We start from the raw sequence: 56,760 nt of genomic DNA, 5'->3' as shown, positions 1-56,760 counted from the left end.
GAGCATCACGCCTTTGGGATGCCCGGTGGTGCCGCCGGTGTAGAAGACGCCGGCCAGGGCGTCGCCGCCGGTTCTGGTGTCCTCGACCGGCTCGTGCTCGGCGACGAGTGTCTCGTAGTGCAGCACGTCGGCGGGCGGTTCGCCGTCACCGCAGAAGATCACCGAGGTCAACTCCGGAAACTCTTGCCGTAGTGTGGGAATCATGGCGGTGAACGCGTCGTCGACGAGCAGCACCCTGGTGTCGGATTCGCGCAGCGAGTACCCGATCTCCGCCGGACTCCAGCGAATGTTCACCGGGTTGACCGCCGCCCCGATCCACGGCACCGCGTACAGGTATTCGTAGTAGCGATCGGAATTCAGCGCCAGCATGCCGACTCGATCGCCGGGCCGGACCCCGAGCGCGACCAGCGCACCGGCCAAACGCGCTATGCGATCGGCGGATTCGGCGACAGTGCGCACCCGGTCGCCGTAGATGGTCAGCGGGCGATCCGGATTCTGTTGCAGATTGCGGTGCAGCGATTGGGTCAGGTACACGGCGGGTCCTCGGTCCTAGATGTTGAAGCCGCCGCCACAGACCAGGGTCTGCGCGCTGACGTAGTCGGACTCGGGCAGGCACAGCAGATACACCGCGCCGGCGGCTTCGGCAGGCGTGCCACCGCGGCCGAGCGGAATCATCTGCTCCATCGCGGCCAGCAGGTTCGGGTTCACCCCGACCTTGATTTCCTTGCCCTGCACGTCGATGGTGCCGCCGGTGCCCGCGGGCGCCTCGGTGAGCCGGGTCTTGATCAGGCCGAACGCGACCGCGTTCACGGTGACGTTGTAGCGGCCCCACTCCTTGGCCAGCGCCTTGGTCAGCCCGAGGACCCCAGCCTTGCCGGAAGAGTAATTCGCCTGTCCCGCATTGCCTCCGGTGCCCGCCATGGAGGAGATGTTGACCACCTTGCGGCACGGCACCGGCTCACCGGCCGCCCTGGCCTGTTTCACCGCCGCCGCGATCACCGGCTGCGCGGCCCGCAGGATCCGGAACGGCGCCTTGAGGTGCACGTCGAGGATGGCGTCCCACTGCTCGTCGGTCATCTTCTGGATGACCGAGTCCCAGGTGTAGCCGGCATTGTTGATGATGATGTCCAGGCCGCCGAACTCGTCGACGGCGGTCTGCACGAAGCGTTCGGCGAAGCCCTCCTCGGTGACCGAGCCGACGCACGAAACCGCTTGTCCGCCCGCGGCTTCGATGGCGGCGACGGTCTCCTTGGCCGGTTCGGCGTCGAGGTCGTTCACCACCACCTTCGCGCCTTCACCGGCCAGTTTCAGGGCGATCTCGCGGCCGATGCCGCGGCCCGAGCCGGAGACCAGGGCGACCTTGCCATCCAGAGTTCCCATGTGCCGCAATTCCTTTCAGAGGGCGACGACGGCGTCGCCGGTGAGTGTGACGGTGCCGTCGGCGAGGGTGACGGCGAGTTCGAGGGTGGCCCGGCGTTCGCCGTCCACGGTGTCGATCGAGACGACCTTGCCGGTCGCGGTGGGCTCGGCGTGCACCGGTGTGATGGCGGCGAACCGCACCCGGTAGCTCCGGATCGACTGCGGGTCGAACCGATCGGTGAGCAGCCGGCCGAGATAGGCCATCGACAGCATGCCGTGCGCGAAGACGTCGGACAGCCCGGCGGACTTCGCCACATCCAGGTCGATGTGGATCGGGTTGTGATCGCCGGACGCACCGGCGAACAGCGCCAGCGTGGTTCGGGTGATCGGCCGGACCCACAGCGGCGGCAGTTCGGCGCCGAGCTCGGCCGAGACGGGGCCGGTCATTTCGCCGCCTCCGGGTTGCGCACGACGATCACGGATTTCAGCTCGGCGACCAGGGTGCCGTCCGCGCGGGTGACCGTGGAGGTCTTCTCGATGAATTCCAGCGCGCCGCCCTTCTTGGTGTAGACGTTGCCGATGGTCGGCGTCGCGGTGAGCACGTCGCCGGCCACCGCGGTGGCGTGATAGGTGAACGACTGCTCACCGTGCAGCACCCAGCGCAGGTCGACGCCGAGGTCGACGAGCCAGCTGAACGAATCGGGATTGTCCAGTTCGATGCCGAACAAGAAGGTCGGCGGCACCGGAAGATTCGCGTATCCCGCAGCTTTCGCCGCGGCGAGGTCGGTGAAGATCGGGTTGCGCTCGCCGATCGCCTCGGCGAAGAAGCGCAGCCGTCCGGCCTCCACGGTCAGGGTGCTCGGCGGCAGCGGTGTGCCGATGACGCTCTGGTCCAGGGGCATTCGGTCAGCTCACCTTCTCGTACAGGGTCACCACGGCCGCGCCGCCGAGCCCGATGTTGTGCTGCAAGGCCAGCTTCAGGTCGTCGGCGACCTGCCGTCCCTCCGCCTGTCCGCGCAGCTGCCAGACCAATTCGGCGCATTGCGCGAGACCGGTGGCGCCGAGCGGATGCCCCTTGGACAGCAGCCCGCCGGACGGATTCGTGACCACCCGGCCGCCGTAGGTGTTGTCGCCGTCGTTGACGAACTTCTCCGCCGTGCCCTCCGGGGTGAGCCCGAGCGCCTCGTAGGTGAGCAGCTCGTTGGCGGTGAAGCAGTCGTGCAGCTCGACCACCCGGATGTCCTCGGGCGAGACGCCCGAGGCGTGGTAAACCTGGTGTGCCGCAGCCTTGGACATGTCGTAGCCGACGATCTTCGTCATGTCCTTCTCGGCGAAGGTGGACGGGAAGTCGGTGGTCATCGCCTGCGCCCGGATCACGACCGACGCGTCGATGCCGTTGGCCCTCGCGAAGTCCTCGCTGACGATGACCGCCGCGGCCGCACCACAGGTCGGCGGGCAGCATTGCAGCCGGGTGAGCGGGCCGTAGATGTGCGGCGAGGCAAGCACTTCGGCCACCGTGACCGGGTCCTTGAACACGGCGAACGGATTGGCGGCCGCGTGCCTGCGCGACTTCACCGAGATCTTCGCGAAGGTTTCCGGTGCGGTGCCGTACTTTTCCGCGTACTGCCGCCCGGCCCCGCCGAACATCTGTGCCGCGAAGGGGGATTCGTCGCGCTCCTGGATCTCGTCCATCACCTCGTCGAAGCGCGCGAACGGACTCGGCCGATCGGCGTAGCCGCGGGCCAGCGCGCCGCGCTGCATCTGCTCGAAGCCGACGGCGAGAACCGCTTCGGCGGCACCGGATTCCACCGCCTGGCGGGCGAGGAACAGGGCCGACGATCCGGTCGAGCAGTTGTTGTTGACGTTGATCACCGGGATGCCGGTCTGCCCGAGTCCGTAGATCACCGCCTGTCCGCAGGTCGAATCGCCGTAGACGTAGCCGGCGTAGGCCTGCTGGATCCGGTCGTAGTCGACGTCGGCGTCGAGCAGTGCGGCCCGCGCCGCTCTGGTGCCCATGACGTCGTAGGTCTGGCTCCGGCTCGGCGTGGTGAACGGAATCATTCCCACACCGGCGACGACGGCGCGTCTGCTCATGTCGTTCCCATCAACGGTGGCTAGCGGATATTCACTTATTGAACATCACGCGGCTCGCACCGGGAATAGCAAACGACAAAGACGCTGGTCAGTGACCCAGATTACGCTAAGGATGATTCACTTAACCGATATGTGACAGGCCAGGGAACGACTCGAGCCCCCGCATCTCGTCGAGAGATGCGGGGGCTCGGGTCATGTCCGGCGTCAGGCGTGCGGCGGATTGACCTCCCCGACAGCAGACCCGGAGCCATCTTCGGCTCTACTGAATACCGGCTGATGATGTACGTCACTGCTCTCGGCAGGCGTATACACCTGGATGGGAATGGTGTCATGGCTGAACAGCCCGGACCCTTGCCCGCTTTCCTGACTCATTCGTCGAGCCTCCTCCGATCGGCCGCGAATAGCCAATCCCCTCTATTCAACCCCTTCGGCCCGCGGAACCGCGCATGATCCCGTTCCACGGGGATGTTGCCGTGTCCCGGCGCGGGTTATCCGGCGCGGTCATGCCCCGTTGTCCTGGTGTCCGCCTGCTGTTGCCGTGGCGGTGTCCGCGGCGCTGGTACCGTCGAGGCAAGAAGCATCGTCGGCCATTTCTCCGGCCGATCATCGAGCTCGGTTCACCTGAGCAACGCCGATCTTGACCCGGATCGGCGGCCTGACCGGGCTTTCCGGCGCCCGCGCAGCCGATCCATCCGAAGAGGACCAGTGGCCATCACCGACATTGCCGTGTACACGCATCTGAGCAAGGCAGACATCGAGGCGCTCGGCACCGAACTCGACGCGATCCATCGCGACGTCAGCGAATCGCTCGGCGGGCGCGACGCCGCCTACATCCGGCGCACCATTCGATTCCAGCGCGCCCTCGACATCGCGGCCCGGCTGCTGATCGCGGTGAACCGGAACAAGGCGACCTGGCTGCTCGGCACGGCGGCGCTGGCCGCGGCGAAGTGCGTGGAGAACATGGAGATCGGGCACAACGTCTCGCACGGCCAATGGGATTGGATGAACGACCCGGAGATCCACTCCAGCACGTGGGAATGGGACATGGTCGGGTTGTCCTCGCAGTGGCGGTACTCGCACAACTACCGTCATCACCTCTACACCAACGTCATCGACATGGACGACGACATCGGCTTCGGCGTGATGCGGGTGACCAGGGACCAGGAGTGGAACCCGAGCCATCTGCTGCAGCCGCTGCAGAACCTGTTGCTGGCCACCACCTTCGAGTGGGGCATCGGCTTACACAGCCTGTACGCGGACCGCGACCGGTTCGAGTCGAAGGCCGAGAAGACCGCTGTGACAAAGGCCTTCCTGAAGAAGATCTCCCGCCAGGCGATCAAGGACTACGTGCTGTTCCCCGCGCTGAGCGGAAAGCGCTGGCGCCGCGCCCTGACCGCGAATCTCACCGCCAACGTCGTGCGCAACGCCTGGACATACGTGGTCATCTTCTGCGGCCACTTCCCCGACGGCGCGGAGAAATTCACCCCCGCCGCGCTCGCGGACGAGACGAAGTCCGAGTGGTACCTGCGCCAGATGCTCGGCACCGCGAACTTCGACGCCGGCCCGGCCCTCGCCTTCGCCAGCGGAAACCTGTGCTACCAAATCGAACACCACCTGTTCCCGGACCTGCCGAGCAACCGCTACGCCGAGATCGCCGTCCGGGTGCGCGCGCTGTGCGACAAGTTCGACCTGCCGTACACCAGAGGATCCCTGCTGCGCCAGTACCTGCTCACCATGCGCACCATCCACAAGCTCGCGGTCCCCGACCGCTTCCTGATCGCCACCTCCGACGACGCGCCCGAGACCGCCTCGGAGCGCAAATTCCAGCCCGGCGCCACCCTCGCCGTCTCCGAAATCAACGGCGCGGCAGAAGGTTTGCGCACCGCCCTGCACAACGGACGCCTGCGCCTCGAGCTGGAGGCCGGGCTGAAGGGCGGCCGGTTGCGCCGAACCGCGCAACGGGTGCGTTCGAATATCGAAGGCTCGCTGCGCAGGCCGGTCGCGGTCGGCGGGTAGCCGGTCTCAGGCGCCTGCCGGGTGGCGCTTCGACCGCTTCCAGCCGAAGGTCAATTGGACCGCGCGCTGCCAGTTCTCGTACTCGTCGGCGCGGTGCACCGGGTCCATCTGCGGGCGCCATTGCGCGGCCAGGCGCCAGTTATTGCGCAGGCCCTCCAGGTCTGGCCAGTAGCCCACGGCCAGGCCGGCCGCGTAAGCCGCACCGAGGGAGACGGTTTCGGCGTTGAACGGGCGCATGACGGGGACGTCGAGGACGTCGGCGACGATCTGCATGAGCAGGTTGTCGGAGGTCATGCCGCCGTCGACGCGCAGGGCGCGGGCCTGTAAGCCGGAGTCGGCGTTCATGGCGTCGACCACCTCGCGGGTCTGCCACGCGGTGGCCTCCAGGACCGCACGGGCGAGGTGGCCCTTGGTGATATAGGACGTCAGGCCGACGATGAGGCCGCGGGCGTCGCTGCGCCAGTGCGGCGCGTACAACCCGGAGAACGCGGGCACGATGTAGCAGCCGCCGTTGTCCTGCACTGTGCGCGCGAGGGTTTCGATCTCGGGCGCGCTGGCGACCAGGCCGATGTTGTCGCGCACCCATTGCACCAGCGAGCCGGTGACCGCGATCGGGCCCTCCAGCGCGTACACCGGCTGCTCGTCGCCGATCTGGTAGCCGATCGTGGTGAGCAGGCCGTGCGAGGACTGCACCAATTCGCGGCCGGTGTTCATCATGAGAAAGCCGCCGGTGCCGTAGGTGCACTTGGTTTCCCCACGCGCGAAACAGGTTTGGCCGAACAGCGCGGCATGTTGATCGCCGAGCGCGGCGGCGATCGCGATGCCCGGCACGACGCGGCGGGTGGTGCCGTAGGACGCGGTCGAGGGCTGGATGCGCGGCAGCATCGCCGCGGGGATGCCGAAGAAGCTCAGCAGTTCCTCGTCCCAGGCGAGGGTGGCGATGTTCATCAGCAGGGTGCGGCTGGCGTTCGTGACGTCGGTGAGATGCCGGCCGCCGTCCACTCCGCCGGTCAGATTCCAGATGAGCCAGGTTTCCATGGTGCCGAACAGCACCTCGCCGCGTTCGGCCCGATCACGCAGGCCCGCAATGTTATCCAGCAGCCAGCGCAGCCGCGGCGCGGCGAAGTAGGTGGCCAGCGGCAACCCGGACAGCTCCCGGATATGTTGCGCGCCGGGCCTTTCCTCGAACTCACGGACCAGATCCTCGGTGCGGGTGTCCTGCCAGACGATGGCCCGCCGGATCGGCGCGCCGGTCCGCCGATCCCACACCACCGTGGTCTCGCGCTGATTCGCAATGCCAAGGGCCACAACCTGATCGGCGGCGATGCCGGCGTCGCGCAGGGCCTGCGGCACGATCCGGTCGACATTGCGCCAGATCTCCATCGCGTCCTGCTCGACCCAGCCGGGCCGCGGATAGTGCTGCTGATGCTCGCGTTGCGCGACCGCGACCAGGCGTGCGCGCTGATCGAACAGGATGCACCTGGTGGAGGTGGTGCCCTGATCGATGGCGAGCACGAACCGCTGCGTCATCCGCGTCCTTTCCTGAGGTGAATCGGTGTGGTCAGTGTCCGGCGCCGAGATCGCGCGAGACCGCGTGCGCGGCGTCGCGCACCAGGGTGATCAACGCGGGGCGGTGCCGTAATTGCGGGTCGCAGAGCCGGTCGACCGGTCCGCTGATGCCGATGGCGCCGACCACGAGTCCGCCGTGCGCGCGAATCGGCGCGGCGATGCCCGCCTCGCCCGGCCGGAACTCCTCGGTGTCGCCCGCCCAGCCTGCCTGCCGGACCGCGGCGAGGGCTCGATTGAGCGCGACCCGGTCGACGATGGTGCGGCGGGTGAGCGAGGGCAGGTCGCCGCCGCGCACGGCGGCCGCGAGTTCCGCATCGAAAGCGAGCAGCACCTTACCGAGCGCGGTCGCGTGCGGGGGTAGGAGTTCGCCCAGCTCGAGGGCCTGTTCGGTGTTGTCCGGACGGAATACGTGGTGCACGACGACCACTGCTCCGTCGAAAGGGGGATGGTTGCCGGCGGAGCCACCGGAGTGGGTGAACGCCGTCGCACCGATCCGGACCGCCTCACCGGTGCGCGCCGCCAGCGCGTCGGCCCAGTTGATCGCGCGCGAGCGCAGCTCGTTGGCATCCAGATAACTGGTGCCGAGGTGCAGCAGCGCCGGGCCGAGCTGGTATTTGCCGGTCGCCGAATCCTGCTCGACGAAGCCGACGCCCTGCAAGGTGCGCAGGATGCCGTGTGCGGTGGGTTTGGCCAGATCGAGAGCGGCGGCGATCTCGCCGACGCCGAGGCGGCCCGCGCCGCGGGCGAGCAGCCGCAGAATGGCCGCCGCTCGTTCGATCGATTGGATCGGACCGGGCATGAACCGAAACCTAACCTTTCGGTTCGACAATGTCGAACACCTAGTGAACCGATAGCAACACGTCCGGCGCGCCGGTGTGACGTGCGTCATGTCGGCCCCCTCGGGCGCCCGACAGTAGCGGCAGCGGCCATCCGCAGCCAGGCCAACCGTTCAGCATTGTCGAACGTGTCCTATGTGCCCCGTTTCGATCCCGTCGTAACGTCGAGGTCCGCAGGGTCGCGACCGCGACCGGCAGGGCGAACGGAGACTCAACGGTGAACTTCGGCTCGATCTTCCTGAGTGAAGCACTCGGCACGGGGATGCTGGTGCTACTCGGTGTCGGCGTAGTCGCGAATGTGTTGCTGACCAAATCCAAGGGATTCGACGGCGGCTGGCTACTGATCAATTTCGGGTGGGGCCTCGGCGTGCTCGCCGGCGTGTACGTCGCGTATAAAACGGGCGGCCACCTGAATCCCGCTTACACCATCGGCGTGCTGTTCAGCGGCGCGGACGAGTACACCCCCGGCGTCGAGATCACCGTCGCCACCACACTCGCTTATATCCTCGGCCAGCTGGTCGGCGCCTTCGTCGGCGCGAATCTCGCCTACGTCGCCTACAAGCGGCACTTCGACGAGGAACCCGACGCGGAGAAGAAGCTCGGCGTCTTCGCCACCGGCCCGGCGATCCGCGGCCTGTCCTGGAACTTCGCCACCGAGGTGGTCGCCACCTTCGCCCTCGTCCTGGTGCTGCTGGCCATGGGCCACACCGCGACCGGGCTCGGCCCGCTCGCCGCGGCGTTGCTGGTCGTCGGCATCGGCGCCTCGCTCGGCGGACCGACCGGCTACGCCATCAACCCGGCCCGCGATCTCGGCCCCCGCCTGGCGCACGCACTGCTGCCGGTGCACAAGACCACGGCGGTGCGGGAACCCGCGACCGTCGGCGCCCGCTCGAACGAGCCGCTCGCCGATCCCGGCCCGGCCCGGGTGCCCGCGGGCAAGAACTCCGACTGGGGTTATGCCTGGGTGCCGATCGCCGGCCCACTGCTCGGCGGCGTGCTGGCCGGGCTGGCCGCACAGGTCCTTTTCTGAATCTCTTTCTCTCTCCGTAGTTTTCTTTCGAAAGGACCACGATGAGCCAGTACGTAGGCGCCATCGACCAGGGCACCACCAGCACGCGCTTCATGGTGTTCGATCACAGCGGCAACGAGGTCGCCCGCCACCAGCTCGAGCATCAGCAGATCCTGCCGCAGGCGGGCTGGGTGGAGCACGATCCGACCGAGATCTGGGAACGTACCCGCGCGGTCATCCAGAGCACCCTCACCAAGGCCGACCTCCAGGCGAGCGACCTGGCCGCGGTCGGCGTCACCAATCAGCGCGAAACCACGGTGGTGTGGAACCGCAACACCGGTCGCCCCTACTGCAACGCCATCGTCTGGCAGGACACCCGCACCGACCGCATCGCCGCGGAACTGGAGCGCGCCGGCCACGGCGATACCATCCGGCACAAGGCTGGATTGCCGCCCGCCACTTACTTTTCCGGCGGCAAGCTGCGCTGGATCCTGGACAACGTGGCCGGCGTCGCGGAGGCGGCCGAGCGCGGCGAGGCGATCTTCGGCACCACCGACAGCTGGCTGCTGTGGAATCTGACCGGCGGCGTCGACGGCGGGGTGCACGTCACCGACCCGACCAACGCCAGCCGCACCATGCTGATGGACCTGGAGACGCTGGACTGGGACGACGAACTGCTGTCCATCTTCGGCATTCCGCGCTCCATGCTGCCGGCCATCGCGCCGTCGTCGAACCCGGAGCTGTTCGGAAAGACCAGGGCCGACGGGCCGTTCGGCGGCGAGGTGCCGCTGTCGGGCGTGCTCGGCGATCAGCAGGCGGCCACGGTCGGGCAGGTGTGCTTCCGGCCCGGCGAGGCGAAGAACACCTACGGCACCGGAAACTTCCTGCTGCTCAACACCGGTGAGGATATCGTGCGTTCGCAGCACGGGCTGCTCACCACGGTCGCCTACCAGCTCGGCGACGCCAAGCCGGTGTACGCGCTGGAGGGTTCGATCGCGGTGACCGGCTCGGCGGTGCAGTGGCTGCGCGACCAGCTGGGCATCATTTCCGGTGCGTCGCAGAGCGAATCGCTGGCCAGGCAGGTCGAGGACAACGGAGGCGTGTACTTCGTGCCCGCGTTCTCCGGCCTGTTCGCGCCGTACTGGCGCTCGGACGCGCGCGGCGCGATCGTCGGGCTGTCCCGGTTCAGCACCAACGCCCACCTGGCCCGGGCGACGCTGGAATCCATTTGCTACCAGACCCGCGACGTCGTCGAGGCGATGCAGGCCGACTCCGGCGTGGCGCTCGATGTGCTGCGGGTGGACGGCGGCGTCACCGCCAACGAGCTGTGCATGCAGATCCAGGCCGACTTCCTCGGCGTGCCGGTGTCGCGGCCGGTGGTCGCCGAGACCACCGCGCTCGGCGCCGCCTACGCGGCCGGGCTGGCGGTCGGATTCTGGAGCAGCACAGACGAACTCGTGCAGAACTGGCACGAAGACAAGCGCTGGAACCCCACCTGGTCCGAGGAGCAGCGCGAACGCGGCTACGCCCGCTGGCAGAAGGCCGTGTCGCGCACCCTCGACTGGATAGACGTAGACGACTGAGTCGCCGACGCGAATATCACTGCAACAAGGAGAGATTCATGTCAGCACGACTAGACCCCAGCTACCGCGCCGAGGCAATCGACGCACTGGGCGACGAAGAGATCGATGTGCTGGTGATCGGCGGCGGCGTGGTCGGCGCCGGCGCCGCACTGGATGCCGCCGCCCGCGGGCTGAGCGTCACCCTGGTGGAGGCCAGGGACTTCGCGGCGGGCACGTCCAGCCGCTCCAGCAAGCTCATCCACGGCGGGCTGCGCTACCTCGAGCAGCTCGACTTCTGGCTGGTGCGTGAGGCTTTGAAGGAACGCGGCCTGCTGCTGAACAAGCTGGCGCCGCACCTGGTGCGCCCGGTGTCGTTCCTGCTGCCGCTGCAGCATCGGGTGTGGGAGCGCGCGTACATCGGTGCGGGCGTCGCCCTGTACGACACCATCGGCGGCGCCCGCGCGCTGCCGATGCACCGGCACCTTTCCCGCACGCGCGCACTGGAATTGGCGCCCGCGCTGCGCGCGGACTCGATGACCGGCGCCATCCGCTACTTCGACGCACAGGTCGACGACGCGCGGCACACCATGACGATCGCTCGCACCGCGGCTCAGCACGGCGCGACCGTGCTGACCCGCACCAAGGTGACCGGGCTGCTGCGCGACGGCGACCGGGTCGTCGGCGCGCAGGTCACCGATCTCGAGACCGGGTGCGAGTACACCGTGCGCGCCCGCCGGGTGATCAGCGCGACCGGCGTGTGGACCGACGAGATGAACCGGATGACCGGCGTCGAATTCCCGTTCCACGTGCGCACTTCCAAGGGCGTGCACATCCTGGTGCCGCGCGAGCGGCTGGACCTGGACACCGGGCTGATCATGCGCACGGAGAAGAGCGTGCTGTTCGTGATCCCGTGGCATCAGCACTGGATCATCGGCACCACGGACACGGATTGGTCGCTGAACAAGGATCATCCGGCCGCCAGCAACGCCGACGTGCAGTACATCCTCGATCACGTCAACGCGGTGCTGCGCGAGCCGCTGACCCGCGACGACATCGTCGGCACCTACGCCGGGCTGCGCCCGCTGGTGTCCGGCGCGTCCAGTGACACCGCGAAGCTGTCGCGGGAACACGCTGTGGCGGAACCGGTTCCGGGTCTGTTCGTGATCGCCGGCGGCAAGTACACCACCTACCGGGTGATGGCGGCCGACGTGGTGGACGCCGCGGTACAGGGTCTCGGCCGCGCGGTCGCGCCGTCGGTGACCGACAAGCTGCCGCTGCTCGGTGCGGTCGGCTACCAGGAGATGGCCGCCGATCTGGACAGCGTCGCGCAACAGGCCGGGCTGCCGGAGGCGACCGTCGAGCACCTGCTCGGCCGGTACGGCTCCGCCGTGCACGACCTGTTCGAGCTGATCGCCGCGGATCCCACGCTGGCCCAGCCGCTGACCGGCGCCGAGGAGTACCTCGCCGCCGAGATCGTCTACGCGGTAACCCACGAGGGCGCACTGCATCTCGACGACGTGCTCACCCGCCGCACCCGCATCTCCATCGAGGCGTCCGACCGCGGCCTGCTGGCGGCCCCCGAGGTCGCCATGCTGATCGGCGCCCGGCTCGGCTGGGATGCCGCCGACGCCGAACGCGAACTCACCCGCTACCGCGACCGCGTCGAGGCTGAACTGGCGGCCAACCAGGCCGCCGACGACGAGGCCGCGAACGCCGCCCGCCTGGTCGCCGTCGCCTGATTCCACGCCGGTCGGCGAGCTCGAACCCGTTCTCAGGCCTGTTGTTTCGGCCGAACACCGAGCTCGCCGACCGGACCCGCCGGCGACGCTGATTCGCTACGACTCGCGCAGATTCAGCAAACCGGCGGCGGTCGTGCGGAATCCACAAGCCTCGAGGTAGAACGGGCGCAGGCGCTCTTCGAAGTCGACGTGCAGCCAGGTGCAGCCTGCTCGGCGGGCGGCGTCGGCGGCGCTGCGGACGAGTTCGGTGCCGATGCCGTTGTGCTGGTGCTCGGGCCGGACTTTGGGGTCGAGGAGGAAGGCGTGCTCGGCGCCGTCCCAGGCGACGTTCACGAAGCCGATCAATGCCGCGCCGGAACGGGCGGTCGTCCACCCGAGGCTGTGCGCGCGGACCCGATCCCACCAGCCTGCCTCCGCGTTCCCGCCGTGCGATCGGGTCAGTTCGACGACCTCGTCGTCGGTGAGTTCGCCTCGCCACCGATAGTCGATGTCCATGCTGCCCTTCGGTTTGCCTGCGGTGCCGGATTGCACGATAGGGAGCCGCTCGGTCGCGATCCAGCGAATAAACGCATGGTTGACCTCAACCTCGGTTCAGGGTGAACGATCGGGGCATGACGAGATCAGCTGATTTCTGGAATTCCGCCTACGACAACGACGTCGCGCCGTGGGTGATCGGTGAACCGCAGCCCGCGATCGTCGCGCTGGAACGCGACGGCTGGATCCGCGGCCGGGTGCTCGATCCCGGTTCCGGGGCGGGCGAGCACACGATTCTGCTGACCGAGCTCGGGTACGACGTGCTCGGCATCGACCTGTCCTCCAGCGCGGTCGGGTTCGCGCGCGGAAACGCTGCCGCGCACGGGGTTCCGGCGGCGAAGTTCGAGGTCGCCGATGCCATCGCGTTCGGCGCCGCCGCGGACGCGCCGGCCTTCGACACGATCGTGGACAGCGCGCTGTTCCATGTCTTCGGCACCGAACCCGAGCCGCGCGCCGCCTACGTGCGCAGCCTGCACGCGCTCTGCAAGCCGGGCGGGCTGGTCAATATCCTCGCGCTCTCGGATGCCGGGCCCGGTTTCGGGCCGCAGATCAGCGATTCGGTGATCCGCGAATCATTCACCGACGGTTGGGAATTGGAGGATATCCAGTCCACCTACTACCGCGGCCGGGTCACCGCGTCGGCGCTCGCGCAGAACCCGGAACTCGGTGTGCCCGAGGGTGATTCCATCGATGTGATCGCCTGGCTGGCTCGCATCCGGCGCGTCTAGCACCGGTTCCGGGCCTCCGGCACCTGGCCGCTAGGCATCCATTCCGCTGTGCCCGTCCGGGGTCGACTCGTCGGTTTCGAGTTCGGCCCCTTGCGGATGCTCGTCGGCGTGCGTCGGCTTCGAATGCTCGTCGGCGAAATCCGGCTCCTGCTGTTGCACTTCGGCCGTCGTCCGATCCTTCTCCGGTCCACTCATGCGGGCCGGGTACCCGCTCTCGATCCGGGCATGCAGATGCATGTCGTGCCAGCCGTCGGCGTGCAGGGCCGCGCTGCGCATGGTCCCCTCCAGGGCGAAGCCGAGCTTGGCGGCCACCCGGCAGGACTGCTGGTTCGCCACCGAGTGGGTCAACTGGAGGCGATGGAAACCGACCTCGAAGGCCCAGCTCGTCATCGCGACGACCGCACGCGGCGTGACCGCCCGGCCGCGCGCGGCAGGCATCGTCCAGTAGGCGACCTCGGCCACACCGTCGGCCAGCTCCAGATTCTTCAGCGCGGCCCGGCCGACGAGCCGCCCGGTCTCGAGGTCGGCGACCGCCCAGTGGGCGCCGGTGCCCGTGCCCCAGGTCTGCGCCCATTGTTCGAGCCAGTCCCGCACCTCGGCGACCGAGCCCGCACTGCGGACGTGCCAGCGCTGGATCGCGGGATCGCGGTACGCCTCGAAAACCGCTGGAGCGTCGGCGGCTGTCCACGGTCGCAGCAGCAACCCGTCGCCGGTGACGATTTCCGGCTGCGCCGATCGGGTGAACCGCTCGGCGGCGACCGCGTCTTCGGTCAGCACTGGCATACGTCGATTCTTCCCGCCCGCGCCGCACCCGACGCAATAAACGTGTCTCTGATCCGGCGGTGGCGCGGGTACCTCGCGTGTGCCGGACCGACTACTGGTCGGGCGTCCGAAATGATCTAGGGTCTGGATCATGGAGACGTTGGATGTGGTCGAGGCCGAGCGGGTTTCCGCGCTGCTCGCGGCGGAGGCAAACGCGGTCGCGCTGTTCGACGAGGTGATCGCGCGTGGGATCCTCGCGCCGGGGAAGTACGAATCCGCGGTCAGCGACGAGGTGCGCGACCTGGCCGACGAGATGTTCGGCACCCGGCGGTTCTGGCACAAGCGGATCGTACGATCCGGGATCAACACGCTCGAGCCGTACGACTCGAACCCGCCGGACCGGATCATCGGCGCGGACGACATCTGCTTCCTGGACTTCGGGCCGATCTTCGCGGAGTGGGAGGCCGACTTCGGGCGCACCTACGTGCTCGGCGACGATCCGGCCAAGCTGAAGTTGCGCGACGCGCTGGAACCGTTCTGGGAAGAGGGCCGGGCCTATTTCGAGGCGCATCCGGATATCACCGGCGAACAGCTCTACGGCTGGGTCTCCGATCAAGCAAAAGCGCAGGGCTGGGAGCTGACCGCGAAGATCGCCGGGCACCTGGTGGGCGAATTCCCGCACAAGCAGATCTCCGGCACCGCCGTGACCTCCTACGTCGCGGAGGGCTCGACCCCGCCGATGCGGCGCCTCGATCCCAAGGGCCGGATCTGCCATTGGATTCTGGAGATCCACCTGGTGGACCCGGTGAACAACATCGGCGGCTTCTTCGAGCAGCTGCTCGATATCCGGCCCACGGCCCAGTAGCTCAGCGCTGCTCCGCCGCGGCGGCGATATCGTCGAGGTCGCGGCGGAGCATGCGGCGGGTCGGACCCTCGAACAGCTTGCCGAGGAAGGCGGCCACCCGGCCGACCTTGCCTTCCGGTACCCCTTCGAAACCCAGTGCCAGCAGGGTGTTGTCGCCCTTGGCCGTGACGGTGAAGATGGACCGGTAGTGGGTGCCGTGCGAATCGGCTTCCGTGGTGTAGGACTGGCCGGGCACGATGGCCGTCACGGTCATCGTCTCGGTGGCGGACTTGCCGAGCATGACCCGAGTCTCTCGCCAGCTGGTGCCGACCTCGAAGCCGGTGCCGCTGCCGACCCGTTCCAGCTTGGTGATTCCCCGGATCACCTCGTCGGTGCGGTCGAGGTCGGTGATCACCGACCAGACCCGTTCCGGCGGGACGGCGATCTCGCGGGTAACCGTGATCATGGACAAACGCGCCTCCTTCGACCGCCGACACCGGCCGCATTCGGCCGAACTACCGGCCAGTTCTATCACAGCACGGGCTGGCCGAGCGCCGCGAGCAGGTCGTTCGCGGCGAGCGATCCGGGCGCTCGACCGTCGCGAGCGAATGAGTTGGCCAGTAGCTGAATCCGCTCGTTGACCGGGGTCGGCACGCCGTGCAGGCGGCCGAGGAGCACGATTTCGCCGTTGAGGTAGTCGGTTTCGATGGTGCCGGTGCCGCGGGCCAGGCTCTGCCACGACGAACTGCCGGACCGGCGGGCGCCGTCGATCCGCAAGATGTCGCCGCGCCGCGCCCGATCCTGCGCCGGCGAGACGAACGGGATGCCCGCCGCGTCAAGGACTCTCATTCCCTCGGCCTGGGCGAGTTCCAGCAGCTCGGCGACGCCGTCGCCCGGCCGGACCGTCGCGTCGATCGCGTTGCCGAGGTTCATCAGCAGCTTGTGGTACTTCCAGCGCATGACGTCCGCGCGCGGCTCGGAATGGCAGCCCGCCGAACGGAACGCCGCCGCAATGGCTTCCGCCGTCGCATCGATGCCGGCCGGATATCTGCCGATATCGAGGATGGCGGGCACCGGCCACGCGTACGGCTCCACGACGCCCGGCTCCAGGTGCGTGCTCGGGAACATCACGCAGACGCCGTACACATTCGGGAACAAGCGCAACGCCGCGCGCTCGTTGGCGACGCCGTTCTGCACGCACACGATCGGCGTCGCCGGATCGACCACCGCGGCCAGGTCCCGCAGCGCCGCTTCGGTATTCATGCCCTTCATCGCCAGCAGCACCACGTCGCCGGGCGCGCTGTCCAGCTCCGCCGGACTCGACACGGCCTCGATCGGCAACGACTCGGCACCGTCCCCGGTCACCAGGCGCAGCCCATCCGACCGGATCGCGTCCAGGTGCGGGCCGCGCGCGATGAGCACGACCCGGTGCCCCGCCCGGTGCAGCAGCCCGCCGAGGCTGCCGCCGACCGCACCCGCCCCGTACACAATGAACCGCTGGATAACCATCCCCCGAGCCTGCCAGCTCAGGCACGATGCCGCCCGTCCAGCCGGCCGCGACCCACTCGACCTGATCACGGTCACCCATCCGCCCGGCCCGGATCAGTAGGATCGGTTGCGCTGTCGGGTGGGATCCCACTCCAGGTCGCATTCGCTCAGAAGGATGGCCGATGCTGCGTTTCTTCCTGTTCGGCGCGCTGGTTCCGCTGGTGCTGATCGTCGGCTTCGCCGCCGTGATCGGCGGCTGGGCCTGGTCGGTCGTGCTGATCCTGCTCGGGGCCCTGCTGCTGCTCGGCATCTACGACCTGCTCCAGCGCAAGCACTCGTTGCTGCGGAACTATCCACTGCTCGGGCATCTGCGCTATCTGCTCGAAGAGATCCGGCCAGAGATCCAGCAGTACTTCGTGGAGCGCAATTTCGACGGCCGCCCCTACGACCGCGAGGTCCGCTCGACGATCTATGAGCGCGCCAAGGGAATTCACGGCGATCAGTCCTTCGGCACCGAACGCGACCTGAGCGCGATCGGCAGCGAGTACCTGGTGCATTCGATCGCGCCGGTGTCCGCACCCCAAGAGCCGCCGCGGGTCGTGGTCGGCGGGCCGGATTGCACCAAGCCTTACGCGATGTCGCTGCTGAACGTCTCGGCGATGAGCTTCGGCGCGCTGTCCGCCAACGCCATCCGCGCCTTGAATCGCGGTGCGGCCCTTGGTGGTTTCGCGCACGACACCGGCGAAGGCGGACTCACCACCTATCACCTGGAAGGTGGCGGCGACCTGATCTGGGAGCTGGGGTCGGGATACTTCGGCGCTCGCACCGAGACAGGCGAGTTCGACCCGGCGCGGTTCGCCGACAAGGCCGCCGACGACCGGGTCAAGGCAATCTCGTTGAAGCTCAGCCAGGGTGCGAAGCCGGGCATCGGCGGCGTGCTGCCCGCGGCGAAGGTGACCCCGGAGATCGCCGGCTTCCGCGGCGTGCCGGCGCACGTGAAATGCGTGAGCCCGCCGATGCATTCGGCCTTCTCGACACCGCGGGAGATGATCGAGTTCATCGCGCGCCTGCGCGAACTGTCCGGCGGCAAGCCGGTCGGCTTCAAGCTCTGCGTCGGCTCCCGGATCGACGTGATCGCGTTCTGCAAGGCTATGGTGGCCGAGGGGATCACGCCGGACTTCATCACCGTCGACGGCGCCGAGGGCGGAACCGCCGCCGCGCCACTGGAATACGAGGACCACGTCGGCCTGCCGCTCACCGATGGGCTGATGACCGTGCACAACGCGCTGGTCGGCACCGGACTGCGGGACCGGATCAAGCTGGGCGCCAGCGGAAAGGTCGCCACCGCAAGCGATATCGTCATCCGGCTGATCCAGGGTGCCGACTTCACCAATTCCGCGCGGGCCATGATGATGGCGGTCGGCTGCATCCAGGCCACGGTCTGCCATACCAACAAGTGCCCGGTCGGGGTGGCCACGCAGGACCCCAAGCGCGCCCGCGCACTCGACGTGGCGGACAAGAGCATTCGGGTCCAGCGCTACCACCAGGCGGTCGTCGAGCAGGCCGTCGGATTGATGGCTACCCTCGGCGTTCGGCAGCCGGCCGATCTCACCCCGCATATGCTGCGCAAACGGATTTCCGCGACCACCGTCCGCTCCTACGCCGAATTGTACGAATGGCTCACTCCCGGAGAGCTGCTCGCCGAGACGCCGGCGGCCTGGCGCGAGGACTGGAACTACGCCTCGGCCGACTCGTTCCGGATCAACGCGCCGCATCCCGCCGCCCGGTGAGTCGTCAGGCGACCTCGGTCGCGCAATCCCGGTGCGCGGCAACGCCGTAGCCGGGCACATTGATGCCGGGCACGTCCGCGCCCAGCGCGATGACCTGGTTCAGCGTGTTGTGATGCTGTTGCACCTCGGCGATCTGGCCGTCCCGGAACCGGATCTCGCTGAGAAATGTCGCGTGGTAATGACGTTGGCTCTCCAGCGCGGTGAAGTCGCCTTCGATATTGGCGAACCAGGAGTGCGGTGCGGCGAACGGGCGCACGGCGATGCGGCACAGGCTGCCCGGCTGCCAGAGCTCGGTGCTCCACCAGAGCATGCTCTCGCCCAGCTCCGCGCGGCCCTGGATGGTGTCCGGTAGGCCGGGCAGTTGCCACGGCGCGTGGAACCGCACGTCGGCGGCGACCAGGTCCAGGATCTGCTCGTGGTCCTGGAGGAACAGCAGTTCGTAGAAGCGTTCGATCGCGGCGCGTTCGACGGCCGCGTCGGGTAGCCCGGCGGAGCCGTTGCTCCGGGCGCCGATGCGTCTCCGGTCCTGCGGAGCGGTTGTCATGCTGATCATCACAAGCCCTTCCCATCGTGCCGGTAGATCGCTCGAAGATGAGCCAGCAAATCATGAGCAAACATGAGCCGTCAACAAGTATCCGGCAGATCCGCTGTGGCGCTCGCCACTGGTCGGCGCCACGCCCGGGCGGCATCGGCACGGTTGCCGACCACCGTCGGCCGCCATAACCTGGGAATCGAATGTGTGCCAGGTCGGGCTGTGCCGTCGAGGTCGGGGCTCGGCGACCACGGGGGAACGAAGTACCGCGTTTCGTGATCGGGGCCAGTGTCGATGTCGATGATTCTCTTTCTCCTCCTTCAGCCGTTCCTCGGCGATGAAGCCGCCCAGCAGCTGGCGATCCAGTTCCGGCTAGGCCCCGACAACTGACGGGGCTCCACTGGCGAAAGCACCCTCTCGCGGGCCGGTAAACTGCTGAGCGGGATAGTAAGTCGAGGGTGCGCAGCGGGAAGCGCACGGCGAACACAGGAGAAATCATGTCGAGTCGCCGCTTCCGATCCAGTGTGGCCGGGATAGTCGTCCTGGTTACCGCGCTGGTGGTTGCCGGTTGTTCAACGTCGGAGTCGAAGAAGCCGGGATCGGCCGATCCCGCGCCGCCCGCGATCTCCATCACTCCGGCGTCGGGCGCGAAGGATGTCGATCCGAAGACGCCGGTCCAGGTGACCGCGGGTGACGGCGTGCTGACCTCGGTCACCATGACCAACGAGAAGGGCAAGCCCATCGAGGGCATCTTCACGCCGGACAAGACGGCGTGGAAACCCACCGAACCGGTCGGCTACGGCCACTCGTACACGATCACCGCCGAGGGCCTGACGATCACCGGCCGCAGCGGCCCGCTCACCTCGACGTTCTCCACGCTGACGCCGAACAACCAGACCAAGGTGTACTTCGAGACCACCGGCGGCGGACTGCTCGACGGCGGCACCTTCGGCGTGGGCGCGGTGATCGCCGCGCACTTCGACGAGGACGTCCCGGATCGGGCGCTCGCCGAGAAGCGGCTGAAGGTCACCACGACCCCGCCGCTGGAGGGTTCGTGGTACTGGCTCGACAACCAGCACGTGCACTGGCGGCCGAAGGAGTACTACCCGTCCGGCACAAAGGTCTCGGTCGAGGCCAACATCTACGCGGTCGACCTCGGCGGTGGCCTGTACGGCCAGGAGGACACCAAGGCGTCGTTCACCATCGGCGCGTCGCACGTCTCCATCGCCGACGACAACAACAAGCAGGTCCAGGTCTTCGAGAACGGCAAGCTGATCCGTTCCATGCCGACCTCGATGGGCATGGGCGGCAGCGAGAACGTCGGCGGCAAGACCATCACCTTCTGGACCCAGCCGGGCGTCTACACGGTGATGAGCAAGGCCAACCCGGTGATCATGGACTCCTCCACCTTCGGCCTGCCGGTCAACTCCCGGCTCGGCTACAAGGAAACCATCAACTGGGCGACCCGGATCAGCACGGACGGCATCTACCTGCACGAGCTGGCGTCCACGGTGTGGGCACAGGGCAACACCAACACCTCGCACGGCTGCCTGAACCTGAGTCCGGAGAACGCGCGGTGGTTCTACGACTTCGCGGTGCCCGGCGACGTGGTCGAGGTCCGCAATACCGGCGGCGCGCCCCTCGACGTCTGGCAGAACGGCGACTGGGGCCTGTCCTGGGATCAGTGGCAGGCCGGCAGCGCGCTGAAGTAGCAAGGCCAGCATCTTCGGACTGGCTCCCGACAAGCCGGGTGGCTCGCTCGTAGCGTCGGGGTGTGGACGAAAACCTGGCCAACGACCTCGCCGAGCTGCCCGCACTGCTGGACGCGGTGCGCGAGTCGGCGACGGACATACTGACCGGCATCGAGACGCGGCCGGTCGCGCGGGCGCCGAAAGCGGCTGGGTCCGAGGAGCTTCCGGAGCGCGGCGTCGGCTTGCGCGCGGCGCTCACGCGGTTCCGGGAGCGCTGGGAGCCGCAGTTCTCCGGGAGCGCGGGACCGCGGTATTTCGGCTTCGTCACCGGTGGCGCCACGCCGGCGTCGGTCGCGGGCGACTGGCTGACCGGGGTGCTCGATCAGAACGCGATGTCGGGCGAGGATTCCGCGGCGGTCGAGCTGGAACGCCAGACGGTGCGCTGGATCGGGCGGATGTTCGGGCTGGAGCAGCACATCGGGGCCTTCGTCAGCGGCGCGACCATGTCGAATTTCGTCGGCCTGGCCATCGCGCGGGAGTGGCTCGGTGAGCGGCTGGGGATTTCGGTGGCGCAGGCCGGCGTCGGCGCGCTCGGGACGGTGCCGGTGTTGTCGGGGACGCCGCATTCCAGCATCGTCAAGTCGTTGTCCATGCTCGGAATCGGCCGGGACAGTGTGCGATTGGTGCCGACCCGGCCCGGCCGGGAGGCGATCGACGTGGATCGGCTGGCCGAAGCTCTCGCGGCGCTGGATGGCAGGCCGGCGATCGTTGTGGCCAATGCGGGCACGGTGAATACCGTCGACTTCGACGATCTGCGCGCGATTGCCGCACTGCGGCAACGATATCCGTTCTGGCTGCACGTCGACGGGGCGTTCGGCGCGTTCGCGGCACTGACGCCGGAGCATGCGGGGCTGGTCGACGGTCTGGCCGAGGCGGATTCGGTGTGCGTCGACCTGCACAAGTGGTTGAACGTGCCCTACGACGCGGCGGTGCAGTTCACCCGGCACCGTGATCTGCAATTGCGCGTATTCCTGAATTCCGCCGCGTACTTGACCGCCCCCGGTGACACACCGGATTTCGGGCATCTCGTCCCGGAGAACTCACGACGGTTGCGCGCGCTCACCGCGTGGTTCTCGCTGACCGCGTACGGTTTCGACGGTCACCGGGACATCGTGCGGCGCAATATCGCCAGTGCGCAGAGCCTGGCCGAGCAGCTCACCGCGAGTGAGCTACTCCGGCTGGCCGCTCCGGTCCGGCTCAACGTCGTCTGCTTCACCCTCGCCGACCGGCCGACCGGCGAGCGGATCGACGCTCTGGTCGACGCCATCGCCGAGAGCGGCGAAACCTTCGTGACACCAACGGTTTACGACGGTCAGCCGGCGGTGCGCGCCGCGTTCAGCAACTGGCGCACGACCGGCGCCGACGTGGACCGGGCGGCCAAGGCGATCACCGCGGCGGCACTCGCCCTGCCCTGATCGTCAGCCGGTCGCCTCGGTGGCGGGCGGCGCGTGGAAGCCCGGACCGGGCAGCGGTTCGACGTCGCGCGGGTCGATTTCGGTGCGGCAGTGCTCGCACACCGTCACCGGTGTGATCGCGTGACCGCACGTGCGATGTTCGAGGATCAGCGGCGGTCCGTCCGGATCGGCCAGGTGGCGGTCGCCCCACGCCGACATGGCGATGATGATCGGGTACAGCTCGCGACCCGCGGCGGTGAGGTGGTAATCGACCCGGCCGCCGCCCTCGTCGGTGCGGGCGAAGATGCCCGCGTCGATCAGCATGCGCAGGCGACTCGTGAGCAGGTTGCGGTTGGTGATGCCGATATTGCGGGCGAAATCGCTGAACCGGCGCACGCCGAAGAACGCCTCGGCGATGACCAGGATGCTCCATCGGTCGCCGAGCAGCTCGACCACACGGGTCACCGAATCATCGGCCGGGCGTCGGATGGTCATACGGATATCTTCGCATCCGTCATCGGTATTGCATTCCTACTGTCGGTATCGGGATAATACTACTCAGCCGAGCGCAGCGCAGCGCGGCGTGCCGGGCCGATGAGGTGGGAGTCCCATGACGTCAGAACAGTCGATCGCCGATTACATCCGGTTGCTCGATCCCGCCGAGCGGCCGGACCCCTATCCGCTGTTCGCGCGGCTGCGCGAGCGCGGACCGTTCCGGATCGGCAGCGCGCCGGTCGTCATCGTGCCCGGCCATGCCGACTGCACGGCCGTGCTGCGCGACCCGCGGGTGAGCGTCGACCGCTCGCTGGGCAAGCTCCAACTCAGCTCGATGCCGATCTACGACTCCTCGAATACCACTGCGGAACGGGCGAAGCCGTCGTTCCTGTTCCTCGATCCGCCGGACCACACCCGGCTGCGGCGGCTGGTGTCGAAGGCGTTCACACCGCGCGTGGTGCAGCAGCTCGAACCGCGGATCACCGAACTGGTCGACGACATTCTCGACAAGCACTCGGCGGCAGGGACCTTCGACGCCGTCACCGAGTTCGCCTATCCGCTGCCGGTGACCGTCATCTGCGAACTGCTCGGTGTGCCGCTGGAAGACGAAGCGCAGCTGAGCCATTGGTCCTCGTTGCTGTCGCGCACACTGGACCCCACGTCCCGGCATGCCGCCGAGCATCAGGTCGATCCGGCCGAATTGCAGCGGGCCGGAACCGAACTCAGCCGCTACTTCGAGCGGCTGACCGAACGCCGCCGCGCCGACCCGGGACCTGACCTGCTCTCCCAGCTGCTCGCGGCGGAGGACGCCGGGGACATGCTGACCCACGACGAGCTGATCTCCACCTGCGCGCTGCTGCTCGTCGCCGGGCACGAAACCACGGTCAACCTGATCGCCAACGCGACCCTCGCGCTGCTGCGCCGTCCCGCCGAGCTCGCCGCGCTGCGCGCGAATCCCGAACGGGCACAGGGCGTTGTCGAGGAGACGCTGCGGTTCGATCCGCCGGTGCAGTTGATTCCGCGCATCGCGGCCGACGACATTCCGGTGGGCGACCTCACCGTCGAACGCGGCGATCTGGTGGTCATGCTGATCGCCGCCGCACAGCGCGACCCCGCGGCGTTCGCTGACCCCGATCGCTTCGACCCGGCGCGCGACAACCGCCATCTCGCGTTCGGGCTGGGCGCCCACTTCTGCCTGGGCGCGCCGCTGGCCCGGCTGGAGGCGCGGATCGCGCTCACCCGGCTCGCGCAACGCGTCGAAACGCCGCGCCTGCCCACGGATCCGCCGGTCTATCGCGAACACGTGAACCTGCGCGGGCCTGCGCGTATGCCGATCGAGTACGCCGCGATCCGGCGGCGTCAACCGTCGTAGGAGGTGTGCGCGGTCCACTCGCCGAAGGGCCGGATCGCGGCGGCGTGCAGTGCCGCGGCGACCCGATCCCTGGTGAACGCGCCCTCGCCGAGCACACCGTTGATCTGCACCGCTACTGCGCGAAAACCCTTGGGTGTCAGGGTGTTATCCAAACTGGTGACCAGGTTGCGGACCGCCGCCTTCTGCACACCGAGCGACGCGGCCTGATTCCACGGCTTGTCCGCCGCCGCGCTCCCGGTGACCAGCACCCGCGCGCCCTCGGCGAAGAACGGCAGCGCCGACTGGACGGCGGGCAGCAGCGCCGCCGCGCCGATGGTGAAGTCCTCGATCAACTCCGGCACCGACAGCTGCAACGGATCCGACTGCCGGAACATGCTCGGGTTGAAATGCAGCACGTCGATCCGGCCGTGTTGCTCCCCCACCTCGGTCACCACGCGGGCGATGTCGGCCGGATCGGACAGATCGACGCCGACGCCCTCCGCGTCGAAGCCCTCGCCGCGTAACTGCGCGGCCAGCGGCTCGGCCTCCGACGGTAACCGGCAGGCGAGAAATACCGCATATCCGTCATCGGCGAACAGCCGGGCGACAGCCAATCCGACACCGGGACCGGCGCCGAGCACGAGAAGCACGGGAGCAGACATGATCCCGAGCCTAGAGCCCCAGTCGCCGCGCCTCGATTTCCGCCGTCTACCCAGGGATGATCTGGGTATTACACGCGCGTGCGTACTCTCGAACGAGTCGGACGAGAAACAAGACGGCGAGGAACGATCCGTGGCGCGAGTGCCGAGGAAAGAGCAGGGCACAGAGTCTGCGGCAATGGCCGACGACGACACAGTCGAGTTCGCCCGGGTCACCGACCCGCCCGCGCGGCCCGCGCGGCATCGGCGAGCCGCGCCAAAAGCACGGCGGGCGGCCGCGAAACCGCCACGTCGCGCGGCGAAACCGCATCGGCTGCGCGGTGCGGCGAAGATCGGGGTGCGGGTCGTCGTCTCGGTGACCGCGCTCGCGGTGCTGTCCGGCACCGGGTTCGCCTGGTCGGCCAAGATCGACTTCAACAACGGGTTCAACCGCACGGACGCGATCGGCGCCGACGCGCCCCGCTCGCTCGGCGGCGACCTGAACATCCTGCTGATCGGCCTGGACTCGCGCAAGGATCAGAACGGCAACGCCCTGTCGAAGGAGATCCTGGACCAGCTGCACGCGGGCGACAGCGACGACGGCGGCTACAACGCCAATTCGCTGATCCTGCTGCACATACCGGCGGACATGCAGAAGATCGTCGCGTTCTCCATTCCGCGCGACGACTACGTCGCGGTTTCCGGCATCCCCGGTTATGACCACGCCAAGATCAAAGAGTCGTATGGGCTGAAGAAGGCGGACGCCGAGGCCAAGCTGATCGCCAAAGGCGAGAAGGACCAGGTCACCCTCGAACGCGCGGGCCGCGAGGCCGGCCGCGCGTCCATCGTGTCCACGGTCCGCAACCTGACCGGCGTGCCGATCGACCGGTTCGCCGAGGTCGCCCTCGCCGGGTTCTATCACCTGGCCGAGGCGCTCGGCGGCGTCGACGTGTGCCTGAACAAGGCGGTCGACGACAGCTACTACTCCGGCGCCAAGTTCCCCGCCGGGCCGCAGCACCTGAACGGTTCCGACGCGCTCGCGTTCGTCCGCCAGCGCCACAACCTGGACAACGGCGACCTCGACCGGACACACCGGCAGCAGGCGTACCTCACCTCGGTCGCCAAGTCGCTCAAGGATTCCGGCACGCTGACCAACTTCGGCAAGCTGAACGACCTGATGAAGGTGGCGCACCAGGACGTGGTGCTCTCGGACAACTGGGACCTGCTCGATTTCGCCAAGAACCTGGGTGCCGCGGGCTCGATTTCGGTCGAGTTCCGGACGCTGCCGGTGTTGCGCTACGACAACATCAACGGGCAGGACGTGAACATCATCGATCCGGCCGCGATCAAGAAGGAAGTGCGGGCGGCGTTCGGGGTCCAGGCGCCGAGCACCACCCCGGCGCACCCGCCGACCAGCACGGTCGACGTGCAGAACGCGGGCAGCGCGACCGGCATGGCGGGCAAGCTGTCCACCGCGCTGACCAAGCTCGGCTATCGCGAGGGCGAGGTCGGCAACCTCGGCAGCACCCTCACCACGACCAAGGTCACCTACGGCGCCGGCGCCGAGGCGGATGCGACCCAGTTGGCCGAGACCCTGGGCGGGCTCACCCCGACCGCCTCGTCCACTGTCACCGCGGGACACATTCAGGTCACCCTCGGCAGCGACTTCACCATGCCCGCCGAGTTGGCCTCGAGCACGAGCACGCCGACCACCGCGTCGACCACGCAGGCCACGCCGACGACCACCGCCGACCCCGCGCCCGATGCCGGTAAGCCGGTCACGACGACGATCGGCAGCTCGATCCCCTGTGTGAACTGAGCTACTGCTCGACGAACGCCTTGATGCGGTTCAATGTCTCCCGCATGCCCTCGACGTTCGTCTTGTTGCGTGCCCGCCCGGCCAGCAGCCAGTACACCCGCAACACGGGGTTGCTGTGCAGGTGGAACGACTCGGTGACGTCGGTGCCGCCCTCGACCGGGTCGAAGCGGTAGGTCCAGGTGTTGATGGACATGCCGCCCGGGCCGAGGACCGTGAACGCGAATTCGCGGCCTGGATCGGCGGCGATGATCCGGCACACGGTCCAGTACTTGAGCCCCCAGCCGTTGCGGTTGACGTGCCCGCGGAACTTCACCCCCACCGCGGGCCCGGTGGCGCCGCCCAGCCATTCGGCGGCGAAGGTCTCCGGACTGAATTTCCCGGTGTTCGTGATATCGCTGACCAGCGCCCAGATCTCGTCGGCGGGCGCGGCCATTCGCACTGTCACACTGTCCTGCATGCTCGAACGCTAGCAGGAGTAAGCACCGTGCTACCGAGTGTCGGGGAGCGCGGTCAGCGCGTCGAATTCCGCGGCCCAGCGGTCCGGGTCGGTGAGCAGCGCGCCGGGCGGCAGCTCCCAGTAGGCGGCGAGCAGGTCGTAGCCGAGGTGGGCGGTGGCGGCGTGGGCAGGCCAGTGCGCGGAGGTCCAGCGCGGATCCTCGGTGGCCGAGTCGATTCCGGTGCGGGCGACGCCGACCAGTTCGAATTGCAGCTGCTGGGTCAGCGCGACGGCCGGCGCGCCCGCCGGTTCGGTGCGCGAGAGTTCCAGCAGCGCACGGGCTACGGCACAGACCCGGACTTCGATCCAGCGGAAGGTGCGGCGGTGCGCGCGCGGAACGACGACGTGCGGGACGAGTACCGCGACGCCGACGCCGATCACGGTCTCGATGAAGCGATCTCGGATCAGCGGCGCGACCGCGCCACCGGGCGTGGTGCCCACGGCGAGCAACGCGATCGGCGTGATGAAGATCGCGGCGAGGGCGTAGTTGCGCGGCACGAACAGCTCCATGCAGAACAACAGCGCGGCGACCAGTGCGATGAGGGCGTAGCCGGTGAACGCGAGCTGGTGGATCACGCCGAAGAACACCAGGCCGACGACCGTGCCGACGAAGCGGTGGATGCCGCGCACCTTGCCGCGGACCCGGTCCGGGCCGATCTGCAACACCATCAGCGCGGTGAACACCGCCCAGTGCGGGCGGTCCTGGCCGAGCAGGGCGCTGAGTCCACCGGCCGCCAGGCAGGCGACGCCGACGCGGAAAGCGCTGATGGTGGCGTGCGAGTCGAACGACAGGGAACGGCGCAGACGGAACCAGACCCCGGGGCGGACGAACGAGATCAGCGGGTCGACGACCAGGTCGTTGGTGTCGTCGTAGGCGGGGCCGGCGAGGCGGCGGCGAGCGGCGACCAGGGTGGCCAGCAGCTCCGAATCCGGTGCTCTGCTCGGCAATCCCGCGTCGTAGACCGCGGCCCAGGCCTCCGCGACCGCGCCGCCCGCTTGGTGTCGCAGGTCGATGGCGGGCCGGCCGGAGGCCCGCGCCGACAGGTAGGCGTCGACGGCGCGGATGGCGGCCTCCACGGCGACCCGCTCGGGTTTGCGGCGGTCGCGCAGGACACCGGCCATCGATGCCAGCACCGACGCACCGACGCCGAATGCCGTGCAGGACAACAGAGCCGCCGTCGAGATGCCTGCCTCGGCGGCCATCATCGCGCCGCCGCAGGCGATCACGAACAGCAGCGCGCCCGGCGGACCGAGGCGCAACGCATCGATCGCGTAGACGGCGACCACCGCGACGATCGTCAGCATGGTTACCGTGAGCAGCGAGGCGCCGAGCCCGCCGGAGAGCCCGTGGCCGAGCACCGCGCCGACGCCGCAGGACGCGAGCAACGCGAGACCGGCGGTGAGCACGACCCCAGCACGCATGCGATACGCCCGGCGCTCCCCGTACATCACCGCGAACGCGCCGAACAACACGAACAACGCCTTCTCCGGATGCCCCGCCGCCACGACCACGGCGGCGGGCAGTGCGAACGCCGCCGCGGACCGCAGGCCGGGACTCCAGCGCCGTCCCGCGGGCGGCAGCGCGAACAGCAGTTCGCCGATTCGCCCTTGCGGCGGCAGTGGGTCGGAGACCGACGGGACCATGGACATCCTTCCTGTTCGTCAAGCCTGGTTGCCGTTCCACCGTATGCGCGTGACGGCCACCACTGGACAGACGGTCCGCCGCGCGCCGGGTCGCTAGATTCGAGGAGTGACCGCTGACGCTCAGACCCGCATCCACTCCTTCGCCGACGACGCGCTCGGCGAGCACGACGCGGTCGCGCTGGCAGGGCTGGTGCGCAGGGGGGAACGAAGTCCGCGCGAACTCGCCGCGGCGGCGGTGCAGCGGGCGCGCGCGGTCGAGGAGTTGGGGGCGGTCGCCTACGAGAGTTACGACCGGCCGTTGCTGCCCGCCGAGCGGACCGGGCCGTTGTACGGGGTGCCGACGTTCATGAAAGACAACGCCGACCTCGCCGGGATGCCGACGACCCACGGCGCCCAGGCTTTCCAGGCCAAGCCCGCGCGGACGCATGGTGCCTACAGCCGCCAATTCCTCAGTGCCGGAATGACGGTGCTCGGCAAGAGCACGCTGCCCGAGTTCGGGTTCAACGCGACCACCGAGCCGCCGTTCGCGCGTCCGACCCGAAACCCTTGGCACACCGGCTATTCGGTGGGTGGATCGTCCGGCGGGTCCGCGGCGCTGGTCGCCTCCGGCGTGGTGCCGATCGCGCACGGCAACGACGGCGGCGGATCGATCCGGATTCCCGCGGCCTGCGCCGGGTTGGTCGGGTTGAAGCCGAGCCGGGGGCGGCACATCGATTCCGCGCTGGCCCGCAAGTTGCCGGTCAATATCGTGAGCGAAGGCGTGCTGACCCGGACGGTGCGCGATACGGCCGCGTATACCGCTGCGGTGGAACAGTATTGGAGCAACCCCACGCTACCGCCGATCGGGTACGTCGAGGGGCCGGGGTCGAAGCCGCTGCGGATCGCGTTGCTGCTGGAGAACATCGGCGGTCCGGTGCCCGCCGGCCCGACCCGGGACGCGGTCGAAAAGGTCGCTGTCACACTGGAATCCCACGGCCACCACGTCGAGCCGGTCCCCATGCCGTTCGACAACGCGTTGGAGGCCGCGTTCCTCCAATACTGGGGCCTGCTGGCCACTTTCGTCGCCTCCACCGGCAAACTCGCCGACCGTCGCTTCGACGCCGCCCGCCTCGACGACCTCACCCTCGGCCTCCGCCGCTACTTCCTCCGCAGCGCCTGGCGCAGCCCCGCCATGCTCTACCGACTACGCGCCGCAGCCACCACTTACCAACGCGCCCTGGGCCCCTACGACGCCGTACTCCTCCCCACCCTCGGCCACGAAACCCCCGAGCTCGGCTACCTCAGCCCCACCGTCCCCTTCGACACCCTCCTCGACCGCCTACGCACCTACGTCTCCTTCACCCCCATCAACAACATCACCGGCACCCCCGCCATCACCCTCCCCGCCGGCCTCACCCCCACCGGCCTCCCCCTCGGCATCCAACTAGCCGCCACCCACGGCAACGAACGCCCCCTCCTAGAACTCGCTTACCTCCTAGAAGCCGAACACCCCTTCCCCCGCCTCACCCCCTAGCCACCATCCCCCAGCCCCACGGCTGGAACCATCGAGCCGAGTCAAAAGGCGGCCAAATGATCTCCAACAGCAACCATTTGAACCGGCACCCCAACTCGGGATCCGCACCTGGACTTGAATCCGCCCGGCCTCCAACGCCCGGTCGAGGCCACGACGAGCCCATTGCCGCTACCGGTAGCTGTCGCCGAGCATCGAGCTGAGTCAAAAGGTCGCCAAATGATCTCCGACAGCGACCATTTGACTCGACTCAACTAAATACGGACAGAATGGGTGCATCGAGGCGATGCAAAATGGCAGGCCGCCGCGCAGGCAGTCGGATTCGCACCCTAACTCAGGGTCTGCGCCGGCTATCGTGCCCTATTCTCGGTAGGAATCTCGACAGGGAGTGCGGATGTCGGTGACACCAGAGAGTGGGGCGCTTCGCAGGCATGCTCGGCAGTCGCACGGGACTACCGCTGAGATCGCCGCTGATCGATCCTGCTCTGTCCAAAGCGTTTGTAACGCAACCACAGCCAGATGACCACGCTGGAACTGGGGGCCGCGCACCTGACCGCGGAGGTAGGTCGGGTACCCCGCCTGACGTGCTCAGCACTACTCCGGTGAAAACCTGGGTAGGTCTTCAGTTTCACTCGGCAGGTCACCTCTAGGAGTCTCTAGGTGTACATCCCGAAACCGTGCGCCTGTTCCGCGGGAAAGATCCCCGGCGAGAACCTGCCGATAGTTCTGAAGACTCGTCCCACGTTTTCACCGGAGTAGTGCTGAGCACGTCGCCTGCCGTACCCGACCTACCTCCGCGGTGAGGCACGGCGGTAACCCACAGAGCGTGCACACTTTCCACAGGGACCCGAGGCTCTGTGAATGGTGTGCACGCTCTGTGAATGTGGCTGGACGCCCAGTGCGGGGCGGGGCTCAGTGGGTGTGGCCGACCTCTGGGCGGTCGCGGTGGACGGGGCCGTGGGAGTCGTCGCAGTGTTCTTCCAACACCGGGAGTAGGCGGTCGGCGTGGGGGGTGGTGGGGGCGGCGACCAGTTGGGAGTGGTCGACTTGCAGGGTGGTGTGGGTGATTTCGTAGTCGTGGTCGAGGAGGCGTTCGATCTGCTGGCGTAGGCCGTGGCAGTCGGCGCCGGGTTGGACGAGCACGTGGGCGGACAGTGCGACGTTGCCGGAGGTGATCTGCCAGACGTGCAGGTCGTGCACCTCGTCGATGCCGGGCATCTCGACCAGGCGGCGGCCGAGGGCGTCGGGGTCGACACCGGCGGGGGCCGCTTCGAGGAAGATGCGGCCGGATTCGCGGACCAGGCCGAGGCCGGCCTTCACCATCAGCGCGACGACGACCAGGGTGGCGATCGCGTCGGCGCGGGCGAATCCGGTGAGCAGCACGACGACGCCGGCGACAGCGGTCGCGATGAAGCCGTACAGATCGTTGAGCACGTGCTGGAACGCGCCCTCGACGTTCAGGCTGGAGCGATTCGCTTTACTGATCGCCCAGGCCGCCGCCACGTTCACCACGATGCCGACGATCGCGGTGGCGACCACCAGCCCACCGGTCACCTCCGGCGGATCGAGCAGTCGCCGGATCGCCTCATAGGTCAGCCAGCCGGCCAGCACGAGCAGCGTGATGCCGTTGGCCTGCGCGGAAAGGATCTCGGCCCGCTTGAATCCGTAGGTGTATTTGCCGCGCGCCGGGCGGGCGGCCAGCCGGATCGCGGTGAGCGCCAGCACGATCGACGCCGCGTCGGTCAGCATGTGCGCCGCGTCCGAGAGCAGCGCCAGCGAATTCGCCAGCAGGCCGACCACGACCTCGATCAGCATGAACCCGCCGATCAGTGCCAGTGCGACAGTCAGCCAGCGGCGATCGGCATCGCCGGACACCCCGTGCGAGTGCCCGCCGCTCCCATGCCCGTGTCCGTGCTCGTGTTCATGTCCCATTAGCCGCCCGCTTTCATCACCGCCACATATGCGCATATCTGCATCTGTTTACCCACCTTAGCCCACCCTATGCCGACCGCAGCCTACTACGTCGGATGACGTGGGTCACAGGTCTGCGGTCGGGCGGACGGTCAGCTGTAGAGGCCCTTGGCGAGTACCGGCCAGGACGCCACGAACGCGTCCTGCCAGTATCCCCAGGAGTGGGTTCCGGTCGGGGTGAAGTCGAAGGTGGCGGGGATGCCGATTTGGTCGAGCCGGTACTGCAGATTGGCCGAGCAGGCCCGGATGCCCGCCTCGATCGCCCCGCCGACCACCAGCTGATCGGCCCATTGCGTTGGTTCAGGCCGGACTGATCAGCGATCGAAAAAGAGCCGACATCGGCCGGAGATCGCCGCGTAGCGCCGACATGGACGCGTGCACATTCTCATCCGGTTCCAGTCTGGACCAGTCGATCAGCCAGCCGGCTTCCAGCGCCAGTTGGCGAAAGAACGCTCGCTGCGTGCGGCCATTGCCCTCGCGAAACGGGTGGATTGCGTTGACTTCGGCGAAGAAGTACGTGAGTCGATCGATGAATTCGTCACCGGGCAACCCGCGCAAGTGCTGTTCACGAGCCAACTGGCGGAAGACTTCTGCCGAGTAGGTTTCAATGAATTGAGGCAGACAGAAGGGGTCGGACTTCGCGATGCCGACCACTCGAACCTCCCCGGCCCATGAATAGATCTCACCGAAGATCTCGCGATGGAAGACACAGAGGTGATCGAGGTCGTAGTTGCCGTGCAATACCCGGGTCGACAGATCCACCAAGGCGAATAGGGTCAAATCGGCCTCGACCTGCCGCAGCCGCACAGCATCGTCGATGCCGAGTCGGTTTCGCAGCACCCCGGAGCCGGGGTCGAGGTACGGGTCGCTGGTCACCCGGCGCCATGCAAGCGCCGACCGAGTTCGCGCATCTGCGCGGTGGTGATCTCACCACGCGTCCACCGCTCTACGATCGCTTGGGCATCGGCAGTCGGCTCGACACCTTCAGCTCGAATGGACCCCATCGCCATAGCCTGCGCCCGAGTTCGCTCGGCGGTCAATTCTTCGAACACTTCGACCGGAACCATCACTGCCTCCGTCTTGCGATGAGCACCCACGCCGACGGGTGCGCGGTCACCATGACGAAAGCGGTCGAGAAGGACAGAGAGCTGCTCACGCGCCTCTCGCACCGAAAGCGTCTCGATCAACATATAAAAAGTGTACCAGAATGTGTACACATTAACGCCTCGACTGCACAATGCCGAGGGCGGAGACCAGGCTCGGTCGCTTCGATCGAGGGACCACCTGGACGCGGGACAACCCTGCCGCGCCCAGGCGCCCTCCTAGGGGCGATCCCGAGATCCCCCCGTAACTCAGCGCGCTCCCTCGGCACCGCGCCGCGCGACCGAGTCGATGGCGACCGAGATCGCGAGCACGGCACCGGTGACCATGAAGCGCACCGAGGAGTCCACGTTCAACAACAGCATGCCATTCGTAATCGATTGAATGACAAGAATTCCCAGCAATGCGGCATACGCGCGGCCGCGGCCGCCGAACAGGCTGGTCCCGCCGATCACCGCCGCGGCGATCGCGTTGAGCAGAATGTCGCTGCCGCCGGAACTCTGATTGACCGCGACCAGGCGCGACGCCGCGAGGATGCCGCCGACGCAGGCCAGCGCCGAGCAACCGACGAAGGCGCTGATGCGAATCCAGGTGACGTTGATGCCGGCCCGGCGAGCCGCCTCCGCATTCCCGCCGACCGCGTACATGCGGCGGCCGAAGACAGTCCGCCGCAGGATCAGGTCCAGGCCGAGGACCAGCCCGCCGAAGATCACCAAGGTCAGCGGAACGCCGCGATCGGAGTTCAGCACGACGACCGTGATGGCCAGCAGGATGCCGAGGCCGCCGGAGCGCGCCACGATCCAGACCGGGGCGGTCGCGTCGAGACCCGCGTGCACCCGCTGGTGCCGGGTGATCAGACTCGCGACGAGATGCCCGCCGGCGAGCAACACCACCAGGAGCCAGCCGAGCACGGCGGGCAACCAGGTATCGCTGATGGTCGCGATCCCTCGGTCGAACGGCAGGTTGACCGTGCCTTCCTTACCGAGCAGATACAGCATCAGGCCCTGCCAGCCGATCAAACCCGCCAGCGTGACGACGAACGACGGCATGCTCAGCATCGTCCGCATGAGGCCGTGCAGCAGACCGATCGCGGCGCCGACCGCGATGGCGGCGAGCACGGCGAGCACGACGTTCCAGCCGTGCCGCACGTAGAGCAGCGTCATCACCACGGCGGTGAGGCCACTGACCGAACCGGCCGACAGGTCGATCTCGCCGAGCAGCAGCACCAGCACGATACCGAGGGCGATGGTACCGGTCGCGGCCATCTGCAAGGCCAGGTTGGTCAGGTTCTCCGCGGACAGGAAATGGGCGTTGAGGTGGTAGAACACCGCGCCGATGATGACCAGGCCGATCGCCACCGGCACCGATCCGACTTCGCCGCGGCGTAGCCGGTCCATTGCGGCATCGGCTAATCCGCGCCCTTGACTTCCCTGCCAGACTGGCCTTTTCACAACTATGTCACTCATGCAGCTGCTCCCGTGATCGCTGCCACGATATCTTCTTGAGTCGCCTTGGCGGTCTCGAACTCACCTGCGTTGCGGCCGAGGCGCAAGACCACCACGCGGTCGCTGACCGAGCGCACGTCGACCAGGTTGTGCGAAATCAACAGCACGCCCAGACCGCGCTCGCGCAATCGCCCGATCAACGCGAGCACCTGCGCGGTCTGCTCGACGCCGAGTGCCGCGGTCGGCTCGTCCAGAATCACCATCCGCGGCCGTCCGAGCAGCGCCCGTGCGATGGCGACGGACTGCCGCTGCCCGCCGGACAGCGCGGACACCGGCGAGCGCACGTCCTTGATCTTCACGTCCAGCGAGGCGAGCAGATCGCGTGCGCTGCGCTCCATCTCGATCTCGTCGAGCACGCTGCAGATACTGGTCTCCGTGCCCAGATGCAGGTTGGCGACGACGTCGAGGTTGTCGCACAGGGCCAGATCCTGGAACACGGTGGTGATGCCGAGCGCCTGCGCGTCCTGCGGGCGGGTGATCCGCACCGTCTCGCCGGCGAAGACGATCTCGCCCTCGTCGGCCACGGTCACCCCCGAAATCGCCTTCACCAGGGTCGATTTGCCCGCGCCGTTGTCCCCGACCAGAGCGACCACTTCACCGGCGTGCACCTCGAGATCTGCGCCGGCCAGCGCCTGCACCGCGCCGTAGCGCTTGGTCAGGCCGCGGGCGGAGAGAACCGTTGTGGGAGCCGTCATTTGATACCTGCGGCCTGGCAGGCTGCCGCCACATCGGGCGTGCAGATATCGGCGACGGTGTAGAGGCCGTCCTTGACGATGGTGTCCTTGATGTTGTCCTTGCCGACCGCGATCGCGTCGAGCAGGTAGGACGGGATGTCCGTCGCGCCGTTGTTGGTCTTGGCCGGGGCCGTGGGCTTCTCGCCCTTCGCGAGGGCGACGGCCAGCTCGGCCGCCTTCTCCGCCTGGGCGCGGTAGTCCAGGTAGATGGTCATGGTCTGCTCGCCGGTCAGAATCCGTTGCACGCCTGCGAGTTCCGCGTCCTGTCCGGTCAGCGGCGGCAGCGTCGCGTAGCCGGCCCGCTTCAGCGCCGCGATCGCGCCGCCGGCCATGCCGTCGTTGGCCGAGTACACGCCGACGATCGCGTCCTTGCCGAGCGCGGTGATGGCCTGCTCCATCTGCTGTTGCGCCTTGTCCGGCGACCAGTCGGGAGTGTCGAATTCGCGCCCGATCTTCACCTTGCCGTCCAGCGCCTCGTGCGCACCCTTCTTGTAGTCGCCCGCGCTGGGATCGGTCGGCGATCCGTTGATCACCACCAGCTGGCCCTTGTCGGTGGTGCCGCGCTTGGCCAGCTCGGCGAGCAGGGCCTCACCCTGCACCTTGCCGACCTTCACATTGTCGAAGGACACGTAGTACTCGTAGCCGATGCCGGAGATCAGCCGGTCGTAGGCGACCACCGGGATCTTCTTCTGCCGCGCCGTGTTCACCTGTGGCGCAACGGCATCCGCGTTGACCGCGTCGAACACCATGACGTCGGCGCCCTGGGTGAGCGCGGATTCGAACTGGCCCTGCTGTTTCGCCGCGTCTTGGTCGGCGTTGAAGTAGAGCACCTTGCAGTTGCCACAGAGCTGCTTGACCTTCGCCTCGAACAGCGGGCGGTCGAAGGCTTCGTAACGGGTGGTCTTGGATTCCGGGAGCAGCAGCGCGATCGTCGGGGAGTCGCTGCCCGATTTCGCGTCTTTGGTGCTGTCGCCGGAGCTACAGCCTGCCGCCAGGACGAGTGCGGCCGCCGCCGCGGTGAGGAGCTGAATTCGACGCATGAGGTCACCGTGCCGAGAGGAGTGAGAGCGCCCGGTTGAGCGTTGGTAAGAAAGGTAGTTTACTAACACCAAGGTGTCCAGTGGTACGAGCAGGAGGATTGATGAGTAGGGTCGGCAATCCCCAGCTCCTTCGGACGATGAACGAGCGGTTGCTGCTCGACTACCTGCGGCTCAGCGGCCCCGCCTCGCGCGGCGAGCTGGCCAAGGCCAGCGGATTGTCGAAACCGACAGTGTCGGCGGCGCTTTCGGGGCTGGAGCACGCCGGGCTGGTGCAATTGGTCGGGTCGCTCAGCGGCAGGCCGGGGCCGACCACCGCCCTCTACGACGTGAACGTGCGCGCCGGCGTGGTGTCCGGAATCGACATCGGCCGCAACTGGATCCGGCTCGCCGTCGCCGACCTGCGCGGCGACTTCATCGGGCGCCGCGATGTGCGCAACTCCGCGCGTTCGGCCGCCGATCTGGTGCGCCGGGTGCGGGCGCTGGCCGACGAGGTCGCCGAGGAAGCCGGGGTCGACTGGTCGGACGTGCACTACGCGGTCATCGGCAGTCCCGGCGTGCTCAACCCGAGCACCGGCCGCCTCGACTACGCGCAGAATCTGCCGGGCTGGGGCCGCGCCGGGCTGGTCGGGCAGTTGCGGGACGCGCTGGAGGTCGAGTCGACCATCGAGAACGACATCAACCTGGCCGCCGTCGGCGAGCTCACCTTCGGCGCGGGCGCCGGCGTGCGCAACTTCGTGCTCATCTCTATCGGCACCGGCGTCGGCATGGGCATCGTGATCAACGGAGAGCTCTATGTCGGCAATACCGGTGCGGCGGGCGAGGTTTCGTTCCTGCCCGCCACCGAGGTCGACGCTCCCCCGCTCGATGCCCGCGAGCGCGGCATGACCGAAACCGTCGCCGCCGCGGGCGGAGTCGCCCGAGCGGCCGAACAGGCCGGTCTGCCAGGGGCTTCGGCCAAGGAGATCTTCGGCGCGGCGGCCGCGGGCGACCTGCGGGCGCTGGCGGTGGTCGAGTCCGAGGGACGGCGGATCGGCGCGCTCATCACCGCCGTCGCCGCGATCCTCGACCCGGAACTCGTGGTGCTGAGCGGCGGCATCGGCAACAACCTCGACCTGCTCGGCGAGGCGATCGCGCGCCGGATGGCCGAACTCGGGCCGCTGCATCCGCGCATCGTCGCCAGCACGCTCGGCGATGACGGGGTCCTCACCGGCGCCGTGTCGCGCGCGCTTTCGGTTGCCCGGGATCGGCTGTTCGAAAGGCGTTCGACGGGAAGCTGATTCAGCGTGCGCTCAGCGGTGGGCCGTATCGCGGCCCCTTCGGTTCGGCGAAGACGGAGGGGCAGGTGCGGCGCATGCGATCCATCGAGCCGTTGAGGGAGGTCAGAGCGGCGGTGACCGAGTCGGCGACCGACTGGGCCTGGCTGCCGTTGTCGAGGACGGCGGCGAAGTCGGACAGCGAGTTGTGCAGTTGACCGCCCGCAGTGGCGACATCGTGGTAGGCGCTGCCGATGAGCGGGGAACCCATCCGGTCGGCCACCGGATTGATCGTGTTCGAGACCTGATCGGACAGCCGCATGCCCTGGGTGACACGGGTTTTCACGTCATCGAGATCGCCGCGGGTGGCGGCCGGGCCGAGCCCGTCGAGTTGTTCGGAGAGTTGACGGAAGGTGTCGCGCAGGCCGGCGACGGCCTGGCCACCGAGCGCGCAATCGGCGGTGTCCGCGTTGGCGACGCGGTCACGCAGGCCGTCGGTCGACCCCGTGCTCGAACACGCGCTCAACAGGGTGGCGGCGAGCAGGAAGAGCACGGCTACCGCCGTCCCGCCGAGGGAGGTCCCCCGGCGGAACGGCCGCCGACGCGAGCTATCCGGCATGGCTCAGCACCGTGAGGATCGCGTTCTGTACCGCGGGCACGAAAGCCAGGGTCATCACCATCGCCATACCGAAGCCTGCCTGTACGTGCTGGTGCCGGTTCCACCACCCGATCGGGGCGGTGCGGGACCGGGTATTCCATTCGACGCCTTGGGCAACGGCGACCTCGTCGCGTTCGTAGTAGCCGAACGTGATGGGAGCCGACCGGACGTCGAGCAGACCACCGAGCGCGTCGGTGGCGACGCCGCCGGGACCGCCGTTTCGCGAATCGAACATGGTGCCAACCCCTTTCGGGCTCGTCGTGGTTTACCCGTCGATGTTGCTGCTCCATGGCTGCATCAGCTCGTCGTAGACGGTCCTGGTGAATTCACCCTGGCCGACCAGGTCACTCAGGACCGCGGCGGTGACCGCCTGGCCGACCACGGTCACCGCGCCGATCGAGCCGAACGACTCCAGCAGGCCGCTGAGGTCGCCGGGGCTGGTCGCCGCGTTCGGGGACACGGCCTGGCCGGCGATCATGCCGGCGACCTGCACGTTGCGGGAGCGGCCGAACGCCTTGGCGGTCGCGGTGGCGATGTTCAGCGGATGTGCCGCTACTGACTGGGCGTTGGCGCCCATGCCGAGCCCGGCCAGCAGGCTGCCGAGGCCGCCCTCCAAGCCGGAGCCGTTGGTCAGGGTCGAAACCTTCTCTTGCATCAGCTTTTTCGCCGCGGCGTTCAGCTTCTCGCGTTCCGCGGCGGTCAATTGGCCGGACCGCTCGATGATCCGGATCGCGTCCTGCCACTGCGGGCCGTAGAGGTACTCGAGGTGCAGGGTCTCCGTGGTGTGCGTCATGTCTGATCTCCTTCGCTAGATGGCTTGACACAGTGCAGGATTCGTCACAGCGAAACGCTGACGAGTCGCGCGGCGCGCTCGTGCGCCACCGCTTCGGCGGCCCCCTTTCCGGTGTAGGGCAGGTCGGCGAACGCGACCGGCTCGGGCGTGGGCGCGGGTTGGCTGGGTAGCGGAGCAAGCAGCTGCTGCAACGAGGCCGCCAGTTGCTCCAGGGTCGGATCGTCCGGAATATCGTCGAGGAACTGCGTGCCGGTCGCGGCCGCACCGCCACCCAAAGCCCCTAGTGGCCCAGTGCGATCCAGCGCCGCCCGAATGCCGGAGATGATCCCGACCCGTGCCCCCGGCGTGAGCAGAACGGCAACCGCCAGCGCCAGGGCCGCCAAAGCAGCAGCGCCCACCGCGGCCAACGGCGCACCAACCAGCCCCGCGAGCCCAACCAGCGGCGCGGCCACCAACGCTGCCACCCCCACCGCGGCAAACGGCGCCAGCAACGTCGCGGCTCCCGCAGCCAACGCCCAACCGATCAACAGCTTCGGAATCTCGATCAGCGCGAACAGCCCCAGCGCCGCCAACGGCAACCCGATCACCGCGGCCAAGGCCCCACCGGCCACCAACACCGGAAGCGCAAGCAGCGCAAGCACGCCGACCGCCGCGAGCGGCACACCAACCAGCGCGGCCAATGCGCCACCGGCCAGCAGAACTGGAAGCGCAAGCAGCGCAAGCGCACCCACCGCCGCGAGCGGAACACCCACCAGCGCAGCAAGACCAGCCAACGCACCACCGGCCAGCAGAACGGGGAGCGCAAGCAGGGCGAGCGCGCCCACCGCGGCCAGCGACACGCCCACCAAAGCGGCCAGCGCACCGCCTACCAGCAAAGCCGGAAGCGCAAGCACGGCAAGCGCGCCCACCGCAGCCAACGGGACACCGACCAGAGCAGCGAGCCCGACGAGCGCACCTCCCACCAGCAGCACGGGGAGGGCGAGCAGAGCGAGCGCGCCGACTGCGGCCAGCGGCACACCGACCAACGCGGCGAGGCCCGCCAGCGCGCCGCCGGCCAGCAGCACCGGAAGCGCGAGCACGGCAAGCGCTCCGACTACAGCTAGCGGAACGCCGACGAGGGCTACCAGTCCGGCCAGCGCGCCACCCGCGAGCAGGACCGGAAGGGCAAGCAGGGCAATCGCACCGAGGGTCAGGGGGAGGCAGATCAGTAGTTTCACCGCGACGAAAGCGGCTGCCAGGGCGGCCAGGCCGCCGCCGATCAGGAGCACCGGGACGCCGACCAGCGCGGCCAGCGCGCCGCCCACCAGCAGGACCGGAAGGGCAAGGGCGGCGAGCGGGACGCCGACGAGGGCGGCCAGGGCGCCACCGACCAAGAGGACCGGAAGCGCAAGTAGCGCAAGGGCACCCACGGCGGCCAGGGGCACGCCGATCAGGGCGGCCAGTCCGGCCAGTGCCCCACCGATCAGGACGACCGGCAGCGCGAGCACCGCCAGTGCGCCCAGTGCGGCGAGCGGGACGCCGACCACCGCTGCCAGTGCTCCGCCGATCAGCAGGACAGGCAGGGCGAGCAGGGCGAGGGCGCCGACCGCGGCGAGGGCCAGCAGCGGCACGATCACCAGCAGCGCCAGTGGCGCACCGAGTGCGAGGGCACCCAGGACGGCCACTGCGAGTGCGGTCGCCCCGGCGACCGCGCCGGCTGCGAAAGTCGCACCCAGCGCTGCCAATCCGGCCAGCGCGAGCAGCGGTATCGCTACCAGAGCGAGGAGCGCGAGAACGGGCAGCGCGAGCACCGCGAGAACCGGAATCGCCACGGCGGCAAGCACACCGAGCGCGGCAAGGCCGAGGACCGGCAGCGCGACGACCGCCAGCACCGGCAGCGCGACCAAGGCGAGCGCACCCAGCGCGGCCAGGCCGAGCACCGGCAGCGCGAGCAGGACAAGCACGGGCAGCGCGATCGCCGCGAGCACACCGAGCGCAGCCGCACCAAGCACCGGCGCGGCCAGGAGCGCGAGCACCGGAAGGGCGAGCACTGCCAGCGCCCCGAGTCCGGCCACGGCCGCCAGCGGCGCGAGCACCGCGGCGACGAGGCCCAGGGTGGCGAAGTCGAGGAGCAGGCTGCCGAGGACCAACGTGACCGCCAGCGCGGTCGTGATCGCCACCACCGAGATGCCGATGAGCCCCGCGAGGACCGGCAGGCCGATCAAGCCGAACACCCCGAGGCCGACGCCGAGCGCGGCGACCGCCAGCCCGGCCACCAGGATCGGCGACCACACCGCAAGCAGCGCAAGCGCGATGACCGGCGACAGTGCCGTCGACACCACCACGGCGAACGGCCCGAAGATCAGGAAGGGCAGCGTGAGGACCGCGGCGAGCGCGAACCCGACGACCCCGGCCGCGGCGGTGGCGATCACCGCCGCCACGGCGAGCACCGCGGCAATCAGCCCGCCCGCCAACAGGATCGCGCCGAGACCCACGCCGCCGACGGCGAGCGTCGCGAGGGCGAGCACCGCCATCACCGCGAAGGCCGCCGCCGCGAGCGGCACCGAGACCAGCAGCAGCGGCGGGAACAGCGCAGACGCGGCGACGAATACGCCGAGCGCCAGCACACCGAAGAACACCCAGGCGCCCACCAGCCCGAGCCCGAGCGCCGCGACGAAGCCACCGAGCAGCGCGCTGACCACGGCCACTGTGCCGATGGTCGCCAGCGTGCCGAGCAGCACCCCGCCGAACAGCAGCGGCAGCGCGATCAGCGCCAGCGGCGGGTTGATCACGATCAGGGCGAGCGCGGTGAGGGCGAGCATGGCGAACGACAGCACCGAAACCACCAGCCCGCCGGCGAACACCGTCGCCACGGCGGCGAGCGCGAACGCGAGCAGGCCGAGGACGATCACGCCACCGCCGAGCCAGGTCACCACCGTGAACGCCGCGGCGACCACACCGATGCCGACCCCGGTGATGATCGAGAAAGCCAGTGCGGCAACGAGAATGATCGGAATCGCGTACGGCATCGTGACCATGAACACCAGCGTCGCGAGCAGCGTCGCCCCGGCCAGTGCGGCGATCGCCAGCAGCGCCGTCCCGGTCAACGCGAACACGGAGAACGCGATCAGCCCGAACCCGCCGAACAACACCGCGAGCCCGATCGCCGCCGGAATGGCGACGAGGCCGAGGAACAGCAGCGGAGCCAGCAGCGGCCCGAGAACCGGCACGGCGAACACCAGCGCGATGGTGGCGAGCAGGCCACCGACCACCGCCAGCGCGACGCCGACCGCGCCGAGCGCGGCGAAAACGATTCCCGCAGCGGCCAATCCGGCCCAGAACACCGCCGCGGCAACGAGCTGGATCGCGGTCGCCACCACGGCAAGCGCCAGCAGCACGGTCACCGCTGCCCCGCCCGCCACCGACAGCACCAGCAACCCGGCCAGCGCTACCACGGCCAGGATCACGCCACCCGCCAGCCCGACCGCGCCGAACGCCACCAGGGCGACGGCCGCGAGCGCGAGCAGAATCGGAACGGCGATGAGCCCGAACGGAGTCAGCAACGACAGCAGCCCGACGCCGGCAAACAGTGCGGCAGTGGCGAGTCCGGCTACACCGAGCACGCCGAAGAAGGCCACCGCTGTGGCGAAGAGACTAACCACGAGGAACGCGAGCGCGCCGGTGAACAGCAGCGGCGCCACCACCAGCCCGAGGATCGGCACGAACACGGTGGCCAGCAGCGCGGCCACGGTCAGCACCGCGAAGCCGACCACGCTCAGCACCAGCCCACCGGCCAATGCCAGTACGGCGAGGGCGATTCCGCCGACGACGGCCACCGCGACCGCGGCGATCCCACCGACCAGGATGACCGGCGCCAGCACCGCGAACGCGACGATGGCCACCGGAATCGCGATGAGCAGCACGGGGATAGCGATCACCGCGAGCACGATCAGCACCGGGACGGCCAGCACGGCGAGAATCAGCCCGCCCACGATCAGCGCACCGATCACCAACGGGGCCAACACGATCGCACCGAGCACCACCGCGCCGAGGGCCAGTACGGCGGCCACCCCGATCCCGCCCGCGAACAACAGCGGCACGATCGCGAGCACCGCGATCACCGGAACCGCGAGCAGCGGCAACGCCGCCGGATGCCGGGCGTCGGACACCAGCCCGCGCACCGCCGCACGAATCTGGGTGAATACCGCGCCGATCCCCGCGACCGGGTTCGAGGCCAGGGCGAGCAGCGGTGCGAGGAACGCGAGCACCGGTCCCGCGCCCGCCAGCTGCGGCGCGAACAACCCGATAACGGGCGCGGCGATCGCGAGCAGTCCGGGAGGTAGCTGTTGCGCCACCGGATCCTGTTGTCCCACAGCCGGAGTCAGCAGATCGCGCAGCCCCTTGACCGGATCGGGTCCGTCCTTGGGGAACCCGAAGAGCGTACGCGCCTGATCGATCAGGTCGTCGATAGCCGGCGTCGTGCCGTTCCGCCGGGTGCCGGCCAGTTCGGTGGCCTGTTCGACGAAGGCCAGCAGGTCGTTGACCGGCCCGCGCATGGGCCCGTCGGGAAAGGTCTTGTTTGCCCAAGTCGCGAGCTGATCGAGCCGCAATCCCGAGCCCGCGATTTGCGCGACGGTAGCCGCGAGATCGGCAACCGGTGCGGGAACGCGGCCTGCCACCTCGGCGGCGACCGCACCGGGGGCACCCTGACCACCTTGATCGGAGCCACCGAACCAGGGCTCCGCCGAGGGTGGCGCCCCGCCCGCACGATAGGTGTCGATCGCCGAGTTCACCTGATCGCCGAACGGCGTGTTCGCGCTCGCCGCGCTCGCCGCACCGAGCGCGTTGTTCAGCGCGTCCTGCTGGCCGGGGTCGAGCACCTGTCCCGCGACGTCGCCCGCGCCGGACAGCACGCCGTCGATATCGGCGGGCGGCGGCGGCAATTCGATGTCAGCGGATGCCTGACCGGCGCCGATCATGGCGGTCGCCATCGAGGCGAAGGTCGCCGCGGCGTACATCCCGCGCCGGGACTTCTCGACGCTCTTGCGGTGCTTGGCCGATGCTTTCGTTTCGCGCTGACGTTCCTTGGTGACTACACGCATTATGGAGCCTCTCCGTGTACCCGTCCGATAGGACGTGCTGGTCAACGACGCGCACATGGCCCTATGGTCGATAGTTCGCGGGCTCCAGCGCGTAAGGCGATATCGGGGTCGAGCCCCGCCCGGGTCAGACCGGACCGGTTTCGGCCGGGGCGCAATTCGCCCTGGACCATCCGCCACGGGCGCCGATGGTGGCGCCGATATGGGTGTGGGGCAGGCCGAGCAGATCTCGGCAGCGGATGAAGGCGTGCTCGCCGACGCCGGCGCCGGGATCACACGTGATCGTCAGTTCATTGGGAATCGACGAATCCGTGACGCAACCGGACAGGTCGGGGTCCGCAGCGGCCGGACCTGATCCGGCGAACCATCCGCCGGCCAGCACTGTGCACAACACCAGCAGCGCGGCCGGGAAGGTACGGCTCGGCCGCACTAGCCTTTGCTGAACGTTTGCTAGATGTGCCATGCGATCCATGGTTCGCGCCCGGCGGAATCTCAGTCAACATAACGGAGATCACCATTGGCCGGTCACCCAGGTCAACAGCCACTTTTTGGCTCCGGGAATGCCGTCGCGCGTCAGGGAAGCGTAAACAGTTGTGTACGCGCTTTCTTATTCGGTCTATTATCCAAGCCGCAAATTGGACAAACTGCAAAATTTTGACATAACCTCTGAAAACCGCAGGCCAGAAGCGATTTCGAGCCGAGCTAGCCCCATGCGGTCACGCGATAATTGGCGAGCACTTCGGCAGCCGCTCGTTCCCCGGAACGGATCGCCCCCTCGATATAGCCCGTCCATTCCGTGGCGGTTTCGCTCCCCGCCCAATGAATCGCGCCGATCGGCTGCCGCAGCGCCGAACCGATGCTGGTCAGCACACCCGGCGGGAAGAACGCACCATAACCGCCACGGGTGTGGGGATCGTCGGCCCAGACCTTCTCGCGGAAGTCGATCGGATCGCGCGCCGAGTACCCGAAGGCCCGGACGAGCGAGCCGATGATCATGGCCCGGCGTTCGCCGGCCGACAGCGCGGCCAGCCGATGGGCCGCACGGCCGGGGACGAGAGCGCCGAGACAGCCCGGTCCGCCGGGGCGGGTGGCGTCGAAGGTGACCGGAACCGGGTCGTGCAGGTTCAATGCCTGCCCGGTCAGCCGGTCGTCGCGCCAGAAGGGCCGCTCGTAGACGGCGAACGCCTTCAACACCGATCCCATCGGCATCCGCTGGGTCAGGTGATCGCGGGCGGCGGGCAACGCTGGGTCGTAGGTGATCCGGCCGGCCAGCGCGGGCGGTAGCGCGACGATCACCTGTGCGGCGCGCACCTCGCCGAATTCACCACGCACCGAAAGCCCCTCCGCCACTTGCCGAATCGCCGCGACCGCGGCGTTCAAGCGCAGCGTGTCACCCAGTTCGGCGGCAATGGAGCGGGCCGGGCCGTCGGCGCCGTCGACGAACAACCGGGTAACCGTCTCGGCCGTCGCCCCCGCCTCGACACCGCCCGCGGCCCGAATGGTGGTGAGCAGCGCCAGCATCGAGACGCTGCCGACGTCGACGCACAACTCCTCGCCGATCATCACCTCGGCGAGATGCCGGGCGCGGCGCTCGGGCAGGTTACGGCGCAGCCAGGTCGCCGCGGTCATCGCATCGAGCCGATCGGCGCCGGGGGTGGCCCACGGCCGGGCAAGGTCGATGCGCGCGGCCAGCCGCTCGATCCGCCACATGGCTTGCGCGAGAACGACCAGCACGAGCGGCGGCAGCGGCGGGCGAGCACCGGCGAACGGTCGCCGGACCGCGCCCTCCACCAGCAAGTTCACCCCATCCGCGGGTGCCGTGTAGGTATCGGCGCCGTACTCCCGCGCCAGCGCGGCAAACCTCGTGTGACCGCCGGAGATCCACTGCGCGCCGAGGTCGATGGCCCAGCCGTCGCCGATCCGATCGGTCAGCGCCCGCCCGCCGACCCGCGCGGCAGCCTCGAGCACGACGACCTCGCGTCCGGCCGCCCGCAATGCCCGCGCCGCGGACAGTCCCGCATATCCGGCACCGACGACAACCACGTCCGCGTGGTCCATGCCGGCCTCCCGTCACTACACCGTTGGACACCACTGTTGATCACCGTCCGCCGATGCGCAACCGCTCGACGTGTCCGAATTGCCGGACTGGGAGCCGGTACGAGCGGGTCGATGCCGACCGGCCGGCCGCTTGGGTCCAGAAACCCGCGCGCCGCAAAGGCATCGAGCAGACCGAAATCGAACGCGTAAAGCTTTTCGCCGCAGTCGATTCCGTGTCATGCAGACGGAAAGGCCTACTGAGCTCAGCCGGCGCGACGGGACCGATGTTCGGCCACGTGCACCCGGTTCGAGCAGCGCGACGAGCAGAACCGGCGCCTGCCGTTGCGGGAGGTATCGATGAACACGTCGTCGCACCCGGCCCGGGCACAGCGACCGATGCGATTCGGGTCTTCACAGAACAGCGTGGCCAGACCGACCGCCGTGTACGCCTTGACCCGTTCGTCCACCGGCGCGGTCTCCTGCGCGAAGTGCAGGTGCGGCAGCCGGTCGTCGTGCGTCGAAATATAGGGCTGACTGGTCGTTTTAGCGAGTAGCGCATTGAGCCGCCGCACGGTCGGATCGTCGAACACCGCACTGAGCTCGACGATCCATCGACGCAGCTCCGCGGCCTGTGCTGGATCGAGTACACCGATCGGTTTGTAATCCGAGGCAGTGAGCAACTCGCGCAGATCCTCGTCCGGACCCGCGTTCACCAGCCGGGCGGCGAGTTCGGCGGCCGCGCCACCGTAAGGGTTGAAATGCACTAGCTCATTACATCAGGCTGGGGCAATGGACCTGACCTGCCCCTCCTGTTCCTGGCCGTCGCCGACGGTCGTGTCCGCGCACGGCAACGTCCGCTACCTGCGCTGCCTCTGTGGTCAGTGGCTGATCGCCGAGCATGGTCTCGTTGTGGCAACGACCGGAAACAGCTCGTTCGGTATGCGCGATACACCACACAGAGGGGATGAGCCCGAAAGGCCGTGCGGGGCCCGATATTCGGGCTAGCCTCGATGGGCAGTCTCATGTGGAGGGTATTTCGACATGACCACGGCTACCGTCATCCGGCCGTTGGCACCGAGCGAGGAGATCTTCGCCGGTAGTGAGGTTCTCGTCGGCTACTCGATGCGACTGTACGGTCGGTTGAATCTGTCCGCGCTGTCCGCCGCGTTCGACGCGGTGGTGCGCGCGCATCCGGCGCTCGGCGCGCATCTGGAGCCCGACGCGCACGGCCACCTTCTGGTCGAGTCAACCGGCAGCACACCCGGGATCACCGTGGTCGACGGCGATCCCGAACAGCTGCTCAGCGGTGCGCGGCTCGACCAGCGCACGGCGCTCGCCGGGTTGTGCGTGGTCCGCGACGGCGACCGCGCCGGGGTGACGCTGGTGATCCATCACAGCGTCGCGGACGCGTGCCACGCGCTGGCAGTGCTGACCGAGCTGTGGGCCTGCTACACCGATATCTGCCGCGGCCACGCGCCCGCGCCGCGCGCGAGCCGGTTTCCGGACACGGTGGAGGACCTGCTACACGCCCGGGGCGTCGAAAAGATGTCCGACGCAACCGCCGTCACTCGCCCCCTGGCCCTCGCCGAATCGCTCGGCACGATCCCACCCGTCGAGGACAACACGCCCTATCTACTACCACTGACGGCTCGCTGCCGTCTGACCAAGCGGGAGACCGCGGCCCTCGCCGACCTCGCACACCGCGAGGGCACCACGATCAACGGACTGGCCTCGGCCGCGATCCTGCTCACCGAGGCCGAACTGCGCGAACTACCGTTGACCGAGCTCAGCTACACCTACTCCGTCGACCTGCGCAACCGGGTGACCCCGGCCATCAGTCACACCGAGGGCACGAATGTGCTCGGCTTCGCCGATTTCGTGCCCACCCGGCAGGAGGGCACGACGCTGATCGGCCTGGCTCGCGGGATCAGCGACGGGCTGCGCCGCGGACTGGCGAGCGGCGTCGTGCAGCAGACGCCGCTGCACATTCCCGACATCGCGTCCGGTCCGCCGCCACGGGCGCCCGGCATCGTGCTGGCCACCAACTGGGGGCGGATCGATCGGCCGCCCCTGCCGGAAGGGTTACGGATCACCGACTTCCGCACGGTGATGATCGCGAAGCCGGACCGGGCCGGGCATCGGTTGCAGCAGCCGAGCGGCACCATCATCATCAGCACGTTCGATGATCAGCTCAGTATCGAGATCCATCATCCGGTGGAGACCACGGTGCAGCAGCGGCGCCGGGTGCGGCTGCTCGCGAGGCATCTGGACGCCGTGCGAGAGGCCGGCGTCGCGTAACGGCCCGGCGCGGGGAAACCATGCTGAGACGCGGCTCAATTCCGGTTCCGGATCCGCGCGGCAGGCGTGTTGGTCAGGACGAACCGGCGGTGGCGCCGGATACCAGCGTCGACATCACCCAGGCGAAGGCCTGGCCGAGGACGGTCATCCAGTCGCCTACGTTGAACGAACCCATCGCGAATTTCCTTCTGTTCGTGAATCTTTCAGCGAACGCCGGCATCGGGACGGACCTCGTCCCCTGCGGCGGTGAGATCGCAGGAGTGATCGTTGCTGAGGTTGCCGCCGGTGGAGATGATGACGGCGAACACCTTCTTGCAGTTCTGTTCGCCGAGACCGGCGGTGTTCTGCGCGATGGTCGAACCGCGCAGGATCAGGTGGCCCATACCGGGATCGACGACATCGGTGAACTGGTACGGCAGGGTGTCGAGATAGGCGGGGGCGATATTGATGCCGCCGCCGCCCTCGTCCGCGCTGTTGCCCGTGACGACAGTGTCGATGAGCACCACCTCGCCGACCCCGCGGATGTCAAGTCCGCCACCGCGCCCGGCGAATCCACCGAATCGATACCACTTGGTGTGCGGGTTGACCACGTGATTGCCGGTGATCTCGGTGCGGGTGAAGGTGCAGGTATTGTCGCAGCGGACTCCCCCGGCTTCGCCCGCGGCATTGGCGGTGATGACGCTGTCGGTGGCCCTCAGGTCGGCGACCGGGATGTTGAAGATGCCGCCGCCGTAGTCGGCGGCGTTCCCGGCGACCGTCACGTGATCCAGAATCAGCTTGCCGGAGTTGGCGATTCCGCCGCCGCCGGTCTCGAACAGCGGAATCTCGTGCTCGGCCGCATTGCCGCCGGTGATGGTCAGGCCCGAGATCGAGACGTGCGCCGTGGTCAGCATGGCACGATCGCGGCGCCCGGCGTCGATGACGGTGCGATCCTGACCCGCGCCTTCAATGGTGGTGTCGGCGTTGACGTCGAGATCGCCGGTGGCCGGATCGATCAAGGGGCCGTTGGTGTTCCAGAAATTCGGCGGGATGGTCAGCTCGTAACGGCCCTCGGGAACTCGAATGGTGCTGCCCGGACGGACATTCGCGGCCTGCACCGCCGCCCGCAGCGTGCAGTCGCCCGCCCGGGTCCGGCATTGCCCGTCGAACGGATTCGCCGCCGCGCCGTCGGCCGTGGTGGTCACGGTGAACACCTCGGGCGACGTTCCCGCCGAGCCGGTGTCGGCCGCGGCGCGGATCGGCGCTCCGCACAGCGCACCGAGGAGTACGACACCGATCATCGGCATGGGCGAAATCTTCATCTGACCAACCACTCTCGGCACGACTGCTCCGGGTCGAGACGGCACCGGTCCGGCGCACTGTCTCAGTCGTTTCGGTTCTAACAGAACCGAAGCCGTGTCGTGGCGGGTCGGACAGTTCCTTCGCGATTGCACAATCACGCTGGGCGTGTCGACAGGGACGCGGCTCGATGCCGGATCAGCGCAGCAGGGACCGCGCCGTCGGAGCCAAGCGGAGTCGCTCGATCGGACCGGATATCCGCTTCGCCAACTCGTGTCGTACCTCGGTGCCCCAAACCTGCGAGGCGTCCAACTGATCGAAATGCTCGGCGCGCCGGGCTGCGTTGTCGAACAGTGCGAACCAGACAAACACCGAGGCCCGGCGAACCGGTAGTGCCGCAAAGGTATTCGGTGTGGGGTCGGTGACATAGCAAGCGATGGGCGGCGCACCGGTCGCCGCCAGAACCGGGCGAACGCGGTTGTCGAAGAATTCGATGAACTCCTCCCTCGGTGAATCCAGGTAGTAGATCGTTGCCAATGCACGCGATTCCGGGAGGTCGGTCGCGCGCACGCCGGGACGCGCATCAGGCAGCACGAACCCGGAAGCGGCCGAGGCGGGCTGGAGCAGCAGTGCATTGTCGGTGTCGACCATGGTCGCTCGCGCCGCCGGGGCATGCGCCCGCCACGCCGCTCCGTCCACATAGAAGGCGGTCAATGCGGCCCCGCGGGCATCCATATCGGGGAAGGCCCGGACCCAGACGAAACGATCCGGGTCATCCTCGTCGCGGAACTGCGCCACGATGCGCATGCCGACGGCTTCCTGCGTCTCGATCAACTCTCGCTCGAACAACTCGATCAGCACATCACGGGTCCCTGGACGCAGCGTGTACTGCCTGAGTTCGACTACCGGCCAAACATTTTCAGTCATCCGGTTACCGTGCCACCCGGCACCGACAACTTCACGGCAGCGGGTACGGCGGGGTGCTCTCGCCTATGGTCCGGTAGCGATTCCACCGGTCGTGATCGCAGACGACGGCGGGCCTTGCGGCTGCGGCGGTGGGCACCACGCAGGGGTTCGCTGATCGTCGCCGAGGATGTCGGTGCGGGCGGCACTGGCCTCGACTCGGCCGACTCAGCGGTCAGTACACTGAACCACCCGGCAGCACAACGACTTCCGCCGCCATGTCCACCGCCAGCTCGGTCCAGTTGCGCGCGATGAACGCCCGGAACGATCCCGCCTCGTGCCCGGTTACGTCCGCCACGACGGACGTGACGCGGTCTTCCGCGCCGCGCCGGATATCGTCGTCGAGTCCCGCGAGGAACGCCGCGTAGTCGGCGGGCACGCCGGATTCGCGGATCAGCTCGGTGAATTCGGCGACCCCGATCGACTCGTGCCGCACCACCCGTCCGGTCTCCTCGGCGATGATGACCGCGGCCTGCGCGTAGCTCAACGCCTCCGGTCCGGTGATCACGTGCTCGGTGTTGTGCGGCACCGGATCCAGCAGCGCACGCACCGCGACGGCGGCGATGTCCTCCGCGTCGACGAAGGCCACCCGGCCGTCACCGGTCGCGGTCACGATCTCCCCCGTGGCGCGGATCCCCGCCGCCACCGGATGCCCGCCGACGAAGTTCTGCATGAACCAGGACGGGCGCAGCACCGCCCACTCCGGCACCGCCTCGCGCACCGCCCCGTACAGCTGTCCCAGCCCCGGCTCCTCGCCGGCGACCGCCGAGGAGCCGAGCAGTACCACGCGCCGCACGCCGGCCCGAACCGCCTGAGCCAGAAAGGGTTCCACAATCGGCGCCGGATCGGTCGAGCCGATCGGCGGAACCAGGTAGATGGCCTGTACTCCGTCCAGCGCGGGCCCGTACGTCTCGGGATCGTGCCAGTCGAATCGAATATGATTGTCGCCCTGCGGGTTCCGGCTGGCGATCCGCACTTCGGCGCCCTCGGCGACCAGTCCGGCGGCAACCCTGCTACCGGTGGTCCCGGTGCCACCGGTGACCAGGATGGTCGGCTCACTCGGCGATTCACCCTCCGTGGCACCGAAGGACGCGAGTTCGCCTGCGCCACCGAGTGCTTCGGCGGCGGCGAGCGGATTCCAGTAGTCGCGGTAGTGCACGATCTCGCCCGCGCGCACGGTGATCACCGCGATATAGCGCATCCGATACGGCCGCCCGGTCCGCACGGCGACGCCGTCCGCGGCGAACTCGGCGATGACGATCTCGGGGTCGCCCGTGACGTGCACGATCGGCGCATCGATCGCCCGGATGTCGAGCTGCTCGGGATAGTCGCGCAAGTATTCCGCGATCGCCGCGCGCCCGATCACCTCCGCCGGGTATCCGGCCGGCGCGAACGGGAATTCTATGCTGCCCCGTTCCGCCCAGAGTCCCGCGAATCCGGCCATGTCCTTGGCCAGGAGCAGCCGTAACGCCTCCGCGACGACCTCGGCCGGGGTGCGTGCCGATTGCGGCATGAGCCCTCCCATTCATTTGGACGATACGGTACCGTCCCGTCCTAATATAGTCGGGACGGTACCGTATCGTCCATTCCGTATACTGCGACTATGTCCGAGAAGCCCCGACGCGCCCCCACCGGTGCCGCCGTCCTGCAGCCGCAGATCACCGCCGCCGTCACCGCGGCGGTGATGGAGGAACTCGCGACGAACGGCTACGCCAGGGTGTCGATGGAGGCGGTGGCCAAACGTGCGGGGGTGGGCAAGAGCGCCCTCTACCGGCGCTGGCCGTCCAAGCAGGACATGGTGGTCGCGGTACTCGGCGAATTCAGCGTGGAGCTGGCCGAATTCGCCGACACCGGCGCCCTGCGCACCGACCTCATGGCCGCCCTGGAACTGCTGCACACCTGGCTCACCCATCCGAGAATGGCGGCGATCCTGCCCGACCTCACCGCCGAGGCAGGCCGCAACCCCGTTCTGGCGCAGGCGGTTCGGACCACAATCGGGCAACCGCGGCGGGCACTGGGGATGCGGCTGCTGCAGCGCGCCGTCGAGCGCGGCGAGCTGCCCGCCGACACCGACGTCGAAATGGCGCTGGATCTGCTTGCGGGACCGCTGTTCTGGCGTCTGAGCGTCCGCCATGCCGAGGCCGAGCCCGACTATCTCGACCGGCTGGCCGATCACCTACTCCGCGCGCTCGGCGCCCGCTGAGGATTGCCGCTGCCGCAACCGCGACTCGCGCATGCTCTGCGCGGCCTTGTTGCGGTACATGGCGGTATCGGCCGCGTGCATGAGCTGATCCGGTGCCGTGGGCACATCGTCGAGGAAGACGGTGCCGATGCTGGCGGCGACGGTCACCAGATGGCCCTCCACCTCCATCGCCTCGACCAGCGCCTGCGACAGCCAGCCGGAAACTTCGGCCAATTTCTCTGCCCCCGTGCACTTTTCGATCAAGACGATGAATTCGTCGCCGCCCAATCGCGCGACCAGGCCGTCGACCGGTCCGACGGCCGCGCGTAGTCGCTCGCCGACCACGCGAAGCACCTTGTCCCCCACCGTGTGCCCCCACACGTCATTGATCTCCTTGAACCCGTCGAGATCGAGGTAACACACGCCGATCGGCGGGCTGGCGTTCGCCAGGCGATCGAAAAAGAGTGTGCGGTTGGGCAATCCGGTGAGGCTGTCGTGGTTGGCGTCGTGCCAGAGCCGGTCGGCCAGCTGTTTGCGCTCGGTGATGTCGACCGCCACCCCGATCAGGAACCGCACCTGCCCGGCGCTGTCCCGCACCGCCGACATGGACAGGTCGATCGTGGTGACGGTGCCGTCCGGACGCAGATGATCGGTCTCCAGCCGGAACCGGTCGGAGGCCCCGGTCAGCAGCCGTTGCAACTCGGCGAAGGCGTACCCGATGTTCGCCGGGCCGAGCAGTGCGTCCACGGTCTGGCCGGGCATGACTTCCACTGACAGACCGAGCATTTCGGCCATGGCAAGGTTCGCGTCGAGGACCCGCCCGGTGACATCGATGGTGCCGATGCCGACCGAGGCGCCCGCGAAGACGGCGGCGAACCTGGCCTCGGACAGCTGCCGCTTGGCCTCGGCGTCGTGTGCCGCGGCCAGCGTCGCCACCAGCGTGGCTTCCTGCTCGGCCAACGCCGCCGACCGCAGCGCCGCGGTGAACCCGGCCGCGAACTCGGCGGCGGCGATCACCGCGCGATCCCGGATCCGCTCGTAGTCCGGGCCCGCGCGGTCGGGGCAGACATCGGCCACCAGGTCGTGACAGATCACCACCACCGACCGGCTGACCGCCACCGCGTCCCGATAGTTCGCCGCGACCAGCACCGACGCGGCCTCGCGGGCGACGCTGAGCTCGGCGGTGCCGAGCACCACCGCCTCGAGTGCCGCGCCGAGCCCGGCGAGCATCGACTCGATCTGGGTCCGCGTGAGGGTGGGGGCCACCGCGCCGTCGAGCGCCTCGGCCCACCGCATCGCTAGCTCGTGCGACCCCACTCAGGGACCCCCTGCTGGTTCGTGTTCGCGCTTCAGACCTTTCGACCGACGCCGGCCAGACCGAGCGAACGGCCCGGCGCCTCGTGCAGATCCCGCTCGGACTCCGGGCGCCAGACCGGCAGCTCGACCACGCCGGGCTCGATCAGGTCCCATCCATCGAACATAGCGACGATGCCGTCCCGATTGCGAAAATGGATACCAACTCGACTCTTGTCGGTCGCGTGCGCACCGAGCTTGCCCGCGTCCTCGGGCCGCATCTCCGAGGTCAGGTGCGAGATGGCGACGTAGCTGCCCGGTTCGACCGCGGCTCGCAGGTCGGCCACCTTCTTGACCGGCTCGTCGTCGTCGGAGAGCAGGTGCAGCACGGCGATCAGCAAGAGACCGACCGGTTGGTCGAAATCGATCAAGCCGGTCTCACCCGCCCGATCGAGCAATTCGGCGGGCTTGCGCAGATCCGCCTCGATCGCGGCGGCCCGGCTGTTGCCTCGCAGAATGGCGCGCGAATGCGCGACCGCCACCGGATCGATGTCCGCGTAGAGCACCCGGATGTCGGGGTCGATGGTGTGCAGAATTTCATGCACATTTCCCGCTGTCGGGATCCCCGACCCGATATCGAGGAATTGGCGAATTCCGGAATCGGCCAGGAAACGCACCGCCCGACGCAGGAATGCGCGGTTGCTCAGCGCCAACCTGGGCAGATCCGGCACCAGCTGCTTGGCCATTTCCGCGGCGTTGCGGTCGATGTCGAAGTTATGCGAGCCGCCGAGCAGCGCGTCGTACATCCGTGCCGGGCTCGCCTGTTGCATATCCACGCCTTCGGGCGCCCACGCCGGCCTATCCATCGAAACCCCTTTTGTCGCTCACGCATCGTGTGCTCGATCACCCGAATGGTGGTCTGCGCATAGTAGTCGGCTTTGGTGAGCAGCGGGAAGCTCGCGCCCGACCGTGGTTGGCCCACACCCGGTTTCAGGCGCGCTCGGCGGAGATCCTGGCCAGCGTCTGCACCGGATCGGTCAGCACATCGGTGAACGCGAGCTCCGCCGCGCCCACCAAGGTGGCATCCCCACCCAGGGCCGAGGTGCGCAGCCGCACCCGTTCGCGGACCGCGAGCAGCGCGTCGACCGCCACCCGGCTGCGCACCTGGGCGGCCGAGGCGAGATAGATCTCGCGCAGCACGCCGCCGAAGACGACCATCGACGGGTTGAAGATATTGACCAGGTTGGCGACGCCGTAGCCGAGCCAGTCCCCCACCTGATGCAGCGCGTCCCTGGCGGTCGAATCACCGCGGGCGGCCGCCTCCACGATCGCCTCGACCGCGGCCCGGCCCGCCGGGTCGTCGCGTCCGGCCGCGGCGATCAGGCCGAGCTCGCCGGCCTCGACCTCGAGACAGCCGTGCGAGCCGCACGCGCAGGGGCGGCCGTTCCGGTTGACGATCATGTGGCCGACCTCGCCCGCATACCCGCCCTCGCCGCCGAGCAGCCGGCCACCCATGATGATGCCCGCGCCGATGCCGACGTCGCCGTGCAGGTAGATCAGGTCGGACAGGCCTGCGCCGACGCCGCGTTCGCGCTCGGCGAGCGCGCCGAGGTTGGCGTTGTTACCGACCACGACGCGCAGGCCGAGGTCGAGTTCGCGGGTCAGCCCGGCACCGAACGGCACATCGACCCAGCCGATGTTCGGGCCGTAGCGGACAACGCCGTCCTCCTCGCGCACCATCCCGCAGAACGCCACGCCCACGCCGACGCACAGGGCGTCGCGCGCGGCCTTGCCGATCATCTCGCGGGCCATCCCGGCCAGCGTGGCGATCACATCGTCCGGGTCGAAAGTGCCACGCGGCCTGGCGGTCTCGACCTGATCGAGCACCGATCCGCCCAAACCGACGCGGGCCGCGGCGAGCCGGTCCGCGCCGACGTCCAGCGCGATGACGTAGACCCGCTCCGATTCCGGCCGCACCACCAGCGAGGGCCGGCCCGCCTTGCCGGTCTGGCCCGGAAGTTCTTCGCGGATCAGACCGGCCGCGGCGAGGTCGGCGGTCAAGGCCAGAATGGTGCTGCGGTTCAGCCCCATTCGCTCCGCGAGCGTGGCCCGCGAGACCGGTCCGTCGCGATGGACGTGCCGGAGCAACACAGCCAGGTTGCTCTTTCGGATCTCCTCAGGAGCCGGCGCTGCCCTCACTCGCCTCCCCGCGCCTTCTGCCGGTCGTGAGTGCCTCGAGAGTTCACGACCGGACCGGCGGTCAACGAGCACCTCGGTCTTGGGCGTACCCGACGAGTTACCCATGTACCTGCGAAATCAGTCGTCACGATGGCCTCCTCCGCATAGACCGATTTCTGAGCGATCAACTGCCTCGTACTGTGCGCTTGCGCGACAGGGCATCTACGCCGGCCGCCAAGAGCAGCACGAATCCTGTCACAACGAACTTCGTGCCCGCGCTGTAGCCCATCAGGCCCATTCCGTTGTCGATCACCGCGACCACCGCCGCGCCGAGGACCGCGTCCAGCATGCGGCCGCGCCCGCCGAACAAGCTGGTGCCGCCGATGACCGCCGCGCCGACCGCGAGCAGCAGCACGCTGCTGCCGCCGGTATTGGGGT

Annotated in this window: 53 protein-coding genes (2 of these 53 cut by a window edge); 15 read left to right on the top strand and 38 right to left on the bottom strand. The window is 68.5% G+C overall.

From position 1 onward, the window contains the following. The 5 genes in view from ACFYO1_RS00845 to ACFYO1_RS00825 are tightly spaced (at most 15 nt apart) and all read right to left on the bottom strand, a layout consistent with a single transcriptional unit that may run on beyond the window. Positions 1 to 534, bottom strand: partial view of a long-chain fatty acid--CoA ligase gene (locus ACFYO1_RS00845; RefSeq protein ID WP_387225838.1) — the beginning only. It extends 1,014 nt beyond the left edge of the window; only the first 534 of its 1,548 coding nucleotides appear in the window; it begins with the start codon at positions 532 to 534; its stop codon lies off the left edge, out of view. Between the two features lie 15 nt (positions 535 to 549). Continuing rightward, positions 550 to 1,380 (bottom strand): SDR family NAD(P)-dependent oxidoreductase, encoded by an 831-nt coding sequence (locus tag ACFYO1_RS00840; RefSeq protein WP_387225836.1) that lies wholly within the window; start codon positions 1,378 to 1,380, stop codon positions 550 to 552. Between the two features lie 15 nt (positions 1,381 to 1,395). After that, complete coding sequence (locus ACFYO1_RS00835; RefSeq protein ID WP_387225835.1) at positions 1,396 to 1,806, bottom strand: MaoC/PaaZ C-terminal domain-containing protein; 411 nt, start codon at positions 1,804 to 1,806, stop codon at positions 1,396 to 1,398. Next, the gene (locus ACFYO1_RS00830) at positions 1,803 to 2,261 is read right to left on the bottom strand and encodes a MaoC family dehydratase N-terminal domain-containing protein (protein ID WP_387225833.1); all 459 of its coding nucleotides are present in this window, start codon (positions 2,259 to 2,261) and stop codon (positions 1,803 to 1,805) included. The genes ACFYO1_RS00835 and ACFYO1_RS00830 overlap by 4 nt, the downstream gene beginning before the upstream one ends. Positions 2,262 to 2,265: 4 nt before the next feature. Continuing rightward, complete coding sequence (locus ACFYO1_RS00825) at positions 2,266 to 3,453, bottom strand: lipid-transfer protein (protein WP_387225831.1); 1,188 nt, start codon at positions 3,451 to 3,453, stop codon at positions 2,266 to 2,268. A gap of 705 nt (positions 3,454 to 4,158) precedes the next feature. On the opposite strand from ACFYO1_RS00825, the gene ACFYO1_RS00820 reads away from it, so the two are divergent. After that, positions 4,159 to 5,469 carry a fatty acid desaturase family protein gene (locus tag ACFYO1_RS00820; RefSeq protein ID WP_387225830.1) on the top strand — a complete coding sequence of 437 codons (1,311 nt, stop codon included), beginning with the start codon at positions 4,159 to 4,161 and terminating at the stop codon, positions 5,467 to 5,469. Between the two features lie 6 nt (positions 5,470 to 5,475). Here the strand turns inward: ACFYO1_RS00820 and glpK (ACFYO1_RS00815) are convergent, their stop codons facing one another. After that, the gene (gene glpK, locus ACFYO1_RS00815; protein ID WP_387225828.1) at positions 5,476 to 6,999 is read right to left on the bottom strand and encodes a glycerol kinase GlpK; all 1,524 of its coding nucleotides are present in this window, start codon (positions 6,997 to 6,999) and stop codon (positions 5,476 to 5,478) included. 31 nt (positions 7,000 to 7,030) lie between these two features. After that, positions 7,031 to 7,837: an IclR family transcriptional regulator gene (locus ACFYO1_RS00810; RefSeq protein ID WP_387225827.1), complete on the bottom strand. Its 807-nt coding sequence runs from the start codon at positions 7,835 to 7,837 to the stop codon at positions 7,031 to 7,033. A 254-nt stretch (positions 7,838 to 8,091) separates the two neighbouring features. Between ACFYO1_RS00810 and ACFYO1_RS00805 the strand changes: the two genes are divergently transcribed. The 3 genes from ACFYO1_RS00805 to glpD are packed head-to-tail and all read left to right on the top strand — an operon-like array spanning position 8,092 to position 12,184. Next, positions 8,092 to 8,904: an MIP/aquaporin family protein gene (locus ACFYO1_RS00805; protein ID WP_387225825.1), complete on the top strand. Its 813-nt coding sequence runs from the start codon at positions 8,092 to 8,094 to the stop codon at positions 8,902 to 8,904. A gap of 41 nt (positions 8,905 to 8,945) precedes the next feature. Next, entirely contained in the window at positions 8,946 to 10,466 is a 1,521-nt protein-coding gene (gene glpK / locus ACFYO1_RS00800; RefSeq protein ID WP_387225822.1) for a glycerol kinase GlpK, read from the top strand. Positions 10,467 to 10,504: 38 nt separating this feature from the next. Next, positions 10,505 to 12,184 (top strand): glycerol-3-phosphate dehydrogenase, encoded by a 1,680-nt coding sequence (glpD, locus tag ACFYO1_RS00795; RefSeq protein WP_387225820.1) that lies wholly within the window; start codon positions 10,505 to 10,507, stop codon positions 12,182 to 12,184. A 96-nt stretch (positions 12,185 to 12,280) separates the two neighbouring features. Here glpD and ACFYO1_RS00790 read toward each other — a convergent pair whose 3' ends face one another. Next, positions 12,281 to 12,715 (bottom strand): GNAT family N-acetyltransferase, encoded by a 435-nt coding sequence (locus ACFYO1_RS00790; RefSeq protein WP_387225818.1) that lies wholly within the window; start codon positions 12,713 to 12,715, stop codon positions 12,281 to 12,283. 80 nt (positions 12,716 to 12,795) lie between these two features. Here ACFYO1_RS00790 and ACFYO1_RS00785 point away from each other — a divergent pair, with 80 nt between their 5' ends. Then, a complete protein-coding gene (locus ACFYO1_RS00785; RefSeq protein ID WP_387225816.1) occupies positions 12,796 to 13,446 on the top strand; it encodes a class I SAM-dependent methyltransferase in 651 nt (216 codons plus the stop codon). 30 nt (positions 13,447 to 13,476) lie between these two features. Here ACFYO1_RS00785 and ACFYO1_RS00780 read toward each other — a convergent pair whose 3' ends face one another. Beyond that, positions 13,477 to 14,229: a GNAT family N-acetyltransferase gene (locus tag ACFYO1_RS00780; RefSeq protein ID WP_387225814.1), complete on the bottom strand. Its 753-nt coding sequence runs from the start codon at positions 14,227 to 14,229 to the stop codon at positions 13,477 to 13,479. A gap of 139 nt (positions 14,230 to 14,368) precedes the next feature. Between ACFYO1_RS00780 and ACFYO1_RS00775 the strand changes: the two genes are divergently transcribed. Next, positions 14,369 to 15,073 carry a M24 family metallopeptidase gene (locus ACFYO1_RS00775; protein ID WP_387231628.1) on the top strand — a complete coding sequence of 235 codons (705 nt, stop codon included), beginning with the start codon at positions 14,369 to 14,371 and terminating at the stop codon, positions 15,071 to 15,073. Between the two features lies 1 nt (position 15,074). Here the strand turns inward: ACFYO1_RS00775 and ACFYO1_RS00770 are convergent, their stop codons facing one another. Beyond that, positions 15,075 to 15,518: an SRPBCC family protein gene (locus tag ACFYO1_RS00770; RefSeq protein ID WP_387225811.1), complete on the bottom strand. Its 444-nt coding sequence runs from the start codon at positions 15,516 to 15,518 to the stop codon at positions 15,075 to 15,077. A gap of 65 nt (positions 15,519 to 15,583) precedes the next feature. Continuing rightward, a complete protein-coding gene (locus ACFYO1_RS00765; protein WP_387225809.1) occupies positions 15,584 to 16,561 on the bottom strand; it encodes a ketopantoate reductase family protein in 978 nt (325 codons plus the stop codon). A gap of 161 nt (positions 16,562 to 16,722) precedes the next feature. On the opposite strand from ACFYO1_RS00765, the gene ACFYO1_RS00760 reads away from it, so the two are divergent. Continuing rightward, entirely contained in the window at positions 16,723 to 18,330 is a 1,608-nt protein-coding gene (locus ACFYO1_RS00760) for an FMN-binding glutamate synthase family protein (RefSeq protein ID WP_387225807.1), read from the top strand. Positions 18,331 to 18,334: 4 nt separating this feature from the next. Here the strand turns inward: ACFYO1_RS00760 and ACFYO1_RS00755 are convergent, their stop codons facing one another. Continuing rightward, on the bottom strand, positions 18,335 to 18,874 hold the full coding sequence (locus ACFYO1_RS00755) for a nuclear transport factor 2 family protein (protein WP_387225804.1): 540 nt from the start codon (positions 18,872 to 18,874) through the stop codon (positions 18,335 to 18,337). Positions 18,875 to 19,359: 485 nt separating this feature from the next. Between ACFYO1_RS00755 and ACFYO1_RS00750 the strand changes: the two genes are divergently transcribed. After that, entirely contained in the window at positions 19,360 to 20,574 is a 1,215-nt protein-coding gene (locus tag ACFYO1_RS00750) for an Ig-like domain-containing protein (protein ID WP_387225802.1), read from the top strand. A 62-nt stretch (positions 20,575 to 20,636) separates the two neighbouring features. After that, positions 20,637 to 22,028: a pyridoxal phosphate-dependent decarboxylase family protein gene (locus tag ACFYO1_RS00745; RefSeq protein WP_387225800.1), complete on the top strand. Its 1,392-nt coding sequence runs from the start codon at positions 20,637 to 20,639 to the stop codon at positions 22,026 to 22,028. Between the two features lie 3 nt (positions 22,029 to 22,031). Here the strand turns inward: ACFYO1_RS00745 and ACFYO1_RS00740 are convergent, their stop codons facing one another. Continuing rightward, positions 22,032 to 22,502 (bottom strand): winged helix-turn-helix transcriptional regulator, encoded by a 471-nt coding sequence (locus ACFYO1_RS00740; RefSeq protein ID WP_387225799.1) that lies wholly within the window; start codon positions 22,500 to 22,502, stop codon positions 22,032 to 22,034. Positions 22,503 to 22,617: 115 nt separating this feature from the next. Here ACFYO1_RS00740 and ACFYO1_RS00735 point away from each other — a divergent pair, with 115 nt between their 5' ends. Further along, complete coding sequence (locus ACFYO1_RS00735) at positions 22,618 to 23,874, top strand: cytochrome P450 (RefSeq protein ID WP_387225797.1); 1,257 nt, start codon at positions 22,618 to 22,620, stop codon at positions 23,872 to 23,874. Here the strand turns inward: ACFYO1_RS00735 and ACFYO1_RS00730 are convergent. Further along, positions 23,862 to 24,515 (bottom strand): SDR family NAD(P)-dependent oxidoreductase, encoded by a 654-nt coding sequence (locus tag ACFYO1_RS00730; protein ID WP_387225796.1) that lies wholly within the window; start codon positions 24,513 to 24,515, stop codon positions 23,862 to 23,864. The genes ACFYO1_RS00735 and ACFYO1_RS00730 overlap by 13 nt on opposite strands. Before the next feature lie 175 nt (positions 24,516 to 24,690). Between ACFYO1_RS00730 and ACFYO1_RS00725 the strand changes: the two genes are divergently transcribed. Beyond that, entirely contained in the window at positions 24,691 to 26,310 is a 1,620-nt protein-coding gene (locus ACFYO1_RS00725) for an LCP family protein (protein WP_387225794.1), read from the top strand. Position 26,311: 1 nt separating this feature from the next. Here the strand turns inward: ACFYO1_RS00725 and ACFYO1_RS00720 are convergent, their stop codons facing one another. After that, positions 26,312 to 26,767, bottom strand: coding sequence for an SRPBCC family protein (locus tag ACFYO1_RS00720; protein WP_387225792.1), 456 nt, complete (start codon positions 26,765 to 26,767; stop codon positions 26,312 to 26,314). Positions 26,768 to 26,797: 30 nt separating this feature from the next. Next, a complete protein-coding gene (locus ACFYO1_RS00715; RefSeq protein ID WP_387225790.1) occupies positions 26,798 to 28,450 on the bottom strand; it encodes an FUSC family protein in 1,653 nt (550 codons plus the stop codon). 106 nt (positions 28,451 to 28,556) lie between these two features. Here ACFYO1_RS00715 and ACFYO1_RS00710 point away from each other — a divergent pair, with 106 nt between their 5' ends. Continuing rightward, positions 28,557 to 29,963, top strand: coding sequence for an amidase (locus ACFYO1_RS00710; protein ID WP_387225788.1), 1,407 nt, complete (start codon positions 28,557 to 28,559; stop codon positions 29,961 to 29,963). A 909-nt stretch (positions 29,964 to 30,872) separates the two neighbouring features. Here ACFYO1_RS00710 and ACFYO1_RS00705 read toward each other — a convergent pair. From ACFYO1_RS00705 to ACFYO1_RS00675, 7 genes are all read right to left on the bottom strand, one after another. Then, the gene (locus ACFYO1_RS00705) at positions 30,873 to 31,892 is read right to left on the bottom strand and encodes a cation diffusion facilitator family transporter (RefSeq protein ID WP_387225786.1); all 1,020 of its coding nucleotides are present in this window, start codon (positions 31,890 to 31,892) and stop codon (positions 30,873 to 30,875) included. Positions 31,893 to 32,023: 131 nt separating this feature from the next. Beyond that, entirely contained in the window at positions 32,024 to 32,206 is a 183-nt protein-coding gene (locus ACFYO1_RS00700) for a hypothetical protein (protein ID WP_387225784.1), read from the bottom strand. A gap of 25 nt (positions 32,207 to 32,231) precedes the next feature. Then, positions 32,232 to 32,807: a Fic/DOC family protein gene (locus tag ACFYO1_RS00695; protein ID WP_387225782.1), complete on the bottom strand. Its 576-nt coding sequence runs from the start codon at positions 32,805 to 32,807 to the stop codon at positions 32,232 to 32,234. Then, on the bottom strand, positions 32,804 to 33,121 hold the full coding sequence (locus ACFYO1_RS00690) for a hypothetical protein (protein WP_387225781.1): 318 nt from the start codon (positions 33,119 to 33,121) through the stop codon (positions 32,804 to 32,806). The genes ACFYO1_RS00695 and ACFYO1_RS00690 overlap by 4 nt, the downstream gene beginning before the upstream one ends. 162 nt (positions 33,122 to 33,283) lie before the next feature. Next, complete coding sequence (locus tag ACFYO1_RS00685) at positions 33,284 to 34,429, bottom strand: sugar ABC transporter permease (RefSeq protein WP_387225779.1); 1,146 nt, start codon at positions 34,427 to 34,429, stop codon at positions 33,284 to 33,286. Between the two features lie 65 nt (positions 34,430 to 34,494). Next, on the bottom strand, positions 34,495 to 35,232 hold the full coding sequence (locus ACFYO1_RS00680; protein ID WP_387225777.1) for an ATP-binding cassette domain-containing protein: 738 nt from the start codon (positions 35,230 to 35,232) through the stop codon (positions 34,495 to 34,497). After that, complete coding sequence (locus ACFYO1_RS00675) at positions 35,229 to 36,311, bottom strand: sugar ABC transporter substrate-binding protein (RefSeq protein WP_387225775.1); 1,083 nt, start codon at positions 36,309 to 36,311, stop codon at positions 35,229 to 35,231. The genes ACFYO1_RS00680 and ACFYO1_RS00675 overlap by 4 nt, the downstream gene beginning before the upstream one ends. Positions 36,312 to 36,412: 101 nt before the next feature. Between ACFYO1_RS00675 and ACFYO1_RS00670 the strand changes: the two genes are divergently transcribed. Then, a complete protein-coding gene (locus tag ACFYO1_RS00670) occupies positions 36,413 to 37,588 on the top strand; it encodes an ROK family protein (protein ID WP_387225773.1) in 1,176 nt (391 codons plus the stop codon). Position 37,589: 1 nt separating this feature from the next. Here the strand turns inward: ACFYO1_RS00670 and ACFYO1_RS00665 are convergent, their stop codons facing one another. The 7 genes from ACFYO1_RS00665 to ACFYO1_RS00635 form a co-directional block, all read right to left on the bottom strand. Beyond that, positions 37,590 to 38,183 (bottom strand): hypothetical protein, encoded by a 594-nt coding sequence (locus ACFYO1_RS00665; RefSeq protein WP_387225771.1) that lies wholly within the window; start codon positions 38,181 to 38,183, stop codon positions 37,590 to 37,592. Beyond that, complete coding sequence (locus ACFYO1_RS00660) at positions 38,173 to 38,457, bottom strand: hypothetical protein (RefSeq protein ID WP_387225769.1); 285 nt, start codon at positions 38,455 to 38,457, stop codon at positions 38,173 to 38,175. Before ACFYO1_RS00660 ends, ACFYO1_RS00665 begins: the two co-directional genes overlap by 11 nt. Positions 38,458 to 38,487: 30 nt before the next feature. Continuing rightward, positions 38,488 to 39,015 (bottom strand): hypothetical protein, encoded by a 528-nt coding sequence (locus ACFYO1_RS00655; protein WP_387225767.1) that lies wholly within the window; start codon positions 39,013 to 39,015, stop codon positions 38,488 to 38,490. Between the two features lie 44 nt (positions 39,016 to 39,059). Beyond that, positions 39,060 to 44,096 (bottom strand): hypothetical protein, encoded by a 5,037-nt coding sequence (locus tag ACFYO1_RS00650; protein ID WP_387225765.1) that lies wholly within the window; start codon positions 44,094 to 44,096, stop codon positions 39,060 to 39,062. 124 nt (positions 44,097 to 44,220) lie between these two features. Then, complete coding sequence (locus ACFYO1_RS00645; protein ID WP_387225763.1) at positions 44,221 to 44,523, bottom strand: hypothetical protein; 303 nt, start codon at positions 44,521 to 44,523, stop codon at positions 44,221 to 44,223. A 272-nt stretch (positions 44,524 to 44,795) separates the two neighbouring features. Further along, complete coding sequence (locus ACFYO1_RS00640; protein ID WP_387225761.1) at positions 44,796 to 46,151, bottom strand: flavin monoamine oxidase family protein; 1,356 nt, start codon at positions 46,149 to 46,151, stop codon at positions 44,796 to 44,798. 242 nt (positions 46,152 to 46,393) lie between these two features. Continuing rightward, positions 46,394 to 46,894 carry a CGNR zinc finger domain-containing protein gene (locus ACFYO1_RS00635; protein ID WP_387225759.1) on the bottom strand — a complete coding sequence of 167 codons (501 nt, stop codon included), beginning with the start codon at positions 46,892 to 46,894 and terminating at the stop codon, positions 46,394 to 46,396. Between the two features lie 277 nt (positions 46,895 to 47,171). Between ACFYO1_RS00635 and ACFYO1_RS00630 the strand changes: the two genes are divergently transcribed. Further along, a complete protein-coding gene (locus ACFYO1_RS00630) occupies positions 47,172 to 48,428 on the top strand; it encodes a hypothetical protein (protein ID WP_387225758.1) in 1,257 nt (418 codons plus the stop codon). Positions 48,429 to 48,631: 203 nt separating this feature from the next. On the opposite strand, the gene ACFYO1_RS00625 is transcribed toward ACFYO1_RS00630, so the two are convergent. The 4 genes from ACFYO1_RS00625 to ACFYO1_RS00610 all read right to left on the bottom strand — a co-directional run bounded on the left by ACFYO1_RS00625 (position 48,632) and on the right by ACFYO1_RS00610 (position 52,182). Beyond that, positions 48,632 to 49,729, bottom strand: coding sequence for a CSLREA domain-containing protein (locus ACFYO1_RS00625; RefSeq protein ID WP_387225755.1), 1,098 nt, complete (start codon positions 49,727 to 49,729; stop codon positions 48,632 to 48,634). Between the two features lie 175 nt (positions 49,730 to 49,904). Continuing rightward, on the bottom strand, positions 49,905 to 50,633 hold the full coding sequence (locus ACFYO1_RS00620) for an NIPSNAP family protein (protein WP_387225753.1): 729 nt from the start codon (positions 50,631 to 50,633) through the stop codon (positions 49,905 to 49,907). 31 nt (positions 50,634 to 50,664) lie between these two features. Next, entirely contained in the window at positions 50,665 to 50,841 is a 177-nt protein-coding gene (locus ACFYO1_RS00615; RefSeq protein WP_387231626.1) for a DUF4873 domain-containing protein, read from the bottom strand. A 3-nt stretch (positions 50,842 to 50,844) separates the two neighbouring features. Beyond that, a complete protein-coding gene (locus tag ACFYO1_RS00610) occupies positions 50,845 to 52,182 on the bottom strand; it encodes a nuclear transport factor 2 family protein (protein WP_387225751.1) in 1,338 nt (445 codons plus the stop codon). A gap of 90 nt (positions 52,183 to 52,272) precedes the next feature. Here ACFYO1_RS00610 and ACFYO1_RS00605 point away from each other — a divergent pair, with 90 nt between their 5' ends. Further along, positions 52,273 to 52,872 (top strand): TetR/AcrR family transcriptional regulator, encoded by a 600-nt coding sequence (locus tag ACFYO1_RS00605; protein WP_387225749.1) that lies wholly within the window; start codon positions 52,273 to 52,275, stop codon positions 52,870 to 52,872. On the opposite strand, the gene ACFYO1_RS00600 is transcribed toward ACFYO1_RS00605, so the two are convergent. From ACFYO1_RS00600 to ACFYO1_RS00585, 4 genes are all read right to left on the bottom strand, one after another. Then, positions 52,846 to 54,147 carry a diguanylate cyclase domain-containing protein gene (locus ACFYO1_RS00600; RefSeq protein ID WP_387225746.1) on the bottom strand — a complete coding sequence of 434 codons (1,302 nt, stop codon included), beginning with the start codon at positions 54,145 to 54,147 and terminating at the stop codon, positions 52,846 to 52,848. The two genes, ACFYO1_RS00605 and ACFYO1_RS00600, sit on opposite strands and share 27 nt — an antisense overlap. Positions 54,148 to 54,200: 53 nt before the next feature. Beyond that, positions 54,201 to 55,010: an SAM-dependent methyltransferase gene (locus tag ACFYO1_RS00595; RefSeq protein WP_387225744.1), complete on the bottom strand. Its 810-nt coding sequence runs from the start codon at positions 55,008 to 55,010 to the stop codon at positions 54,201 to 54,203. Between the two features lie 124 nt (positions 55,011 to 55,134). Then, positions 55,135 to 56,343: an ROK family protein gene (locus ACFYO1_RS00590; protein ID WP_387225742.1), complete on the bottom strand. Its 1,209-nt coding sequence runs from the start codon at positions 56,341 to 56,343 to the stop codon at positions 55,135 to 55,137. Between the two features lie 163 nt (positions 56,344 to 56,506). Then, positions 56,507 to 56,760: the 3' end of a sugar ABC transporter permease gene (locus tag ACFYO1_RS00585; RefSeq protein WP_387225740.1), read on the bottom strand. The gene runs 982 nt beyond the window's last position; 254 of the gene's 1,236 nt are visible here — the last part of the coding sequence; the start codon falls outside the window, past its right edge — the gene reads right to left on this strand; it ends in the stop codon at positions 56,507 to 56,509.

It is taken from the genome of Nocardia sp. NPDC006044 (assembly GCF_042871115.1).
Classification (GTDB): Bacteria; Actinomycetota; Actinomycetes; order Mycobacteriales; family Mycobacteriaceae; genus Nocardia.
This window is presented reverse-complemented; position numbering and strand designations above follow the sequence as displayed.

Coding starts and splice junctions, on each gene's coding strand:
- glpK (WP_387225822.1), top strand. CDS start 8,946: ATGAGCCAGTACGTAGGCGCCATCGACCAGGGCACCACCAGCACGCGC.
- ACFYO1_RS00780 (WP_387225814.1), bottom strand. CDS start 14,229: ATGCCAGTGCTGACCGAAGACGCGGTCGCCGCCGAGCGGTTCACCCGA.
- ACFYO1_RS00640 (WP_387225761.1), bottom strand. CDS start 46,151: ATGGACCACGCGGACGTGGTTGTCGTCGGTGCCGGATATGCGGGACTG.
- ACFYO1_RS00765 (WP_387225809.1), bottom strand. CDS start 16,561: ATGGTTATCCAGCGGTTCATTGTGTACGGGGCGGGTGCGGTCGGCGGC.
- ACFYO1_RS00620 (WP_387225753.1), bottom strand. CDS start 50,633: ATGACTGAAAATGTTTGGCCGGTAGTCGAACTCAGGCAGTACACGCTG.
- ACFYO1_RS00680 (WP_387225777.1), bottom strand. CDS start 35,232: ATGACGGCTCCCACAACGGTTCTCTCCGCCCGCGGCCTGACCAAGCGC.
- ACFYO1_RS00705 (WP_387225786.1), bottom strand. CDS start 31,892: ATGGGACATGAACACGAGCACGGACACGGGCATGGGAGCGGCGGGCAC.
- ACFYO1_RS00730 (WP_387225796.1), bottom strand. CDS start 24,515: ATGTCTGCTCCCGTGCTTCTCGTGCTCGGCGCCGGTCCCGGTGTCGGA.
- ACFYO1_RS00785 (WP_387225816.1), top strand. CDS start 12,796: ATGACGAGATCAGCTGATTTCTGGAATTCCGCCTACGACAACGACGTC.
- ACFYO1_RS00725 (WP_387225794.1), top strand. CDS start 24,691: ATGGCCGACGACGACACAGTCGAGTTCGCCCGGGTCACCGACCCGCCC.
- ACFYO1_RS00605 (WP_387225749.1), top strand. CDS start 52,273: ATGTCCGAGAAGCCCCGACGCGCCCCCACCGGTGCCGCCGTCCTGCAG.
- ACFYO1_RS00810 (WP_387225827.1), bottom strand. CDS start 7,837: ATGCCCGGTCCGATCCAATCGATCGAACGAGCGGCGGCCATTCTGCGG.
- ACFYO1_RS00825 (WP_387225831.1), bottom strand. CDS start 3,453: ATGAGCAGACGCGCCGTCGTCGCCGGTGTGGGAATGATTCCGTTCACC.
- ACFYO1_RS00715 (WP_387225790.1), bottom strand. CDS start 28,450: ATGGTCCCGTCGGTCTCCGACCCACTGCCGCCGCAAGGGCGAATCGGC.
- ACFYO1_RS00600 (WP_387225746.1), bottom strand. CDS start 54,147: ATGCGGTGGGCCGAGGCGCTCGACGGCGCGGTGGCCCCCACCCTCACG.
- ACFYO1_RS00685 (WP_387225779.1), bottom strand. CDS start 34,429: ATGGACCGGCTACGCCGCGGCGAAGTCGGATCGGTGCCGGTGGCGATC.
- ACFYO1_RS00595 (WP_387225744.1), bottom strand. CDS start 55,010: ATGGATAGGCCGGCGTGGGCGCCCGAAGGCGTGGATATGCAACAGGCG.
- ACFYO1_RS00720 (WP_387225792.1), bottom strand. CDS start 26,767: ATGCAGGACAGTGTGACAGTGCGAATGGCCGCGCCCGCCGACGAGATC.
- ACFYO1_RS00740 (WP_387225799.1), bottom strand. CDS start 22,502: ATGACCATCCGACGCCCGGCCGATGATTCGGTGACCCGTGTGGTCGAG.
- ACFYO1_RS00675 (WP_387225775.1), bottom strand. CDS start 36,311: ATGCGTCGAATTCAGCTCCTCACCGCGGCGGCGGCCGCACTCGTCCTG.
- ACFYO1_RS00660 (WP_387225769.1), bottom strand. CDS start 38,457: ATGTTCGATTCGCGAAACGGCGGTCCCGGCGGCGTCGCCACCGACGCG.
- ACFYO1_RS00755 (WP_387225804.1), bottom strand. CDS start 18,874: ATGACAACCGCTCCGCAGGACCGGAGACGCATCGGCGCCCGGAGCAAC.
- ACFYO1_RS00770 (WP_387225811.1), bottom strand. CDS start 15,518: ATGATCACGGTTACCCGCGAGATCGCCGTCCCGCCGGAACGGGTCTGG.
- ACFYO1_RS00670 (WP_387225773.1), top strand. CDS start 36,413: ATGAGTAGGGTCGGCAATCCCCAGCTCCTTCGGACGATGAACGAGCGG.
- ACFYO1_RS00750 (WP_387225802.1), top strand. CDS start 19,360: ATGTCGAGTCGCCGCTTCCGATCCAGTGTGGCCGGGATAGTCGTCCTG.
- ACFYO1_RS00625 (WP_387225755.1), bottom strand. CDS start 49,729: ATGAAGATTTCGCCCATGCCGATGATCGGTGTCGTACTCCTCGGTGCG.
- ACFYO1_RS00830 (WP_387225833.1), bottom strand. CDS start 2,261: ATGCCCCTGGACCAGAGCGTCATCGGCACACCGCTGCCGCCGAGCACC.
- glpK (WP_387225828.1), bottom strand. CDS start 6,999: ATGACGCAGCGGTTCGTGCTCGCCATCGATCAGGGCACCACCTCCACC.
- ACFYO1_RS00690 (WP_387225781.1), bottom strand. CDS start 33,121: ATGTTGATCGAGACGCTTTCGGTGCGAGAGGCGCGTGAGCAGCTCTCT.
- ACFYO1_RS00760 (WP_387225807.1), top strand. CDS start 16,723: ATGCTGCGTTTCTTCCTGTTCGGCGCGCTGGTTCCGCTGGTGCTGATC.
- glpD (WP_387225820.1), top strand. CDS start 10,505: ATGTCAGCACGACTAGACCCCAGCTACCGCGCCGAGGCAATCGACGCA.
- ACFYO1_RS00655 (WP_387225767.1), bottom strand. CDS start 39,015: ATGACGCACACCACGGAGACCCTGCACCTCGAGTACCTCTACGGCCCG.
- ACFYO1_RS00630 (WP_387225758.1), top strand. CDS start 47,172: ATGACCACGGCTACCGTCATCCGGCCGTTGGCACCGAGCGAGGAGATC.
- ACFYO1_RS00650 (WP_387225765.1), bottom strand. CDS start 44,096: ATGCGTGTAGTCACCAAGGAACGTCAGCGCGAAACGAAAGCATCGGCC.
- ACFYO1_RS00840 (WP_387225836.1), bottom strand. CDS start 1,380: ATGGGAACTCTGGATGGCAAGGTCGCCCTGGTCTCCGGCTCGGGCCGC.
- ACFYO1_RS00735 (WP_387225797.1), top strand. CDS start 22,618: ATGACGTCAGAACAGTCGATCGCCGATTACATCCGGTTGCTCGATCCC.
- ACFYO1_RS00610 (WP_387225751.1), bottom strand. CDS start 52,182: ATGCCGCAATCGGCACGCACCCCGGCCGAGGTCGTCGCGGAGGCGTTA.
- ACFYO1_RS00835 (WP_387225835.1), bottom strand. CDS start 1,806: ATGACCGGCCCCGTCTCGGCCGAGCTCGGCGCCGAACTGCCGCCGCTG.
- ACFYO1_RS00665 (WP_387225771.1), bottom strand. CDS start 38,183: ATGCCGGATAGCTCGCGTCGGCGGCCGTTCCGCCGGGGGACCTCCCTC.